Annotated in this window: 50 protein-coding genes (2 of these 50 running past the window's edge); 25 read left to right on the forward strand and 25 right to left on the reverse strand. The window is 64.8% G+C overall.

The window, feature by feature from the left end; translation table 11 throughout:
* The 3 genes in view from GR167_RS16275 to GR167_RS16285 are tightly spaced (at most 5 nt apart) and all read right to left on the reverse strand, a layout consistent with a single transcriptional unit that may run on beyond the window.
* A protein-coding gene (locus GR167_RS16275; protein WP_160974783.1) for an ABC transporter permease crosses the window boundary here: on the reverse strand, positions 1-838 show its 5' portion. Its footprint begins 275 nt before the window's first position; 838 of the gene's 1113 nt are visible here — the first part of the coding sequence; it begins with the start codon at positions 836-838; its stop codon lies beyond the left edge, outside the window.
* Between the two features lie 5 nt (positions 839-843).
* A complete protein-coding gene (gene rbbA, locus GR167_RS16280) occupies positions 844-3603 on the reverse strand; it encodes a ribosome-associated ATPase/putative transporter RbbA (protein ID WP_160974784.1) in 2760 nt (919 codons plus the stop codon).
* Positions 3600-4667, reverse strand: a complete 1068-nt coding sequence (locus GR167_RS16285; RefSeq protein WP_160974785.1) for an HlyD family secretion protein — start codon at positions 4665-4667, stop codon at positions 3600-3602. The genes rbbA and GR167_RS16285 overlap by 4 nt, the downstream gene beginning before the upstream one ends.
* Positions 4668-5062: 395 nt before the next feature.
* On the opposite strand from GR167_RS16285, the gene GR167_RS16290 reads away from it, so the two are divergent.
* The gene (locus tag GR167_RS16290; protein ID WP_160974786.1) at positions 5063-5539 is read left to right on the forward strand and encodes a MarR family winged helix-turn-helix transcriptional regulator; all 477 of its coding nucleotides are present in this window, start codon (positions 5063-5065) and stop codon (positions 5537-5539) included.
* Positions 5540-5658: 119 nt separating this feature from the next.
* Here the strand turns inward: GR167_RS16290 and GR167_RS16295 are convergent, their stop codons facing one another.
* From GR167_RS16295 to GR167_RS16320, 6 genes are all read right to left on the reverse strand, one after another.
* Positions 5659-6408 carry a glycerophosphodiester phosphodiesterase family protein gene (locus GR167_RS16295; RefSeq protein WP_160974787.1) on the reverse strand — a complete coding sequence of 250 codons (750 nt, stop codon included), beginning with the start codon at positions 6406-6408 and terminating at the stop codon, positions 5659-5661.
* A gap of 21 nt (positions 6409-6429) precedes the next feature.
* Positions 6430-7305, reverse strand: coding sequence for an ABC transporter permease (locus GR167_RS16300; RefSeq protein WP_212770011.1), 876 nt, complete (start codon positions 7303-7305; stop codon positions 6430-6432).
* Positions 7306-7315: 10 nt separating this feature from the next.
* Complete coding sequence (locus GR167_RS16305) at positions 7316-8242, reverse strand: ABC transporter permease (RefSeq protein ID WP_160974788.1); 927 nt, start codon at positions 8240-8242, stop codon at positions 7316-7318.
* A 10-nt stretch (positions 8243-8252) separates the two neighbouring features.
* On the reverse strand, positions 8253-9236 hold the full coding sequence (locus GR167_RS16310) for an ABC transporter ATP-binding protein (protein ID WP_160974789.1): 984 nt from the start codon (positions 9234-9236) through the stop codon (positions 8253-8255).
* Positions 9233-10225: an ABC transporter ATP-binding protein gene (locus tag GR167_RS16315; RefSeq protein WP_160974790.1), complete on the reverse strand. Its 993-nt coding sequence runs from the start codon at positions 10223-10225 to the stop codon at positions 9233-9235. Before GR167_RS16315 ends, GR167_RS16310 begins: the two co-directional genes overlap by 4 nt.
* A 123-nt stretch (positions 10226-10348) precedes the next feature.
* Positions 10349-11989 carry an ABC transporter substrate-binding protein gene (locus GR167_RS16320; protein ID WP_160974791.1) on the reverse strand — a complete coding sequence of 547 codons (1641 nt, stop codon included), beginning with the start codon at positions 11987-11989 and terminating at the stop codon, positions 10349-10351.
* 302 nt (positions 11990-12291) lie between these two features.
* On the opposite strand from GR167_RS16320, the gene GR167_RS16325 reads away from it, so the two are divergent.
* The 3 genes from GR167_RS16325 to GR167_RS16335 all read left to right on the forward strand — a co-directional run bounded on the left by GR167_RS16325 (position 12292) and on the right by GR167_RS16335 (position 14656).
* The gene (locus GR167_RS16325) at positions 12292-13110 is read left to right on the forward strand and encodes a sugar phosphate isomerase/epimerase family protein (protein ID WP_160974792.1); all 819 of its coding nucleotides are present in this window, start codon (positions 12292-12294) and stop codon (positions 13108-13110) included.
* Between the two features lie 19 nt (positions 13111-13129).
* On the forward strand, positions 13130-13780 hold the full coding sequence (locus GR167_RS16330; RefSeq protein ID WP_160974793.1) for an HAD family hydrolase: 651 nt from the start codon (positions 13130-13132) through the stop codon (positions 13778-13780).
* A 99-nt stretch (positions 13781-13879) separates the two neighbouring features.
* Positions 13880-14656: a MurR/RpiR family transcriptional regulator gene (locus tag GR167_RS16335; RefSeq protein WP_160974794.1), complete on the forward strand. Its 777-nt coding sequence runs from the start codon at positions 13880-13882 to the stop codon at positions 14654-14656.
* A gap of 98 nt (positions 14657-14754) precedes the next feature.
* Here the strand turns inward: GR167_RS16335 and GR167_RS16340 are convergent, their stop codons facing one another.
* Positions 14755-16020, reverse strand: coding sequence for a sensor histidine kinase (locus GR167_RS16340; RefSeq protein WP_160974795.1), 1266 nt, complete (start codon positions 16018-16020; stop codon positions 14755-14757).
* Positions 16021-16217: 197 nt separating this feature from the next.
* Entirely contained in the window at positions 16218-17984 is a 1767-nt protein-coding gene (locus GR167_RS16345) for a methyl-accepting chemotaxis protein (protein ID WP_160974796.1), read from the reverse strand.
* Here GR167_RS16345 and GR167_RS16350 point away from each other — a divergent pair.
* Both GR167_RS16350 and GR167_RS16355 read left to right on the forward strand, forming a co-directional pair.
* The gene (locus GR167_RS16350) at positions 17983-18177 is read left to right on the forward strand and encodes a hypothetical protein (protein ID WP_160974797.1); all 195 of its coding nucleotides are present in this window, start codon (positions 17983-17985) and stop codon (positions 18175-18177) included. The two genes, GR167_RS16345 and GR167_RS16350, sit on opposite strands and share 2 nt — an antisense overlap.
* Before the next feature lie 350 nt (positions 18178-18527).
* Entirely contained in the window at positions 18528-20093 is a 1566-nt protein-coding gene (locus tag GR167_RS16355; RefSeq protein WP_160974798.1) for a Hint domain-containing protein, read from the forward strand.
* Positions 20094-20164: 71 nt separating this feature from the next.
* On the opposite strand, the gene GR167_RS16360 is transcribed toward GR167_RS16355, so the two are convergent.
* Complete coding sequence (locus GR167_RS16360) at positions 20165-21691, reverse strand: fused MFS/spermidine synthase (RefSeq protein WP_160974799.1); 1527 nt, start codon at positions 21689-21691, stop codon at positions 20165-20167.
* A gap of 237 nt (positions 21692-21928) precedes the next feature.
* Between GR167_RS16360 and GR167_RS16365 the strand changes: the two genes are divergently transcribed.
* Together GR167_RS16365 and GR167_RS16370 are read left to right on the forward strand one after the other, a co-directional pair.
* Positions 21929-23062, forward strand: coding sequence for an efflux RND transporter periplasmic adaptor subunit (locus tag GR167_RS16365; protein WP_235915994.1), 1134 nt, complete (start codon positions 21929-21931; stop codon positions 23060-23062).
* Between the two features lie 23 nt (positions 23063-23085).
* On the forward strand, positions 23086-26193 hold the full coding sequence (locus GR167_RS16370) for an efflux RND transporter permease subunit (protein WP_160974801.1): 3108 nt from the start codon (positions 23086-23088) through the stop codon (positions 26191-26193).
* A 45-nt stretch (positions 26194-26238) separates the two neighbouring features.
* On the opposite strand, the gene GR167_RS16375 is transcribed toward GR167_RS16370, so the two are convergent.
* The 4 genes from GR167_RS16375 to GR167_RS16390 form a co-directional block, all read right to left on the reverse strand.
* Positions 26239-27105: a pyridoxamine 5'-phosphate oxidase family protein gene (locus tag GR167_RS16375; protein WP_160974802.1), complete on the reverse strand. Its 867-nt coding sequence runs from the start codon at positions 27103-27105 to the stop codon at positions 26239-26241.
* Positions 27106-27123: 18 nt separating this feature from the next.
* Positions 27124-27786, reverse strand: coding sequence for a glutathione S-transferase family protein (locus GR167_RS16380; protein ID WP_160974803.1), 663 nt, complete (start codon positions 27784-27786; stop codon positions 27124-27126).
* A 3-nt stretch (positions 27787-27789) separates the two neighbouring features.
* Positions 27790-28254, reverse strand: coding sequence for a nuclear transport factor 2 family protein (locus GR167_RS16385; protein WP_160974804.1), 465 nt, complete (start codon positions 28252-28254; stop codon positions 27790-27792).
* Positions 28255-28327: 73 nt separating this feature from the next.
* Positions 28328-28882, reverse strand: a complete 555-nt coding sequence (locus GR167_RS16390; RefSeq protein ID WP_160974805.1) for a carboxymuconolactone decarboxylase family protein — start codon at positions 28880-28882, stop codon at positions 28328-28330.
* Positions 28883-28985: 103 nt separating this feature from the next.
* Here GR167_RS16390 and GR167_RS16395 point away from each other — a divergent pair, with 103 nt between their 5' ends.
* The 7 genes from GR167_RS16395 (at position 28986) to GR167_RS16425 (ending at position 36745) form a co-directional block, all read left to right on the forward strand.
* Complete coding sequence (locus GR167_RS16395; RefSeq protein ID WP_160974806.1) at positions 28986-29885, forward strand: LysR family transcriptional regulator; 900 nt, start codon at positions 28986-28988, stop codon at positions 29883-29885.
* 151 nt (positions 29886-30036) lie between these two features.
* The gene (locus tag GR167_RS16400) at positions 30037-31590 is read left to right on the forward strand and encodes an ABC transporter substrate-binding protein (RefSeq protein WP_160974807.1); all 1554 of its coding nucleotides are present in this window, start codon (positions 30037-30039) and stop codon (positions 31588-31590) included.
* Between the two features lie 175 nt (positions 31591-31765).
* A complete protein-coding gene (locus tag GR167_RS16405) occupies positions 31766-32746 on the forward strand; it encodes an ABC transporter permease (protein WP_160974808.1) in 981 nt (326 codons plus the stop codon).
* On the forward strand, positions 32743-33687 hold the full coding sequence (locus GR167_RS16410) for an ABC transporter permease (protein ID WP_160974809.1): 945 nt from the start codon (positions 32743-32745) through the stop codon (positions 33685-33687). Before GR167_RS16405 ends, GR167_RS16410 begins: the two co-directional genes overlap by 4 nt.
* A gap of 4 nt (positions 33688-33691) precedes the next feature.
* Positions 33692-34684, forward strand: a complete 993-nt coding sequence (locus tag GR167_RS16415; RefSeq protein WP_160974810.1) for an ABC transporter ATP-binding protein — start codon at positions 33692-33694, stop codon at positions 34682-34684.
* The gene (locus GR167_RS16420) at positions 34681-35715 is read left to right on the forward strand and encodes an ABC transporter ATP-binding protein (protein ID WP_160974811.1); all 1035 of its coding nucleotides are present in this window, start codon (positions 34681-34683) and stop codon (positions 35713-35715) included. The genes GR167_RS16415 and GR167_RS16420 overlap by 4 nt, the downstream gene beginning before the upstream one ends.
* Positions 35716-35812: 97 nt before the next feature.
* Positions 35813-36745: a LysR family transcriptional regulator gene (locus GR167_RS16425; RefSeq protein WP_160974812.1), complete on the forward strand. Its 933-nt coding sequence runs from the start codon at positions 35813-35815 to the stop codon at positions 36743-36745.
* Here the strand turns inward: GR167_RS16425 and GR167_RS16430 are convergent.
* Positions 36742-37305: a TetR/AcrR family transcriptional regulator gene (locus tag GR167_RS16430; protein WP_160974813.1), complete on the reverse strand. Its 564-nt coding sequence runs from the start codon at positions 37303-37305 to the stop codon at positions 36742-36744. The two genes, GR167_RS16425 and GR167_RS16430, sit on opposite strands and share 4 nt — an antisense overlap.
* A gap of 101 nt (positions 37306-37406) precedes the next feature.
* On the opposite strand from GR167_RS16430, the gene GR167_RS16435 reads away from it, so the two are divergent.
* Genes GR167_RS16435 through GR167_RS16450 form a run of 4 tightly spaced genes read left to right on the forward strand, consistent with a single transcriptional unit; the run spans position 37407 to position 41135 of the window.
* A complete protein-coding gene (locus GR167_RS16435; RefSeq protein ID WP_160974814.1) occupies positions 37407-38603 on the forward strand; it encodes an acetyl-CoA C-acyltransferase in 1197 nt (398 codons plus the stop codon).
* Positions 38600-39103 carry a PaaI family thioesterase gene (locus GR167_RS16440; RefSeq protein WP_160974815.1) on the forward strand — a complete coding sequence of 168 codons (504 nt, stop codon included), beginning with the start codon at positions 38600-38602 and terminating at the stop codon, positions 39101-39103. Before GR167_RS16435 ends, GR167_RS16440 begins: the two co-directional genes overlap by 4 nt.
* The gene (locus GR167_RS16445) at positions 39100-40269 is read left to right on the forward strand and encodes an MFS transporter (RefSeq protein ID WP_160974816.1); all 1170 of its coding nucleotides are present in this window, start codon (positions 39100-39102) and stop codon (positions 40267-40269) included. Before GR167_RS16440 ends, GR167_RS16445 begins: the two co-directional genes overlap by 4 nt.
* 2 nt (positions 40270-40271) lie before the next feature.
* On the forward strand, positions 40272-41135 hold the full coding sequence (locus GR167_RS16450) for an alpha/beta fold hydrolase (protein WP_160974817.1): 864 nt from the start codon (positions 40272-40274) through the stop codon (positions 41133-41135).
* A gap of 116 nt (positions 41136-41251) precedes the next feature.
* Here the strand turns inward: GR167_RS16450 and GR167_RS16455 are convergent, their stop codons facing one another.
* On the reverse strand, positions 41252-42637 hold the full coding sequence (locus tag GR167_RS16455) for a short-chain fatty acyl-CoA regulator family protein (protein ID WP_160974818.1): 1386 nt from the start codon (positions 42635-42637) through the stop codon (positions 41252-41254).
* A gap of 138 nt (positions 42638-42775) precedes the next feature.
* Here GR167_RS16455 and GR167_RS16460 point away from each other — a divergent pair, with 138 nt between their 5' ends.
* Genes GR167_RS16460 through prpB form a run of 4 tightly spaced genes read left to right on the forward strand, consistent with a single transcriptional unit; the run spans position 42776 to position 46790 of the window.
* Positions 42776-43189 (forward strand): acyl-CoA thioesterase, encoded by a 414-nt coding sequence (locus GR167_RS16460; RefSeq protein ID WP_160974819.1) that lies wholly within the window; start codon positions 42776-42778, stop codon positions 43187-43189.
* Positions 43176-44687 carry an MmgE/PrpD family protein gene (locus GR167_RS16465; protein ID WP_160974820.1) on the forward strand — a complete coding sequence of 504 codons (1512 nt, stop codon included), beginning with the start codon at positions 43176-43178 and terminating at the stop codon, positions 44685-44687. Before GR167_RS16460 ends, GR167_RS16465 begins: the two co-directional genes overlap by 14 nt.
* A gap of 14 nt (positions 44688-44701) precedes the next feature.
* Positions 44702-45871 carry a bifunctional 2-methylcitrate synthase/citrate synthase gene (gene prpC / locus GR167_RS16470; protein WP_160974821.1) on the forward strand — a complete coding sequence of 390 codons (1170 nt, stop codon included), beginning with the start codon at positions 44702-44704 and terminating at the stop codon, positions 45869-45871.
* Positions 45872-45875: 4 nt separating this feature from the next.
* Positions 45876-46790 (forward strand): methylisocitrate lyase, encoded by a 915-nt coding sequence (gene prpB / locus GR167_RS16475; RefSeq protein WP_160974822.1) that lies wholly within the window; start codon positions 45876-45878, stop codon positions 46788-46790.
* Positions 46791-46793: 3 nt separating this feature from the next.
* Here the strand turns inward: prpB and GR167_RS16480 are convergent, their stop codons facing one another.
* The 7 genes from GR167_RS16480 to GR167_RS16510 form a co-directional block, all read right to left on the reverse strand.
* Entirely contained in the window at positions 46794-47723 is a 930-nt protein-coding gene (locus GR167_RS16480; protein WP_160974823.1) for a homocysteine S-methyltransferase family protein, read from the reverse strand.
* A gap of 214 nt (positions 47724-47937) precedes the next feature.
* Positions 47938-48846 (reverse strand): N-carbamoyl-D-amino-acid hydrolase, encoded by a 909-nt coding sequence (locus tag GR167_RS16485; RefSeq protein WP_160974824.1) that lies wholly within the window; start codon positions 48844-48846, stop codon positions 47938-47940.
* On the reverse strand, positions 48843-50066 hold the full coding sequence (locus tag GR167_RS16490; protein WP_160974825.1) for a M20 family metallo-hydrolase: 1224 nt from the start codon (positions 50064-50066) through the stop codon (positions 48843-48845). Before GR167_RS16490 ends, GR167_RS16485 begins: the two co-directional genes overlap by 4 nt.
* Positions 50066-51304 (reverse strand): diaminopropionate ammonia-lyase, encoded by a 1239-nt coding sequence (locus GR167_RS16495; protein ID WP_160974826.1) that lies wholly within the window; start codon positions 51302-51304, stop codon positions 50066-50068. Before GR167_RS16495 ends, GR167_RS16490 begins: the two co-directional genes overlap by 1 nt.
* 69 nt (positions 51305-51373) lie before the next feature.
* Positions 51374-52411 carry a DctP family TRAP transporter solute-binding subunit gene (locus GR167_RS16500; RefSeq protein WP_160974827.1) on the reverse strand — a complete coding sequence of 346 codons (1038 nt, stop codon included), beginning with the start codon at positions 52409-52411 and terminating at the stop codon, positions 51374-51376.
* A gap of 38 nt (positions 52412-52449) precedes the next feature.
* Complete coding sequence (locus tag GR167_RS16505) at positions 52450-53736, reverse strand: TRAP transporter large permease (RefSeq protein WP_235915995.1); 1287 nt, start codon at positions 53734-53736, stop codon at positions 52450-52452.
* Entirely contained in the window at positions 53733-54317 is a 585-nt protein-coding gene (locus tag GR167_RS16510) for a TRAP transporter small permease (RefSeq protein ID WP_160974828.1), read from the reverse strand. The genes GR167_RS16505 and GR167_RS16510 overlap by 4 nt, the downstream gene beginning before the upstream one ends.
* A gap of 48 nt (positions 54318-54365) precedes the next feature.
* Here GR167_RS16510 and GR167_RS16515 point away from each other — a divergent pair, with 48 nt between their 5' ends.
* A complete protein-coding gene (locus GR167_RS16515) occupies positions 54366-55226 on the forward strand; it encodes a MurR/RpiR family transcriptional regulator (RefSeq protein ID WP_160974829.1) in 861 nt (286 codons plus the stop codon).
* 96 nt (positions 55227-55322) lie between these two features.
* A protein-coding gene (locus GR167_RS16520) for a Calx-beta domain-containing protein (protein WP_160974830.1) crosses the window boundary here: on the forward strand, positions 55323-57096 show its 5' portion. The gene runs 479 nt beyond the window's last position; the window shows 1774 of its 2253 coding nt (coding positions 1-1774); its start codon is at positions 55323-55325; its stop codon lies off the right edge, out of view.

Consider the following 57096-nt stretch of genomic DNA (forward strand, 5'->3'; position numbering starts at 1 on the left):
CGACCGTCGCAAGGAAAATGCCCATGGATGTCATCGCAAAGATCATCAGCGCCGACCCCGCCAGGAAGAGCGGCAGTGATCCGAGGATCGGCACGTCAAGAAACTGCTGGATCACCACGACGAGCGCGAAAGCCGAGCCGGCGAAGACCACCAGCCCCATCGACCAGATCTTGGACAGCATGATCTCGGTCGCGCTGACCGGCATGACCAGCAGATGTTCGACCGTGCCGTGTTCCTTTTCGCGGATGAGAGCGGCGCCGGTGAGGACGAGCGACAGGATGGTGATGGACTGGATCACGCTGTTGATCGCGCCGAACCAGCTGGGATCGAGCGACGGGTTATAGCGTGCGCGCATCGCCAGATCGACCTGTAGGCTGGGTGCAGAGCGGTAATGCGCCACGAATTCGGACACTTCGCTGGTGACGATCTGCTGAATATAGCCGCTGCCGGTAAAGGCCTGCGTGGTGCGTGTCGCATCGATATTGAACTGAATGGCGGGGACCCGCCCGGCCAGAACGTCACGTTCGAAATCCGGCGGAATGTCGAGAGCGAACGTATCCATCCCGGCATCCATGCGGGTATCCATCTCGTCTATCGAGATCACGTTCGGCGCTACGAAATAGGGCGGGTAGAAGGCCGAGGTGATGCGCGAGGAGAGATGCGACTGATCCTCGTCCACGATCGAGATCGCCGCATTGGCAAGCGCGTCGGGCACTGACGTGGCCGAGGTGTATATCAGGTGCGAGAACGAATAGACGATCAGGAAGACCATGATCGGATCGCGCACCAGTCCCCGCAGTTCCTTGATCCCCAGGCGAAAGATATTTCGGATGTTCATCCCGTTCACCTAGCCTGTTTCCTGAGAAGAAGAGTCGCGAGCCCGAGCACCACCGGGATGGCGAGCGCGATCATGGTCATTGCTTGCGAAAGATCCTCAAAACCGAGCCCCTTGGAGAAGGTGCCGCGGGCCACGGTGATGAACCATGAGGTCGGATAGATTTCACCCACGATCCTGCCAGCGCCCGACAGCGCGGAGACCGGATCGATCAGGCCGGAATATTGCACGCCCGGGATCATGGTCAGCATTGCCGTGGCGAAAAGTGCCGTGATCTGGCTGGAGATGAAGACCGAAATGAACAGCCCGATTGCCGTCGTCGCGATCACGTAAAGGATGGCCGAAAGCGTCAGCGCGGCAAAGCTTCCCGTGAAGGGAACGCCGAAGATCGTCAGGGCCATGAAGGTCATCAGAAGGAAATTCACAAACGCAAGCGCGACATAGGCCAGTTGTTTTCCAAGCAGGAATTCGAACCGGGTGGCCGGCGTGACATAGAGGTTGATGATCGACCCGAGTTCCTTTTCCCGCACCACGCTGAGCGCGGCGAGGATCGCCGGGATCATCAGCAGCAGCAGGGGGATGACCGCCGGGACGATGGCGATGATGCTCTGGAGATCGGGGTTGTAGCGAAAGCGGGTGACAAGTTCGAAATTGCCGGCGATCGCGGCATCGCCATAGGCTTCGCGCGCCTTGCGCTGAAGCCAGTCCGCGTGCATCCCCTGGACATAGCCGCTGACCGTATTGGCGGTCAGGGGATTGCCGCCGTCGATCCAGGCGCCGATTTCCACCGTTTCGCCCCGCGCCACCCGGCGCGCGAAACCGGGCGGGATTTCGAGGGCGAGGCCAAGTTCGCCCGCGCGCATTCGTGCATCCATTTCGGCATGGCTTTCGAGCGGCGGTTGCTCGATGAAATAGCGAGACCCGGCGATATCCTGAATATAGTCGCGGCTCATCGAGGTCTTGTCGCGGTCAAGTGCCGCGAAGGTGAGGTCCTCGACATCCATGCTGACGCCGTAACCGTTCACGAACATCAGCAGGACCGAACCGATGAGCGCCGTGAAGAGGCGGATCGGATCACGCCGCAGCTGCAGGGATTCGAGCCGAAAGAAACTGTATAACCGGCGCAGGCTGAAGGTGCTTTGCGCGCCGTCCGGGAACCGGCGGCGCCCCGGCTGCGGGGCAGGTTCGGGGGCGGGCGGGGGCGTTTCTTCCTCCGGCGTCCCGATCGCCTCCTCCAGGTACGCGATGAAGGCTTCTTCCAGGGTTTCGGCGTTTTTCGAGGCCTTGATCGCTTCGGCGGAATCGCTGACCAGGACGTCCCCGGCATGCATGAGCGAGATCCGGTCGCAAAGTTCGGCTTCGTTCATGAAATGGGTCGACACGAAAATCGTCACCCCGTCGCGGCGTGACAGTTCCCCCAGGAGCTTCCAGAACCCGTCGCGCGCCACCGGATCGACGCCCGAGGTCGGTTCATCGAGGATCAGAATCTCGGGCCCGTGGATCAGCGCGACCGCCAGCGAGAGGCGCTGGCGGATGCCCAGAGGCAGGGCCGAGGGCAGGCTGTCTATATCCGCGGCCAGGTCGAAGCGGGTGACCATGTCCTCGACGCGGCCTGGTATTTCTTCTTCGTCGATGCCGAAGAGGCGGGCGTGCAGGATGAGATTCTGCCGCACCGTCAGTTCGGTATAGAGCGAGAAGGACTGGCTCATGAAGCCCACGCGGCGCCGCGTGGCCATGTCGCGCGCATCGACCTCATGGCCGAAAAGCTGGGCCTTGCCATTGCTCGGTTCCAGCAGCCCGGTCAGCATCTTCATCGTGGTCGTCTTGCCGCAACCGTTGGACCCGAGGAAGCCGAAAATTTCGCCCTTGCGGATGCGGAAGCTGACGGAATCGACCGCGGTGAAATCGCCGAACAGCTTGGTCAGGTCTTCGGCTTCGATCGCGATCTTGTCATGTGCGCCTTGCAGCGGCGGGATCGAAACCTTCTCGTATCCGCGCCGGTCGTCCTCGGGCAGCAGCACGATGAACGCCTCGTCCAGCGTCCCGGTCCCGGTGCGTTGCAGCAATTCGGCGGGCGTTCCGGTATCAAGCACCCGCCCGTCATTCATCGCCACCAGCCAGTCGAAGCGCGCGGCTTCTTCCATGTAGGCGGTGGACACGATCACGCTCATCCCCGGCCGGTCCGCGCGGATCTTTTCGATCAGTTCCCAGAACTGGCGCCGCGACAGCGGGTCTACCCCGGTTGTCGGTTCGTCGAGGATCAGGAAATCCGGATCGTGGATCAGGGCGCAACACAGGCCGAGCTTCTGCTTCATCCCGCCCGACAGCTTGGCGACGGGCCGGTCGCGGAAGGGCGACATGCCGGTTGCGGCCAGCAGGGCGTCGATCCGTTTTTCGCGCTCGGCCAGGTCATGGCCGAAGAGCCGCCCGAAAAAGTCGAGATTTTCGAACACCGACAGGGTCGGGTAGAGGTTCTTGCCCAGCCCCTGCGGCATATAGGCGATGCGCGAACAGACCCGGCGGCGATGCGCGGCGTCACGCATGTCGCCGCCAAGCACATGCACCTCGCCCTCCTGGATCACACGCGATCCCGCCAAAAGAGCCAGGAGGCTCGACTTGCCGACCCCGTCCGGCCCGATCAGGCCGAGCATCTTGCCGGCGGGGAGGGCAAGCGATATGTCCCGCAGCGCCACGGTCTTGCCATAGCGCAGGCCGAGCGACGAGACCTCGGCAATGGTGTCGCGCCCTGTATCCGCCTGCTGTGTCATTTCACGATTTCGGAAAGAAAGGCCGGCCACTCAACCTCGGGATCGATGCGCAGATAGGCCATGCCGGGAAGGCCGGTTTTGACATATTCGATATAGGTTTGCAGAAGTGCGGGATCGACGCGCGCGCGCACTCGGAACATCAACTTTTCGCGCTCCTCGACCGTTTCCACGGTCTTGGGGGTGAATTGCGCCACGTCGGCCACATAGGAAACCGTCGCCGGAACGGCCATGTCCGGCAGGGTGTCCATCACGATCCGGACCTCCTGACCGACCTGGACCCGTCCGGCCTGCGGCGTGGGCAGGAAGAAGGTCATATAGACGTCGGCCAGATCCACCAGGTTGAGAATCCGCGATCCGGCGCCCACGACTTCGCCTTCCTGCGCGATGCGATACTGCACCCGCCCATCCCGCGGCGATCGCAACGTCGCATCGTCGATCGAGGACTGGATCGCCTCGATAGCGGCCTGTGCCGCCTCGACGGCGGCTTCGGCATCGACCACCTGCGCTTTGGCCGATCCGACGCCGGCGGTGGCCGCGGCCTGTGACGCCTCGGCCGAGGCGAGCCCCGCCTTCGCCTGCAGGTCGGTGGCAAGATCATCGTCGAGAACCTGCTGCGAAATGACATTGGTCTGTTTCAGCTGTTTCGACCTGGCAAGGCGGCTCGCGGCGGCATCGGCCGCAGCGCGAGCCTGATCGACCAATGCGGCGGCGGCACGTTCCTGCGCCTCGGCCTGCGCGACCAGCGCCTTCGCCGTCTCGATCCCGATCTGCGCGCGTTTCAGCTGCGCCTCGGCCTGGCGTTTCTGCGCCGTGAGCAGGGTGATATCCATCTGGACGAGAACATCGCCCGCCTTCACGAAATCGCCTTCCTGCGGCAGGATTTCGGAGATACGGCCGCCGGCGAGTGCGGAAATATCGATCTCGGTGGCTTCGATGCGCCCGTTGCCATAAGCGATCCCTTCGGCAACATCCGATGTCCCAATCCGGCCCCAGAGGAAATACCCCGCGGCGGCGATGGCAATCGCAAGGCCGATCAGGCCCCATTTCTTGTTGTTATCCCTCATAGTCCTGCCTTTTTCGGTGCGCTCTGATCAGATTGGCTTGAATGAAATGCGTTTTCCGCGAGATGTCCCAAGGTTTCCGGATACCTGCCTTGCTAGGTTTCCGTTGTCTCATTTCTAAGTCAACGGGTGAGAGTATGAACTTTTTCTCGTTTATCGCGATTGGGCATTCAATGTCGTTCCTGCATTCCGTTACAGCACCAGATCCCAAATACGAATTGGCGCGATCGGGGTGGTGCTGGCCGAAAAAAACCCTTTCCCGGAAGACGCCCCGGGGGCTTCGGAAACCTGCTTGGAAGGGAGGGATTTCGATCGGGTGTCGAGTGCGATATCTTGCATGCAGGATTGGGCTCATTTGCCTTCTCGATGAAGTATCTTGATGATGGAGATATAATTCCGTGAAAAACCTGTCAAGTTCCGGCGGGGCGACGGATGAAACGGATATCGCCACCGCGTTGCGCCGCTTTGCGAATTGGGCGGAACGGGCGTCTTCTTACGCGGCGAAGCGCCTGGATCTGCACGTGACCGACCTGAACCTGGTCGGGCTGCTGTTGGACCGTCCGCAGGGCATGAGCCCGCGCGAAATCATCGAACATCTCAGCCTGACATCCGGTGCCGCAACTGCGCTGATCGACCGGCTTGAAAAGGCCGGCTATGTGCGGCGCGTGCCCAATCCGAAGGACCGCCGGAGCGTCCTGATCCAGCTGATACCGGAGGCCGCCGAAGCCCCGATTGCCTTCTACAAGGCCCGGCAGGACTATTATCGCAATATCACCGCCAATTTTTCGCCCGAAGAGCTGTCGGTGGTGATCCGGTTCCTCAGCGAAGTCATCTGGATAGAACCAGAAGGCATCGTGAGCACGGACGAAAAGTGACTGCCCGGCGGATTCGGGAAACGCAGGGCGCTGAAGCAGGTCTCCACGCTGTTTGAGGCAGGTTTTGGAAAGGCTGTCCCATCAGACTGGCCTGCGCCAGCGGTCCATTTTTCGACCCGTCACGCCCGTTGCGCTGCCCGCTCGGCCCGCAGCGCCAGGGCCAGGTCGGGGCGGTCGGTGGTCAGATGGCCGATCCCCCGGGCCAGCCAGTCGCGCATCAGATCGGGGTCGTTGACGGTCCAGGCGCAGAGCCGGTCTTTCGGCCAGAGCCCCGTCACCTGATCGAACACCTCGGCGAAATAATCGTGCCGCAGCGCGACGATATCGGCGAGATCCGCCGCTTCGGCGAAGAACGCATCGACCCCGCCGCATTTGTCCACCCAAAGGGCGTCGGCGGAGACCAGCAGCGGGATGTCGGGGCTGTGGTCTCGGCAGGCTTTCAGGATGGAAATGTCGAACGAGGTCAGATGCGAGCGCCCGGCGACGCCATGCGCCCTGAGCCGCTCGGCCACCTGCGCATCGAGCCCGGGATAGGGGCGGCCTGCGCCGTCCACCTTGATTTCGACATGTAGCCCGAGATTCGCCGGGGCGAGTACCTCAAGCACCTCGTCGAGGGTCGGAATGGTGTCGCTGCTGTCCTTCAACCGCGTGGCCGCCCGCTCATCGGGCAACAGGGCCGCGACTTCGCCGGTGCCCTCGGTGGTGCGTTCCAGCGTCGGGTCGTGGATCACCACCAGTTCCCCGGCGCGGGTCAGGTGCACGTCGAATTCGATCGAGTCGCATCCGAGCCTGGCCGCTTCGCGAAAGCCGGTCAGGGAATTTTCGGGCCAGAGATTGCGGGCGCCGCGATGGCCTGTGATCGCTGTCATGGGGATTTCCTTCTCATACGGTCAGCGGATGGTCGGGTCGAGCTTGTCGCGCAGCCAGTCGCCGACCAGCGAGATCGACAAGGTGGTCAGCATGATCACCGCGGCGGGGGCCAGCATGATCCACGGCGCCGTGGTCAGGTATTCGCGCCCGAAACCGACCATGTTGCCAAGGCTGGTGTCGGGCGGCTGCACCCCCAGCCCGAGGAAGGACAGGCCGGATTCCATCAGGATGATTTCCGGGAAGGTCAGGGTCATCGACACGATCAGGGTCGAGGCGACATTGGGCAGGATATGCTTGAGATAGACCCGGCGCGGCGTCGCGCCCAGCTGCACCACGGCGGCGGCATAACCCTGCGCGCCCGCCGAAATCGCCAGGCCGCGGGCGATCCGGGCATAGCGTTCCCAGCCGTAAAACCCCATCAGCCCGACCAGCAGCATCATCGAGGACCCGAAAAAGGCCAGCACGGCCAGCGACATGATCAGGAACGGCAGGGCGGCCTGGAAATCCGCCAGCATGACGACGAAATGTTCCACAGCGCCGCGAAACTGCGCCGCCAGGAAGCCAAGCGTGGTGCCGAACACCGCGGAAATGATCGTGGCCCCGAATGCGATGACCAGGGAAACGCGGACCGACTGGATTAGCCGCGACAGCACATCGCGGCCCAATTCGTCGGTGCCCAGCCAGTGACCGGAGGTGCCCGGCGGCGACAGCCGGGCCATCAGGTCCATCCGGGTGATGTCATAGGGCCGCAGCACGTCGGCGAAGATCGCGATCAGCACCATCAGGGCGAGCCAGGCCATGCCGAAGAACACGGCACCAGGGATGGTCCTGAACCGTCTGAGCAGGGCCGCGGGACGCGAGGCTGCGGCTGTTTCGGGGGCGGTTGCAAGGGTCATGACAGGGTCCTCAATGCGCGGGCTGGCTGCGCAGGCGCGGGTCGAGCAGCCCGTAAAGCAGGTCGACGGTCAGGTTGGAAACGACCATCACGGCGGCAATCAGCAGCAGGATGCACTGCACCACCGCCAGGTCGCGGTTCGAGACGGAAACGATCAGCAGGCGTCCGATGCCGGGCCAGGAGAAGATCGTTTCAACCACCACGGCCCCGGCGATCAGCGATCCGACCATGAAGCCCACGATGGTGACGATTGGCACGGCGGCGTTGGGCAGGGCATGGCCGCGCACCACGTCGCGCCACTTGACGCCCTTGGCCGAGGCGGTGCGGATATAGGGCTGGCCCATCACCTCGATCATCGCCGAGCGCGAGAACCGGGCCAGCAGCCCGATGCCGCCGACCGAGATGGTGATCGCGGGCAGGATCGCGTGCTGCCATGTGCCGAAGCCGCCCGAGGGCAGGGCGTGCCAGTGGATCGAAAAGATCAGCACCAGCACCAGCCCCATGACGAAGGACGGCACCGTGAAGCCCAGGATCGCCAGGACGATCACGCCACGGTCGATGGTGCTGTCACGGTGAAGCGCCGCGTAGACCCCGGCGGGGATGCCGATGCCCAGCTTCAGCAGCAGCGCCGGGATGGTCAGCATCAGCGTCGCGGGCACCCGTTCCAGCACCAGGTCGAGCGCCGGCGCGCCGCCGCGCATCGACAGCCCGAAATCGCCGGTCAGAATGGCCCCGAGATAGGCGAGGTATTGCTGCCACAGCGGCTTGTCGAGGCCCCAGTCGGCGCGGAAATCGTCGATGATGTTCTGCGGCACATCGGGGCCCAGCAGCACCTGTGCCGGATCGCCCGACAGGCGCAAGACGAGGAAGGCGAAGGTCATTACGGCCAGCACCGTCATCACGGCGCGCAACAGGCGGAGGGAAACGAAACGGATCATGGGAAACCTCTCAGGCCACCTGGGTGGCGGTTGCGTCCGTGACCAGATGACAGGCGGCGGTGCGGCCTTCTCCGGTCGCGTGCAATTCCGGAATGACGCCGCGACAGATGTCGCTGGCCATGTGACAGCGGGGATGGAAGGCGCAGCCGGACGGGCGTTTCGCCGGGTTCGGCGGCTCGCCCTGCAGGATCACCCGCCCGTCGAGCCGCTTGCCCGGTTCGGGAACCGAGGACACCAGCGCCTGCGTGTAGGGGTGGCGGGGATTGGCGAAAAGTTCCTCCGAGGGGCCTTCTTCGACGATCCGGCCCAGATACATCACCGCGACCCGGTCGCACAGATTGCGGACCACTTTCAGGTCATGGCTGATGAACACCATGCCAAGGCCGGTCTGCTGCTGCAGCGTGCGCAACAGGTTCACCACCTGCGCCTGGATCGACACGTCCAGCGCCGAAACCGGTTCGTCGCAGACCAGCATGTCGGGATCGCTGGCCAGCGCCCGGGCGATGACCACCCGCTGACGCTGACCGCCGGACAATTCATGCGGGTAGCGATCGGCCTGATCGGGGCGCAGCCCGACGGCCTCCATCAGGTCCTGCACCCGCGCCGCGCGGGTGTCTTCGGTGCCGATCTTGTGGATGTCCAGCGGTTCGCGAATCTGCGTGGCGATGGTCAGGCGCCGGTCGAGAGCGGCCAGCGGATCCTGATGGACCATCTGCATCCGCGCCCGCAGGCCACGCCAGTCGGCGCTGCCGGTGGCGGGCATCGGTTGTCCGTCGAAGCACACGCTGCCGCCCTGGGCCGGATCGACGCCCAGCAGCATCCGCCCGAGGGTCGATTTGCCCGACCCGCTTTCGCCGACGATGCCCAGGGTTTCGCCCTGCGCCAGCCGCAGGCTGACGCCATCGACGGCGCGCACCGGTTGGGCCTTGCCGAACAGGCCGCTGCGGCCGCTGTAGATACGGACCAGATCGTCCGCTTCGAGAAGAAAGCTCATGATGTCACCTGTTCCGGGGCGGCCTTGTGCTGGCGGGCTTCCGGCAGGGGATAGGCGCAGGCCAGGGCCCGGCCGTCCTGCTGCGGCAGAAGGTCGGGCCGGTCGTTGTGGCAGAAGTCGCGGGCATGGCTGCAACGCGGGGCAAAGGCACAGCCGGCCGGCAGATTGCGCGGATCGGGCACGGTACCGGGAATGGGCGTCAGCGGCGCGCGCGGGCCGTCAAGCCGCGGGATCGCATCGAACAGCCCGCGGGTATAGGGGTGGCGCGGACAGGAAAACAGCTGCTCCACCGGGCCCTGTTCGACGATCCGCCCGGCATACATCACGCAGACCCGTTCGCAGACCTGCGCCACCGCGCCGAGGTCATGGCTGATGAAGACCGTGGCCATCTGCATTTCCGCGCGCAGCCGGGCGAGAAGATCGAGAATCTGCGCCTGGATCGTCGCGTCGAGCGCCGTTGTCGGCTCATCCGCGATCAACAGGTCCGGTTCCCCGGCAAGGGCCATCGCGATCATGATACGCTGGCATTGCCCGCCGGAGAATTCATGCGGGTACAGGTTGAACCGGTTTTTCGCGTCCGGGATGCCGACCAGGTCCATCAGGCGCAGGGCTTCCTTGCGGGCGGCATCGCCGCGCAGGTCCCGGTGCAGTTTCAGGGCCTCCATCATCTGGCGCCCGACCCGGATCACCGGGTTCAGCGCGCTGGACGGGTCCTGGAAGATCATCGCGATCCGCCCGCCGCGGATGTTTTCCAGACTGGGGCGGGGGGCGTCGACCAGTTCGGCCTGTCCCAGGGTGACCGATCCGGTGACCGTCGCCTTCGACGGCAACAGCCCGAGAGCGGCCAGCCAGGTGACCGATTTCCCGCAGCCGCTTTCGCCCACGAGGCCAAGCGCCTCGCCGGGGGCGACCTGCAGGTTGACCCCATGCAGCACTGGCACGCCGTCGAAGGCAACGCTCAGATCGCGGATTTCGACAAGATTGCCCATTGGTTATCCTCTCTGTTCCGATCCGCCGCTCCTGCTTCGGCCGAACCGCTGTCCTGCCGCGCGCGGCGACGAAAGCGAACCCCGGCAGGCTTGGCCTGCCGGGGTGACGCGTGATGCGCGGGTTTAGCCGTTATGCGGCCAGTTCGAGGCGCGGAAGTCCATCGCGAAGGCCGGTGCAGCCTTCCAGTTCAGATCGGAACGCATGCCGGTGAAGACCGCGTTCTGGTGCAGGACCTGGTAGGCCGGATCTTCGCGTTCGGCGATTTCCAGCATCCGGGCGATGGCTTTCTTGCGCTTGGCGCGGTCGGTCGAGGTTTCCATCACCACCGACAGTTCGTTGAGTTCGGCGTTGGACCAGTCCTTCTTCTGCTGGACCTCGCCGTTCGGGCCGAACTGGACGACCATCGGGGTGATCGGGTCGTTGATCGTGTTGGAAGCCGACCAGTCGCGCACACCCTTGATGCCGGCCGGATCGTGGATCTGGCCCCAGTTTTCCTTCATCTCGATTTCGACGTTCAGGCCGATCTGTTTCCACATCTCGACCATGATCTGACCGTTCGAGGTCTGGTTGGTGTAGTAGTTGTTGAGCAGGCGGAAGGGGATCGCATCGCCCTTGTAGCCGGCCTGTTTCAGCAGGTCGCGGGCCAGCTGCGGATTGTATTCCGGAACTGCCCAGCCTTCGATGAACATGTCCGAGCTGCGGAAGCTTTCGAATTGCAGACCGGCGGGGATGTTGGTCATCCCCCCCCACAGCGCCTGGACGATGGCCTGGCGGTCGATGGCGTGGGTCATGGCGCGGCGAACCAGCGGATCGGCGAGGATTTCGTTCTGCGTGTTGAAGACGGACAGGCGGTGGTTCCAGATGGTGGAATTCTGCACTTCGAACCCGTCGGTTTTCTGCACGTTGCCGATCTGATCCGGCGGCAGGTCGCAGGCGAAATCGTATTCGCCGGACAGCAGGCCGTTCACCCGGCTGGCCACTTCGGGCACTTCGACGAAGGTGATGCGCTCGAGCGGCGGGCGGCCGCCCCAGTAATCGTCAAAGGCCACCAGCGTCAGCGACACGTCGGGGCGATAGTCTTCGACCATGTAGGGGCCGGTGGTGATCGGCTTGGCGGCCCAGTCCGCATAGGTGGCGGCTTCGTCCCAGGCGCGGCGGTTCAGGATCTGGCTGCCGCCTGCGTAAAGCCGGCCTTCCAGGGTCACGTCCGGCGTCGCGTTGTGGAAACGCACGGTGTATTTGTCGACGATTTCGACACCGGCGAGCGACGGCCATTTGCGGCGGCCGATGCCGGGCACGTTGGCGGGGATGTCCTTGGCGGTTTCCGGCTTGAAATTCTCGGCGAAGATGGTCTTGCCGCCGGCCGGTTCGGTGTTGCCGAACACACGTTCTTGCGAGAAGGAGAAGGCCACGTCCTCGGCGGTCATTTCATCGCCGTTGTGGAATTTCACGCCCGGGCGCAGTTTCAGTTCCAGCGTCTTGTCGTCGATGCGGTGCCATTCGGTGGCCAGACCCGGAACCGGACCCTGATCGCCCATCCAGTCGCGCAGGATCAGGCCTTCCCACAGGTTCGGGTACAGCACGCGTTCGCCGACGTTGGACTGTTCGTTCCACGGGTCGAGCGTGTTGTTGTTGGTGATTTTCTGCACCGCGATGGTGATCGAAGGGCGCTGCGTCTGAGCGCGCAGATAGCCGGGCAGGATGAGGCTGCCGGCAGTGGCGCCCATCAGTCCAAGCGCGTGACGTCGGTTGAGGGTAATCATATCTCTGTCTCCTGAATAACCGGGCTTCGGAAGGGCCCGCATGGAATGACGCGGGATGGCGGCGCGGGACTGCCATCGGCAGGGCAGAGAAGAGCCGGCGTATGTGACAGTTGCGAGACGCTGAAGTTAAGGTTTCGAGAAATTTGGAGTAATACTCCATTTCAGCTCCATGCGATGGAGTATTGTAATCATCCTGTCATGAAAGCGCCGTAGTCAAAGGATGCCGAAGGGTCCGGCGGGCCCTTCTAACGCCATGATTTTCGTCGCTCTTTGCCGACGTTTCCTTACGAACGGAGCTTTCCATGACATCACTCCCAGTTCTCGGCGCGGCCATGCCGCTGAAGGCTCTGGAATCCCATCGTGACTGGATCATCGAGGACCAGCGCGATCTCGAATTGCAGGATTTCATCACCGCCGACGTGCTCAATGGCGACTGGATGCCGCTGGTCGAACAGGCGCGCGGATTGCTGGACGGCTATTCCGGGCGGCTTGGGATTCACGGGCCGTTCTGGGGGCTTTCGCTGGCCAACCCGGACCCCGAACTGCGGGCGCTGGTCACCCGGCGGATGGAACAGGGGCTGGCGGTCTGCGAAGCGCTTGGCGCGACCCAGATGGTCATCCACAGCCCGTATTCCACCTGGATGCATAACAACCTGGACAACCTCTCCCATGCCCGGCAGGAGGTCGTGGATCTGGTCCATGACACGCTCGACCCGGTGATCGCCCGTGCCGAAGCGGCCAATGTGACGATGGTGCTTGAGAATATCGAGGACAAGGACCCGGATGCCCGCTGCGATCTGGCCCGCAGCTTCGACAGCTCGGCGGTGAAGGTTTCGATCGACACCGGCCACGCGCATTATGCGCATGGGTCCACCGGGGCCCCGCCGGTCGATTACTATGTGCACCGGGCCGGCGATCTGTTGGAACATATCCACCTGCAGGACGCCGATGGCTTTGCCGACCGTCACTGGGCGATCGGCAAGGGCACCGTGAACTGGCCCGCCGTCTTTGCAGCGCTGGCGCAGCTGGACAGCAAGCCGCGCCTGATCATGGAGCTGCGCGACAAGGCGGGAATTCGCCCCTCCGCTGAGTATCTGCGCGGGCTGAGCCTCGCGGGCTGACACATGGGCGGCCGGGGCGATGACTGAGCTGATTTGCTTCGATTGCGATGGTGTTCTCGTCGATAGTGAACCCCTGGCCGCCCAAACCACTGCCGACTGTCTGTCCGAACATGGGATCGGGTTAACTCAGGCGGAAGCCCTGGCGCTTTTCACCGGCAAAAGCGCCGAGGCCGGGCGTCAGATCATTCGCGACACCTATGGGGTCGAACTGCCCCGGGCCTTTCATGCGCGATATGACCGGTTGCTGTTTCAGCGCTTTCAGGACCGGCTGCTGCCTGTGCCGGGCATGGCGGAAGCATTGGCGGCGCTGCGCCTGCCCAGTTGCGTCACTTCGAACAGCGGCCATGCGCGCCTGGACCTGTCGCTGCGCGTGACCGGGCTGGCCGCGCATTTCGGTCCGCGTGTGTTCAGCGCCGAGGATGTGGCCCGCGGCAAGCCAGCCCCGGATCTGTTTTTCCATGCCGCGCGCCGTCTGGGTGTTGATGTGCGGCACTGTCTTGTGATTGATGACAGCCCGTCGGGAATCGCCGGCGCGGTGGCGGCCGGCGCGCGGGCCATCGGGTTCACTGGCGGCGGCCATGCCGGACCCGACCACGCGGACCGGCTGAAGGAGGCCGGGGCGTTTTGCACGGTCCGTTCGGCGCAGGAGCTGATACCGCTCTGTACCTAGAAGGGTTGGCCGGGGAAGGGCGGGCTGGACCGTCGGGGGACGGCGCCGGTAGCATGAGACGGGGCCCGTTTGAGCGGCGGGCGGGGAGGAAGGATTACAATGTCCGACAACAACTATCCGACGCGCGATGTGCTGCGTTTGATCGAAGCCAGCCGCGATGATCTGCCCGATGCGCTGGCCCGGATCGCCGATTTCATCCTGCGCGAACCCGAGGCGGCCTTGCGCGCCTCGATGTCGGAACTGGCGGTTCTGTCGGGCAGCGGCGAGGCCAGCATCGTCCGGTTTTGCCGCAAGCTGGGATTCGAGGGGTTTTCGGCCTTCAAGATTTCCCTGGCCTCCGACATCGCCTATCGCAGCGGCGCGGAACCCCGGGAAACCGATCTTGGCACCCGGATCGCCGATGCGGTGCGGGCCACGGTGGACGGGACCACGGAAACGGAACTGCGCGAAGTGGCCCAGCGGCTGGTCGCCGCGCGCCATATCGATCTTTTCGGGGCCGGCGTGTCCGGCATGGTGGCGCAGATGTTTGCCTATCGGTTTTCCCGCGTCGGCCTTGTGGCCCGCGCCCATCGGGACGCCTTCGTCGCCGAGGAGGTTCTTGGCGGGCTCGATGACACCTCGGTCTACATGACGATTTCGGAAACCGGTCTGACCACCCTGACCGAACACATGCTGCTGGCGGCGGGTGAACGTGGCGCTTATCGCATCGCGATTTCGGGGCGGCGGATCGCCGATCTCAGCGGGCTATGCGAAAAGGTTCTGATCGCTACGCCCTTGTCGCCCTTGCCGGAACGCGGGGAAATCGCCCCTACCGTCGCCAAGGTGGTGCTGTGCGAATTGCTGACCGAACAGATCATGCGGCTTCGGCAGGGCTGAGCGGGGCCTGCATCCGATGCAGCCTGAAAACCAGGTCCTGTGAAACTCTGTGTGATCAGGCGCAAGGCGTGTAAATTCGATCCCTTGTCTGGCAAAAATCAGGCTGCATCCAGCGCAAGCCAGACGAGAGCGCCGGATGTCCGGTCGGTTTCGATCCCGACCTTTCCGCCCATCGCTTCGACATAGGCGCGGACCAGGGCCATCCCAATTCCGGCGCCCGATTGGATGCCGTTGGCAAATTCGAGACGCTCGAATGGATCGAACGCGGTGTCGGACATCCCCTTGGGGAAGCCCGGGCCGGTGTCGCAGATGCTGACTTTCACGCGATTGCCCGCTGCGGGTTCCGCCGCGAGGGCGATCTTGCCGCCCGCCGGGGTATACTTGATCGCGTTGTCCAGGAGCTGCTGAATGGCGGGAACGAGCAGGGCCGGATCGGCCTTGACCTGTGTTCCCTTAGGAATGCTCAGATCAAGCTGCAAATTCTTCGCCGATACCTGGTCCTCATATCGCCGCAAGGCCTTCGCGCATTGCTGGTCCAGGTCGACCACCGTCTGGTTCACGTTGATTTCCGACCCGGCGATCGAGGCGTAGCTCAGCATGTTTTCCACCATCTTCAGCAAATTGTCGCTCGCCCCCAGAATGGCATCCATCCGGTCCCTGACCTTGTCGCGGTCAAGCGGGCTGTCGGCCCCGGCATCTTCCCGGGTCAATTCGGAAAACCCGGTGATGGCGTTCAGCGGGGTCCGCATTTCGTGGCTCATGCTTCTGAGCAGGGCGGACTTGGCCTCGTTGGCCACCTCGGCGCGCTGCTGCGCCTGGCTCAGGCTGGCGGCATACCTTCTTGATATGACGACGAAATATGCGAATTCGAAAAGAACGACGCCGAACACGGTGACGGCGGTTCCGGGGGCAACGACATGTTTCGCCATGTCTTCCCCGACATCGAAGGGCGCCAGCAAGGCGTAGTCGGTCCACCATCCGATGAACCACAGCAGCACCGGCAACGCCACGAGCCCCCAAACAATGGGCCGCTTGCGGTTGGTCGAAAAGATCAGGAACGGCATGCCGGCCGCCGCGAGAAGGATGAAGGACATGTAGCCGGCGGGATGGACAACCAGCGAAGCGAGGAAAATCGCGGCATTCGCGGCAAGAAGCCAGGTGATCCGGGCCAGGGTGTGCCATTCATAGCGATGCAGCAGAATGCCGCCCAAGAAACCGATCGTGGCGATCCCGGCGGCGATTTCCAGCCTCGGCGCCCCCAAGCCCCACGCGATGATGAGCCACCCGACGGCAAACGGCGTCACGTAGCGAACGAGCGTCTTGGAATTGGCGATGCGCCGCTCGTGCCGGCTCAGATAAGTCATGGAAAATATTCGCTCATAATATCAATCATAACTCTGTACGCGAACCTGCGCCCTTGCAATGCAGAGCTGCGGCCCGATCCGATTGCTGAAATTTTCGCCGGGCATTTGAAGGAAAAAGGCGGCGGATACCGAAGGGCACCCGCCGCAGTCGTGGCAGGGGGCAAAATGGCCCGCCTGCTCCCAGGAATGGGGTGCGATCAGAAATCCCCGAAACCGCGCGCGTCATGGTCGCCCGACATGAACTTGGCGATCTGTTCCGACAGGCCCGCGTCGACCCCGCCGGCTTCGGTGGCATCCTTCAGCTGCTTCATCAGGGCCGCGACATTTTCATTCGCCCGCAGGCCCGATCCGCCGCCCTGCGCCGCCTGACGCAGTTTGAAACGCGCCATGATCCCCTTGATCACGTTGGTGGAGGCTTCCATCTGGTTTGCCGCCGCTGCCAGTTCTTCGGACTGGCCCGTCGTTTCGGCGCTGTTGTTGGTCAGCTCGCCAAGCGCGATGGAAATCTGGTTGATGCCGCGCGACTGCTCGTTCGAGCTTGCCGCGATGCTGCCGGTCTGCTGGTCGATCTTGTCGACATCCTGCGCGATGTTCTCAAAGGCGACCTGCGTTTCGTCGGCCAGCTTCGATCCTGCGCCGACGCGCTGCACCGCCCCTTCGATCAGGTCGGAGGTTTCCCGCGCCGCCTTGGCCGACCGGCCGGCCAGGTTCCTGACCTCCTGCGCGACCACGGCGAAGCCGCGCCCATGCGATCCCGCGCGCGCCGCCTCGACGGCGGCATTCAGTGCCAACAGGTTGGTCTGGAAGGCGATTTCGTCGATCACCTTGATGATCTTGCTGATGTCCTCCGAGGAGGTGCGGATATCGCTCATCGCGGAGACCATGTTGCGCATCTTGTCCTTGCCATCCGCGGCGATATGCGACGCGGTGCTGACAAGCTGCTGGGCTTCTTCCGTGGCTTCCGCGTTGGTCTGCACCATCGCGTTGGTTTCCTCGACCGAGGCCGAGATTTCCTCGATCGCCGCCGATTGGCTCTGGCTGTTTTCCGACAGCGACTGGGCCGAGCGGTTCAATTGGCTGATGGTCATGGTGATCTCGCCCACCTGGCCGTTGATCTCGGTCATCACCTCGTTGAGGTTGTCATAGGCCCGGCCGAAGCTTTCGACGATATCGCGATAGCTTCCCTCGAACTTGTCGGCCTGGATCGGCCGGTCGAGATCGCCCTCGATGATGGCGTTGGACATCGCCTCGATCTCGCCGATGACCTCGTTGAAGGACGCCTTGATGTCGTCGATGGCCTCGTTGACGAAGCCCCGCTCGCCCGCGAAGCGTTCCATCTCATAGGCCAGATCGCCCTTGGCGAAGGCCTTCATGCAGGCGATGATCTTGCGCTTCGTGTCGATATGGTCCTGCACCATTCTGTTGACGCCGTTGGCGACACCGGCATAGCGGCCTTCCAGTTCGGGCGTGTCGATCAGCGAACTGATATTGCCCTTGGCGTGCTCGTCGCTCATCCAGCCGACCTGTTCGATCAGCAGATCGATTTGCCGTTGGGACCGGTTGAAGGCGGTGACATCCTGCCATTCCACGTAGATGTTTTTGATCGCGCCGTCTTCGCCGAAGACCGGGGTCGCCTTGAACTTGAGAGCCTTGCCGCCGATTTCGAAACTGCCATCGTAGACGCTGGTCATCCGGGCGATGATGCCGCGCTGATGCGCCGGGTTCTTGTGGAAGAAGTCGATCGGCTTGCCCAGAACGTCATCGGCGCTGAATTGCGGCAGGTCCCTTTGGATATCGCTCTCAATGGCGGAAAACATCTCCAGAGCGGCCTTGTTCACATAGCGGATGACCAGGTCCGCATCCGCGACCATGATCGGGTTGGACAAGATGTTGATCGCGCCCGCTGCCCCTATGCCCTGCCAGTCCTCCTTGCCGGTGCCGGGGGGAAGGTCTTCTGCTTGCATGTCTGATTTACTGACCTGGACGTTCATTGCTGCGGCTCCCTTTTGGATTGTTTTTGTTGTCGGGGTCATTCGTTATTCGAGTTTCTTTCCTGCACAAATTTTGTGCCCTCACCAATTGAGGACGGCCGCCGGGCAAACGAATTTAGATAATGGAATGTTTGATTTTTGTACTGTCAGTAAAAATTTGGGCTGAAATTTTTACAAAACAAAAGCTTACTGTGAAATAAATAATATTAAAAAAGTTATAGCTTGGCGGACTTTTCAAACTGCGCGGGTCTCATGCTTTGTTTGTTCAACCTTGAAGACCATGCCCGGAGCCAGGCCATGACGCTACCGATGGATGCCGCCTGGACATCACTTGTAGCGCAGGGTTGTCGCCGCCGCGGCAGAATGGCGAAAGGTCCCCATTTTTCCAAAAAGCGCCTCTAAAATGTTTCTTTTGTGCGCCGTTCTACAGGGGGTACAGGATCAGTCCATCCGCTGGTCCCAATGAAAAAATCTTGCCCAGGAACAATATTAACCCTTTGTTCAAAGGACCTTAATATGGGCACAATATCTGAAGTTAATAACGTTTTTGCCTATGATGGCAGTATAGCGTCGCTCTATGCCGGCGGCCTTGTTTCCGCCTCGCTGCTCAATTTCGGCAGCGGCCCCCAAAGCGGCACGTTCGAAGACAATAACGGTCAGCTCAGCGCCGAGGACGGCGGCAGCGCGACCTTCACCTTCGACGGCGGCGCGGCGCAGACGATCGAATATCTCGGATCGGGATCGGTTTCGACGATCACCTTGCTGGGCATCCCCCTTGATGAACGCCCGGTCGCCATGTTTTCGATCGACGGTCAGATTTACATGTATGCCCCTGACGGGTTGCCTTTGCTGTCCGGGGTGTCAATCAGCTTCAACATCGACGCGAACGCCGCCTATGACCTTCCCGGCGCTCCGGACGGTATCGTGCACGGTTTGGATTCCGGGGAAACGATGGGGGTCGGCTACAGCGACGTCCAGGGCGACCAGATCACCGAGGGCGAAGATACCATTCTCGGCTTCGGTGGCGACGACAGCATCGACGGCGGCGGCGGTAATGACCGTATCGAGGGCGGCATCGGCGACGACCTGATCCAAGGCGGCAGCGGTGACGACACTCTGATCGGCGGAGCCGGCACCGATACCCTGATCGGCGACGACGGCGCCGACGTGTTCGTGGCCGACGGTACGGCCGATTTCATCCTCGATTTCGACGCGACCAAGGGGATCGGCGATGGCGATAGCAGCAATAACGACCTTGTCGACCTGTCCGATTTCTACAACGACATAACGCTTGCCGACTGGAACGAGGCCAATCCCGACCAGCAATACGACAATGCCCTGCAATGGCTGCGCGCGGATCAGGAGGATGACGGAATTCTGCAAAATGCCGGCGGGCTGCGGATCAAAGCGGGTGGCGATCCGGTCAGCGGCGATCTGCTGAACGCAGAAAATACGCTGGTCCTGTGCTTCGTGACCGGCACCCGGATCACGACGAACAAGGGACTGGTGGATGTCGAGGAGCTTCGGCCCGGCGACAAGGTGCTGACGATGGATCACGGCTACCAGCCGATCCGCTGGATCGGCAAGAGGAAGCTGTCGGCGCATGCGCTGCATCGGAACGAAAAATTCCGCCCGGTGCGCATTCCGGCGGGCAGTATCGGGGCGGGCTTGCCGGAAAGCGATCTCTACCTGACGCGGCAGCACCGGATTCTTGTCCGCTCCAAGGTCGCCGAGCGGATGTTCTGCCATCGCGAGGTTCTGGTCCCGGCAAGGAAGCTGAAGCTGATGGGGACGGCCGAGACCTATGCCGCGCCCTGCGGGTTGAAATACTGGCATATCCTGTTCGATCAGCATGAGATCATCTATGCCAATGGAATGCCGGCGGAATCCCTGCATACGGGACCTGAATCGCTGAAAGCGGTTCCGCCCGAAACGGTCGAGGAATTGCGATCGCTGTTTCCCAAGCTGTTCTCGGCTGACGGCCCGGCTGTGCTCTGTCGTCCCGATGTTCGTGGCAAACGCGGGCGTCATATGATCCGTCGGATCGAAAAGAACGAAAAACCCGTGCTGGAAGAGTTGTGAGGTTTGCCGTCGGCTGAAGGGATCGGCATTTCCACGCGATTGGACCGCTACGTGGAAACCTTCTGGCGGGTCTAGTTGAGCACCGGATCGAAGCCCATCAGATAGCTGAGGGGGGCGAAATCGTCGGTCAGCACGCGGGGGGCTTTGCGGGCGATGATGTCATCGACGAACGCCGTCCCCAGGGGTTGGAACCGCATAGGGTCCGGTGAACGCGTCGTGACCGCCGATACCGGGCTGTCGCTGGCGCCTGACAGCAGCACGAAGACACGGCGTTCGCCCGGTTCCGGCGGGCGCGCCTCGGTCCAGACCTCGACGCTGGAAAAGACGGTGAGCAGAGTCACCACCATCGCCGCCAGCGCCTCCAGCCGGTCGACGCTGTCGAGCAGGTTCATGGCGAACACGCCCTCAGGGGCCAGGCGGTCGGATACCAGTTGGAAAAATTCCTGCGTCACCAGGTGTTCGGGCACGGCGATATCGGTGAAGGCGTCGCCGACGATCACGTCGTAACGGGTGTTGCTGTCGCGCAGTGCAGTGCGGGCGTCCTGGTGCAGGATCGCTGTCTGGTCCGGGGTGAACCAGAAATTTCGCATCGCCGTTTCGGTGACCTCGGGGTCGATTTCGGCGACGGTGATGCCGGTGATGCCGCGATCCTGCCAGGCGCGCGGCACCGAATAGGACCCGCCGCCGATATGGAACGAGGTGAAATCGCGCCCGCCCATCCGCATCCGCGGCAGGGCGTCGAGCATCGCGGCGTGGTTGGTGAACATCACCCGCGGTTCGCGGCCGCCGCTGATCCCATGCGCCAGATGATCCACCACCATCAGATGCACCGGGTCGAGCGGGTCATCGGACAGGGAAACGGTGCGGATGCAGTAATAACTGCTTTCCCGGTCGCAGACGGGGGGCAGGGCGAAGGCCTGCGCGCCGACGGCCAGCAGGGCGATCACACCGATGCCGCCCGCCAGTGCCTCCACCCGCCGGGCCCGGCCCAGCCAGAAACACAGGAAGGCCGCCGCCACATAGACCCCGGCCACCACCAGCAGCGTCGCGATCGAGCCCAGCAGCGGCACGAAAACGAACCCGGCCAGCAAGGTGCCCGCGATCGCGCCCACTGCGCCGGTGGCGAACATCACCCCCAGGGCATGTTCGGATTTGTCCCGCCCGCGCATCGCGGCCACGGTCAGGATCGGGGCGGGCACCCCCGCGAACAGCGAGGGCAGGAAGAAGGCCAGCATGGTGATCGCGGTGATCGCGGCCAGCGGATGCGGGATCGCCTGCAGGACCGGCCCGGCCAGGCCGCGCAGCAGCAGGCTTGCCCCCGCGGTGGAGATCGCCGCGGCGATCATGGTCCAGCCCGCGTGGCGCAAGGCGCGCCCGGTGTCCAGGCTGCCGACCCGTCCGCCCCACCAATGCCCGACCGAAAACCCCGCCAGAACGACGGCGATGATCGCGGTCCAGGTATAAAGGCTCATCCCGACATAGGGGGCGATCATCCGTCCCGCGACGATTTCGACAACCAGGCTCGAGGCGGAAACACCTCCCTGAAGGAAAACCAGAATCCAAAGCGGTGTCGGGCGGGGCAAATCGGGTTTTGTCATGGTGACGCCATTTTGCCGGGAGTTCGAAAACGGTCAAGCGGGGACACGATTGCATCCGTGGTTGACGCTTTCCTCCGCGGGCCTAGTTTCACCCCGGGCGTCTTGCCCATTCGCTGAGCGCCGGGTCCGTCGCTGCGGGGTGTATCCCCTTACGTGGCTTTACAAAACGAGGCTGTGCCGTTAGGCGAACCCCATATATCCTTTGCCACTATGGCGCCCCAGACCGGAGCCTCCTTGATGCGCATTCTCAGCAAACCGTTGTTTTCTCTTGTCGCGGCGATCGTCCTGTTCGGGGTGCCGGCGACGCTTTCCGCCCAGCAGGCGCGGCCTGCGCCGACCGTCACCGTGGTGACGCTGGAACCCCAGGACGTGACGCTGACCGTGCGCCTGCCGGGGCGGGTGGCCGCGTCGCGCATCGCCGAGGTGCGCCCGCAGGTGAGCGGCATCATCACCAAGCAGCTGTTCGAGGAAGGCAAGTCGGTCAAGGCGGGCGATGCCCTTTATGAGATCGACCCGGCCAGTTACGAGGTCAGGATGGCCGCGGCCGAGGCGTCGCTGGCCCAGGCGAAAGCGTCCCTGGCTGCGGCCGAACGGGATGCGAAACGGCAAGAAGAGCTGCGCCAGCGCAATGTCAGCCCGCAGCAGGCGCTGGACGATGCCCTGGCTCAGAAAGACGTGGCATCGGCGGCGGTGAAGGTTGCCGAAGCCAACGTGCTGGCGGCCAAGATCGACCTTGAACGCACCACGATCACCGCGCCGATTTCCGGCGTGACGGGGCTGAGCGAGGTGTCCGAGGGCGCGCTGGTCACCTCGGGGCAGGCGACGCCGCTGACGGTGATCCGCAGGCTCGACCCGATCTATGTGGATGTGACCCAATCGGCCACCGAGGTCCTGCGCTGGCGCCGGGCGGGCGAGGAAATCGGCAGCGCCGGGCAGGTGGTCACGCTGCGGCTGGCCGACGGTACCGTGTTCGAACAAGCCGGGGCGCTGGCGGCGGCGGAACCCCATGTCGACGAACAGACCGGCACGATCCTGCTGCGGCTGCAATTCCCCAATCCCGACAGCTTCCTGCTGCCCGGGATGTATGTGCAGGTGGAAATGCCCGAAGGCCATATCCCCGGCGCGCTTCTGGTGCCGCAGGAAGGCGTCACCCGCGACCGGCGCGGACGCCCGACCGCGATGATCGTCAATGCCGAAGGCACGGTGGAATCGCGCGAACTGGAAATCCAGCGCGATCAGGGGGCGTTCTGGGTGGTGACCAGCGGATTGTCCGCCGGTGACCGGGTGATTGTCGAGGGGCTGCAGAAGGTCGCCCCCGGTGCCCCGGCGCAGGCCGAGGAACGCGCGGCCCGTCCCGCCGCGTCCAACTGACCGGCAGGCGGGAGCAGAACAGCATGGCACGTTTCTTCATTGACAGGCCCGTCTTCGCATGGGTGATTTCCATCCTGATCATGGGGGTGGGCGCGCTGTCCATGCTCAACCTTCCGGTGGCGCAATACCCCGAAATCGCGCCGCCCACGGTGCGGGTGAGCGCGACCTATCCCGGCGCGTCGGCCGAAACGGTGGCCAATACGGTCACCCAGCTGGTCGAACAGCAGATGACCGGCATCGACGGGATGCGATATATGTCGTCGAGTTCCTCGTCGGACGGGCAGGCGTCGATCTCCCTGACTTTCGAAAGCGGCACCGACGCGGATGTGGCGCAGGTGCAGGTCCAGAACAAGGTCGCCCAGGTCACCAACATGCTGCCCGAAGCGGTGCAGCGGCAAGGGGTCCGGGTGCAGAAATCCTCGTCCTCCTTCTTCATGGTGATCGCGTTGACCTCGGATGACGGGCGGTTGGAACAGACCGACCTGGCCGATTACATGTCCAGCACCCTGGTCGACGAATTCAGCCGGATCGAAGGGGTCGGCGGCGTTCAGGTCTTCGGCGATCAATACGCGATGCGCATCTGGCTCGACCCGTCGAAACTGGCGGCGTTCCAGCTGGCCCCCACGGATGTCGTTTCGGCGGTCGCGGCGCAGAACGCGCAAATCTCGGCGGGGTCCTTCGGGGCGCTGCCGGCGGTGCAGGGCCAGCAGCTGAACGCCACGATTACCGCCCAGTCGCTGCTGTCCACGCCCGAGGATTTTCGCAAGATCGTCGTGCGCTCGGCCACCGATGGCGGGCTGGTCCTGCTGCAGGACGTGGCGCGGGTCGAAGTGGGCGCGGAAAGCTATGGCCGGATCGCGCGCTTCAACGGCAAGCCCGCGGCGGGCATGGCGCTGCAGCTGGCGGGGAACGCCAACGCGCTCGATACGGCGGAAAAGGTGAAGCAACGGATCGAGGAATTCTCGGCCTTCTTCCCGCAGGGCGTGTCCTATCAGATTCCCTATGACACCACGCCGTTCATTTCGATTTCGATCCACGAGGTGCAGAAAACCCTGTTCGAGGCGATCGGACTGGTGTTCCTGGTGATGCTGCTGTTCCTGCAGAACTTCCGCGCCACGCTGATCCCGACGCTGGCGGTGCCGGTGGTGATCCTGGGCACCTTCGCGATCCTCGCGGCGGCGGGGTTCACCATCAACACGCTGACCATGCTGGCGATGGTGCTGGCCATCGGTCTGCTGGTGGACGACGCCATCGTGGTGGTGGAAAACGTCGAACGGATCATGGAGGAAGAGGGCCTGTCCCCGCGTGAGGCGACGCGCAAATCGATGGGCCAGATCACCGGCGCGCTGATCGGCATCGCCATGGTGCTGTCGGCGGTCTTCGTGCCGATGGCCTTCTTCGGCGGGTCGACCGGCGTGATCTACCGGCAGTTTTCGATCACCATCGTGTCGGCCATGGCGCTGTCGGTGCTGGTGGCGTTGACGCTGACCCCGGCGCTTTGCGCCACGCTGCTGAAACCGAACACCGGCCACGGGCGCGGCCTGGGCGGGCTGTTCAACCGCGGCTTCGGCGGGCTGACCAAGGGCTATGGCGCGACGGTCGGTTACATCATCCGCCGTCCGCTGCGCATTCTGGTGATCTATGCCGCCCTGGGCTGGGGCGTGGTGTGGCTGTTCCAGAACACGCCGACCGGGTTCCTGCCGGCCGAGGACCAGGGCACCCTGATCGCGCTGATCCAGGGGCCGACCGGGTCCACGGCGGAACGCACGCTGGAAACGGTGAAGAAGGTCGAAAACCATTTCCTGGAAACCGAGAAGGACAACGTCCAGGCGATGTTCGGGGTGGTCGGCTTTTCCTTCGCGGGGCGGGGGCAGAATGTCGGCCTTGCCTTCGTGCGACTGAAGGACTGGAGCGAACGCACCCGCCCGGACCAGTCGGTGCAGGCGGTCGCGGGGCGGGCCTATGGCGCCCTGGGGGCGATCCGCGACGCGCGGGTGTTCCCGATCGTGCCGCCGCCGGTGCCGCGGCTGGGCAACGTGTCGGGCTTCGATTTCTACCTGCAGGCCCAGGGCGGGCAGACGCATGAGCAGCTTCTGGCGGCGCGCAACCAGCTGCTGGGCATGGCGGCGCAAAGCCCGCTGATCGCCTCGGCCCGGCCTTCGGGGCTTGAGGATGCGGCGCAATTCGCCATCGACATCGACTGGCGCGCGGCGGGCGCGATGGGCGTTTCCCCGACCGAGGTGGGCAATCTGCTGTCCATCGTCTGGGCGGGGCGCTACGTGAACGATTTCAACGACAACGGCCGGATCAAGCGCGTCTACGTGCAGGGCGAGGCCGAGGCCCGCGCGGTGCCCTCGGACCTGTCGAAATGGCGGGTGCGCAATGCCTCCGGCGGGCTGGTGCCGTTTTCGAACTTCGCGACGACGCGCTGGCAGTTCGGGCCGCAGGGGCTGATCCGCTACAACGGCGTGCCCTCGATGCAGATCCAGGGCAGCCCCGCCGCCGGCGTGTCCTCGGGCGAGGCGATGGCCGAGATCGAACGCCTGGCGGCGCAGCTGCCGACCGGCTATTCGGTCGCCTGGACCGGGCTGTCGCTGGAAGAACGCCAATCGGGCGGGCAGGCGCCGATGCTCTATGCCATGTCGCTGGCGGCGATCTTCCTGTGCCTCGCGGCGCTCTATGAAAGCTGGGCGATCCCGTTCTCGGTGATCCTGGCGATGCCGATCGGCGTGTTGGGGACGCTGGGCGCGGCCTATTTCTGGGGCTTCGAAAACGGCGTCTTCTTCCAGGTCGGGCTGCTGACCGTGATCGGCCTGACCGGCAAGAACGCGATCCTGATCGTAGAATTCGCCCGCGACCGCTACCGCTCCGGCGACCCGCTGTTCGACGCGATCAAGACGGCGGCGCTGCAGCGTTTCCGGCCGATCATCATGACCTCGATGGCGTTTTCGCTGGGCGTGCTGCCGCTGGTGCTGTCCACCGGCGCCGGGTCCGGCGGGCGGCAATCGGTCGGCACCGGCGTTCTGGGTGGCACCATCACAGGCACCTTGCTGGGTATCCTGATCGTGCCGCTGTTCTTCGCCCTGATCATGAGGATCTTTTCGCGCCGCGAGAAGTCCGTCCAGGATTGAGCCGACCGGGGCCGGGTAACCGGCCCCGGCCTTGCGGCGCGGTTTTCATCCGGGCTGCGCGGTGGGGATATGCCAGATGTCCTCGGGTTGGATGTCGATGACGCGTTCGGCGCCTTCGAAGGCCGCCGCGCGCTCGGGCGACCAGTCGATCCGGGCTGTCCCGGTCAGCATGACGGCCTCGCCACTGTCGAAATCCGGGATGAACAGCCCGGCGCGGCCATTGATTTCGATATTGCCGAGCGTGTTGAAATACCCGTTGCCGGAATAATCCGGAAAGGAAAGCGACCCGTCCCAGTTCAGCCGCAACACCCCGGGCCTGCCGCCGCGATGGGACATATCCGCCCCGTCCTTGGCATAGGTGGCAATGAAGAACGTGTCGGCGGCGGATATGATCCGGCGCGCCACGGCATCGCCTATTGCGACTCGGTGGGCTTGTGCGGGCTGCTGCAGTGCTGCAGGCAGGCCGGTGTCGCGCACCCGGATATATTGCGGGCAATTGCCGTAGCTTTGTTCGACGGCGATGGACAGAACGCCATCGGGCGCGGCGGCGATGGCGCCGTTCATGCGGTTGCGCCGCCTTGTCGCGAAATCCAGCCCCAGAACCGCCGCCTTGGCGCCCGGCCGCAGGTCCAGGTCAAGCGGTTCGGCCAGAACCGGGCGGGTGACGGCCGACAGCATGGCGACCGTGGCATGTGCGCCGGTGGGCAACGGGCAGGCCGTCGCCCAAGGTCGCCCCTGCCGGTCCAGCAGGCCGACAAACAGCACCGGCAGGCTTTCGAAGAAGACCTGATGCTGCACGGGCATCGCCGCCCGGATCGCCCGGGCGGCGCGTTGGCGCCATATTTCGGGGACACCGGCGCGGGTCTGCACCGCGCGTTCACCGGCGTGAAAAACGTGATCGGGCCGGGTCATAGGGGCAGCCTTTCCTTCTCAGATGTCGCTGGGAATGGGCGAACGGGCCATGGCCACGAAACCCGCCAGCGCCTCGATCCGGTCCAGCCATGCGTGAATGGCCGGGTAGGCTTCGAGGCTGACGCCGCCCTCGGGCGCGTGGGCGATGTAGCTGTAGGCCGCGATATCGGCGATGGTGACCTCGGACCCGGCCAGGAAGGGGCGGGTTTGCAGCAGCGGGTCGATCACCGCGAACAGGCAATGCGCCTTGGCCCGGGCGGCGTCACGATCCACCGGCGCGCCGAACAGCGTTGCCAGCCGCGCGGTTGCCGGGCCGCTGGCGATCTGACCCGCCGCGACCGACAGCCAGCGTTGCACCTCGGCGGCGGCTTCGGGCGTCTCGGGCAGCCAGTCATGGCCGTCGGGGTATTTGCGCACCAGATAGGTGAGGATCGCGTTGGAATCCGACAGGGTGGTGCCGTTGTCGTCGATGGCGGGCACCTGGCCGAAGGGGCTGATCTTCAGGTATTCGGGCGCCTTGTGGGCGCCACCCGCCATGTCCATATCGACGGGTTCATAAGGCACGCCCAGCAGCGACATCATCAGCTGCACCCGGTGGCAATGGCCCGACTTGGGATTGCGGTAGAGCTTGACCGGCGCGGCACCGGCGGGGAAATGCGGGTTCACGGAGCTGTCCTTCATCGATCACAGCCCCAGATCGGACAGGCCCGGGTGATCGTCGGGGCGGCGGCCCAGCGGCCAGTGGAACTTGCGCTCGTCCTCGCGGATCGGGCGTTCGTTGATGCTGGCATGACGGTGCGCCATCAGCCCGTCCTCGGCGAATTCCCAGTTCTCGTTGCCATAGGCGCGGAACCACTGCCCGCTGTCGTCGCGGTATTCATAGGCATAGCGCACGGCGATGCGGTTGCCGGTGAAGGCCCACAGTTCCTTGATCAGCCGATACTCCATCTCGCGGGTCCATTTGCGGGTCAGGAAGGATTCGATCTCTGCCCGGCCGACCGGGAATTCGGCGCGGTTGCGCCAGCGGCTGTCGGTCGTATAGGCCAGCGCCACCTTGGCCGGGTCGCGGGAATTCCAGCCGTCTTCGGCCAGACGGATCTTTTCCTTGGCGCTGTCTTCGGTGAACGGGGGAAGCGGAGGGCGGCTCATCGGCGCATCCTTTCGGGTTGGGACAGGGGAAAGTGCGCGGCCGGGGGGACAGGGTCCGGCCGCGCTGCCAGGGTCAGGCCGCCAGTTCGGCGGCGTCGACCGCGGGGAAATCGATTTCGGTCTGGGCCAGTTCGTTGAGGTAGTTGGTCCAGATGTTCAGCGCGACATGCTGCACGATCTCGATGATCTGGCCGTCGTCATAGCCTGCATCGCGCACCGCGCGCAGGTCCTCGCCATCGACCCGGCCCCGCGCGTTGGTCACCTTGACGGCAAAACGCACGGCGGCATCTGCCTTGGCGTCGTTCGAACGCCCGGCGCGGTTGGCGTCGATTTCGGCATCGTCGAGCTTGGCCAGGTTCTTGCCCAGATAGGTATGGGCCGACAGGCAGTAGTTGCAGCCGTTGATCTGCGCCACGGCTAGTGCCACGCGTTCACGGGTGGCGGCGGGCAGGCGGCCCTTGCCAAGCGCGCCGAACAGGCCAAGGTAGCCCTCCAGCGCGGTCGGGCTGACACCGGCGAGGCGGAACAGGTTGGGGACCGAACCCAGCTGTTGTTCGACGGCTTGCAGCAGCGGCTGCGACGCCTCGGGCGCGGTGGCGATGCTGTCGGGATAGGTGATGCGGGACATGGGAAAGCTCCTCTGCTTGCTGTGTGAGAAGGAGTTAAGGCTTTCCAATATGCGGCAGTAGGTCGTATATTTGAGATGGAAGTTTCCAAAAATTGGAAAGCACATGACCGACCGGTTTGAAACCATGTCCATCTTCGTGCGCGTCGTGGAGGAAGGCAGCCTCAGTGCCGGGGCGCGCGCATTGGGGATGCCGATCGCCACCGTCAGCCGCCGGATTTCCGAGCTGGAGGACAAGCTGGGCGCGGAACTGCTGCTGCGTTCGCCCCGGGGGCTGACGCTGACCGATACCGGCCAGACCTATGTCGCCGCCTGCCGCAGGATTCTTGAGGAGGTGGCGGAGGCCGAACGCAACGCATCGGGCGAATTCACCGCGCCGCGCGGGGTGCTGACGATGACCGCGCCCATCGTCTTTGGCCGCTTGCACGTGCTGCCCGCGGTAACCGCCTTCCTGCGCGCCTTCCCGGATGTCGACGTGCGGCTGGAACTGACCGACCGCCCGGTGAACCTGCACGAAGAACATCTCGACCTGGCGGTGCGCATCGGGCCGCTGGCCGACAGCATGTTCATCGCCCGCAGGGTGGGCGAGGTGCGTCGCATCGTCTGCGCCAGCCCCGGCTACCTAGACCAACGGGGCAGGCCGGAAACGCCCGGCGACCTGGCGGGGCTGGACGGCATCAGCTTCCGCGGCCTGACATCGCCGCAGGACTGGCGGTTCGGATCGGGGCGGCAGGAAAGAACCGTGCCGGTGCATTCGCGGCTGGTCGTGAACACCGCCGAGGCGGCGATTGATGCCGCCGTCGATGGGCTGGGATTCACCCGCGTCCTGTCCTACCAAGCCGCCGCCGAGATCCGGACGGGGCGGCTGGAGGTCCTGCTGCAGGATTTCGAACCCGAGCCCTGGCCGGTGCACCTGATGTATGAGCCGCGCGCCCTGATCCCGCAGAAACTGCGCGCCTTCCTCGACTTTGCGGCGCCGAGGATCGCGGCGGGCATGGCGTCCTGACCGGGCGCTGGCGGCGCGGGCGAACGATGCAAAGTTGACCTTGCGGCACTGTAACGGCAATGCAAAGCACGCATACTCTATCCATTATTGGCATTAGCAAAGCCGCGGCCGAGCCAATAGAAAATTATGCTATCCAAATGGGAGACTATGCATGAAGATTATTACTCGCCTGGCCGCAGCCGGCGCCGTCGGCATGATGCTCGCCGGTGCAGCCTCGGCCCAGACCGTCAAGGTCGCCTATGACGCCGACCCGGTTTCGCTCGATCCGCATGAGCAACTTTCCGGCGGCACGCTGCAATTCTCGCACATGGCCTTCGATCCGCTGATCCGCTGGACCAAGGACCTGGGCTTCGAACCGCGCCTGGCGGAAAGCTGGGAACAGATCGACGACACCACCACCCGTTTCCACCTGCGCGAGAACGTCAAGTTCCACAGCGGTAACGGGCTGACCGCGAAGGACGTCGACTGGACCTTCGATCGCCTGAAGCAAAGCCCCGATTTCAAGGGCATCTTCGCGCCGTTCACCGATGTCGAAGTGGTCGACGATTACACCTTCGACCTGAAGACTTCGACGGCCTATCCGCTGGTGCTGCACAGCGCGACCTACATCTTCCCGATGGACAGCGCCTTCTACACCGGCACCACCGAAGACGGCAAAGACAAGGCCGAGCTGGTCAAGCACGGCGACAGCTTCGCGTCGCGCAACGTGTCGGGTACCGGCCCGTTCGTCGTCACCGAACGCGAACAGGGCGTGAAGATGGTCTTCAAGCGCTTCGCCGATTACTGGGACACCAAGAGCCCGGGCAACGTGCAGGAAATCATCCTGACCCCGATCAAGGAAGACCCGACCCGCGTCGCGGCCCTGCTGTCGGGTGACGTCGATTTCATCGCACCGGTGCCGCCGACCGACCTGGCGCGCATCGACGCTGACGACAGCACCGACCTGATCACCATGGCGGGCACCCGGGTCATCACCTTCCAGATGAACCAGGACCGCGTCGAAGCCTTCAAGGACGCCCGCGTGCGTCAGGCGATCGATTACGCCGTCAACAACGCCGGCATCGTCGACCGCATCATGCGTGGCTTCGGCACCGTCGCCGCTCAGGCCAGCCCGGCGGGCTACCTGGGTCACAACCCGGCCCTGGCACCGCGCTACGACCTGGAAAAAGCCAAGGCGCTGATGGCCGAAGCAGGCTATGCCGACGGGTTCTCGATCACCATGATGGCGCCGAACAACCGCTATGTGAATGACGACAAGATCGCCCAGGCGGTTGCCTCGATGCTGTCGAAGATCAACATCACCGTCGATCTGCAGACCATGCCCAAGGCACAGTACTGGCCCGCGTTCGACGAGCGCGCCGCCGACATGATGATGATCGGCTGGCACGCGGATACCGAGGATTCGGCGAACTTCCACCAGTTCCTGACCGCTTGCCCGAACTCCGAAAACGGCAACGGCCAGTACAACTCGGGCAACTACTGCAACCCGAAGGCCGACGCGCTGATGGATGCTTCGAACACCGAAGTCGACCCGGAAGCCCGCGCCAAGCTGCTGCAGGAGCTGGAAACCATCGTCTATGACGAAGCCGGTTTCATCCCGCTGCACTTCCAGAACCTGGCCTGGGGCGCCCGCAAAGGTGTCCACGCCGAGGCGATCGTGAACGCGATGAACTTCCCCTATCTGGGTGACCTCGTCGTCGAGTAAGCTGGAACGGTCCTTGCGGACCTGACAGATACTGCCAAGAACCTGGGACCGGGGGGTATTCCCCCCGGTTTCCATTACCGAAGGGTCACTTTTTAATGCGCTGACAGATCAGGGACGTGGCAGGATGGCCATGCCCAAGCGCATCAACAAGTGACAAGAATAACAAGGTAGATAAATGCTAGCCTATCTCGTGAAACGGGTGTTTCAGGCCATAGCGGTGATGTTCGCTATTTCGCTGATCAGCTTTGCGATCCAGGACAATCTGGGCGATCCTTTGCGCGAACTCGTCGGCCAATCGGTGTCCGAAGAGGTCCGTCAGCAGCTGCGGGACGAACTGGGGCTGAATGACAGTTTCCTGCAACAATACCTGCGCTTCGTCGGCAATGCGCTGCAGGGGGACCTGGGGACGTCGTACTTCTTCAAGGAACCGGCGCTGGACGTGATCCTGAAGAAACTGCCGGCGACGCTGGAACTGGTCTTCGCCGCGACGCTGATCATCATCGGGCTGTCGGTGCCGCTGGGCGTCTACACCGCGATCAAGCCCAACAACATCCTGTCGCGGACCATCATGGGCCTGTCGATCGTGGGGATTTCGATCCCGGTCTTCCTGACTGCGATCCTGATGATCTTCATCTTCGCGGTCGGACTGCGCTGGCTGCCGAGCTACGGGCGCGGTGAAATCGTGCCGGTCTGGGGCAGCTGGGAAACCAATTTCGCCACCGTCGACGGCTGGCTGCATATCCTGCTGCCCGCTGTCGCGCTGGCCTCGATCATGCTGCCGCTCTTCGTGCGGCTGATCCGCGCCGAGATGATGGAAGTGCTGCAAAGCGAATACGTCAAATACGCCCGTGCCAAGGGCATCAGCCCGCGCCGCATCTACTTCGTGCACGCGCTCAAGAACACGCTGCTGCCGGTGATCACCGTGGGCGGCGTGCAGATCGGCACCATGGTGGCCTACACGATCCTGACCGAAACCGTGTTCCAGTGGCCCGGCATGGGCTTCATGTTCCTTGAGGCGGTGAACCGCGTCGATACCCCGCTGATCGTGGCCTACCTGATCGTCGTCGGCTTCATCTTCGTGGTCACCAACACGATCGTCGACCTGATCTACGGGCTGGTGAACCCGACCGTGAACATTGCGAGGATGGGCGCATGACCGATATCAACGCAACCCGCGAACCCGGCCGCCTGGGCCGTGTCTGGAATTCGAACTTCGTCTACAGTTTCCGCAAGAACCCCGTCGCGGTGGTGTCGATGGCGATCTTCCTGCTGATCGCCGCCGCCGCGCTGCTGGCGCCCTGGCTGGCGCCGGTCGATCCCTACGACCCGAGCCTGTTCGACATCATGGATTCCGAACTGCCCCCGGTCTGGAGCGATTCCGGCGACAGCCGCTTCCTGTTCGGCACCGACGACCAGGGCCGCGACCTGTGGAGCGCGATCCTCTACGGCACCCGGCTGTCGCTGATCATCGGGCTTTGCGCGGTGGCGCTGCAGGCGCTGCTGGGCATCTCCATCGGGCTGATCGCCGGCTATGTCGGCGGGCGCACCGACAGTTTGCTGATGCGGCTGGCCGATATCCAGCTGTCGTTTTCGACCCTGATGGTCGCGATCATCTTCCTGGCCGTGACCCAGGCGATGTTCGGATCCGAGACATTCAACCAATACGCGGTCTTCATGCTGATCGCGGTGATCGGGGTGGCGGAATGGCCGCAATATGCCCGCACCGTGCGCGCCACGGTTCTGGCCGAGAAGAAGAAGGAATATGTCGACAGCGCCCGGGTGCTGGGCTTCGGCCCGCTGCGCATCATGGTGCGGCACATCCTGCCCAATTCGCTGTCGCCGATCTTCGTGATCTCGACCGTGCAGGTCGCCAACGCGATCATTTCCGAGGCCTCGCTGAGCTTCCTCGGCCTTGGCATGCCGCCGAGCCAGCCGTCGCTGGGATCGCTGATCTCGTCGGGGTTCGACTACATCTTTTCCGGCAGCTGGTGGATCACCGCCATTCCCGGTGTCGTGCTGGTCGTGCTGGTGCTGGTGATCAACCTGCTGGGCGACTGGATGCGCGACGTCCTGAACCCGAAACTTTACAAAGGGTAAGCCGATGTCCTTGCTTTCCGTACGTGACCTGACGGTCAAATTCGCCATGCGGGACCAGACGGTGACCGCGCTGAACCAGATCTCCTTCGACGTCGGCCGCGGCGAACGCATCGGCATCGTCGGTGAATCCGGCGCCGGCAAGTCGATCACCGGGTTTTCGCTGCTCAACCTGATTTCGAAACCGGGCTTCATCGCGGGCGGTGAAATCCTGTTCGACGGGCAGGACATCGCCAAGATGAAGGAAGCCGAACTGCGCAAGATCCGCGGCAACCGGATGGCGATGATCTTCCAGGACCCGATGGTGACGCTGAACCCGGTGCTGACCATCGGCCAGCAGATGGTCGAAACCCTGATGGCGCACCGCAAGCTGTCGCGCGCCGAGGCCGAACAGATCGCGGTGCTGAAACTGCGCGAGGTCTATATCCCGTCGCCCGAGGAACGGCTGCACCAGTACCCGCACGAACTGTCCGGCGGCATGCGGCAGCGGATCATCATCGCCATCGCGCTGCTGCTCGATCCGCAGCTGATCATCGCCGACGAACCCACCACGGCGCTGGACGTGACGATCCAGGCCGACATCATGGAACTGCTGCTGGAACTGTGCCAGTCGAACAAGGTCGGTCTGATCCTGATCACCCACGACCTGGGCGTGGTCAGCCAGATGACCGAACGCACCCTGGTGATGTATGCCGGGCGGATCATCGAAAACGGTCCCACCCGCGAAATCATCAACGACCCGCAGCACCCCTACACGCAGGGCCTGATCAACGCGTTGCCGCAGCAGACGCTGCCAGGGCACAAGCTGAAGCAGATCCCGGGCAACATGCCGGCGCTGACGGATATCCCACCGGGCTGCCCGTTCAGCCCGCGCTGCAGCTATGCCACCGACCGCTGCCGCAGCGAACGGCCCCGGATCAGCCGCTACGGCACCGTTGAGGTCGCCTGCCACGAAGTCGAACGGCTTCTCAAGGACGAGAAAAAGGAAATGACGGCATGAAGGACGCGATCACTCAGGATGCGCCGCTGCTGAAGCTGAAGGGGCTCGAAAAACGGTTCGAGCTGGACAAGGGCCTGCTGGAGCAGATCAAGTTCAAGAACGGTAAACTGACCCGCGAAGCGCGCGCCGTGCATGCGGTGAACGGCATCAACCTGACCGCCAACCGGGGCGAGGCGCTGTGCGTCGTCGGCGAATCCGGCTGCGGCAAATCCACTGTCGCCCGGCTGGTCGCCGGGTTGCTGACGCCTTCGGCCGGGGAAATCCATTACGACGGTTCCCGGATCGACACGCTGGGACGGCGCGAATTGCTGCCGCTGCGCAAGAAGATGCAGATGGTGTTCCAGAACCCCTATTCGTCGCTCAACCCGCGGATGACGATCCAGCAGGCGCTGGAAGAACCGGTCAGCCACCATTTCCCGAAATTGTCGCGCGCCGAGGTGCGCGACAAGGTGGCCGAAGTGATGCGCTCGGTCGGCGTCGATCCGAGCTGGGGTAAACGCTACCCGCACGAATTCTCGGGCGGCCAGCGGCAGCGGATCGCGATCGCCCGGGCGCTGACCGTCGATCCCGAATTCGTCATCGCGGACGAACCGATTTCGGCGCTCGACGTGTCGATCCAGGCGCAGATCCTCAACCTGATGCTGGAAGCCAAGGACGAACGCGGGTTGACCTATCTGTTCATCACCCATGACCTGTCGGTGGTGCAACATTTCGGCACCCGCGTCGCGGTGCTGTACCTGGGGACGTTGTGCGAATTGTCCGATACCGCAACGTTGTTCGAAAACCCCAAGCACCCCTATTCGCGGGCGCTGCTGTCGGCGGTGCCGCAGCTGAAGGACGACAAGCCCAATCACATCCGGCTGAAGGGCGAGATCCCGACGCCGATCGAGATGCCGCAGGGCTGCCCGTTCCAAAGCCGCTGCGCCTTCGCGACGAACCGCTGCCAGGCGGAAAAACCGCGCCCGCTGCAGCAGCCCGACGGGTCGCTGGTGGCCTGCCATGCCGTCGAGGAAGGCAGGATTGATGCGTGACGCCCGCCCCGCAGGGGTATAACGCGGTGCCCGTCCCCTTGCCGGGGGCGGGTTGCATTTTATCTTGCCCTGACACCTGACCCACGAAAGAGACGCTTTGGACATCATCTGGCTGAGAGACTTTGAAGCTTTGGTCGCGCAGAGAAATTTCTCGCGCGCGGCGGAAGAGCGCAATGTCAGCCAGCCTGCCTTTTCCCGCCGCATCCGCGCGCTGGAAGACGAGGTCGGGGTCAAGCTGATCAACCGCCAGACGCTGCCGCTGTCGCTGACGCCGGCGGGCGAGGTGTTCCTGGAACAGGCGCGGATCATGCTGCGGACCTACCAGGACACTCTGGAACGCTGCCAGACGATCGACGCGGCGTCGGGCGACGTGATCCGCTTCGCCACCTCGCAAGCGCTCTACATGACGCATTACAAGACCCATATCGCGCCGCTGGTGGAACAGCGGGGGCTGGATATCGATCTCAATTCGACGTCGTGGGGCGCGGATCAATTCGTGTCCGCCCTGCAGCAGAACTACTGCGACGTGATCCTGACCTATTGGCATCCGGCGATGGATTTCCTTGCTCCGCTCGAAGTGGCGGGCTGCGATTACATCACGCTGAGCCATGACGAATTCATCCCGGTGTCCAAGTGTGACGAAGGCGGCGCGCCGCTGTTTTCGTTGGAAAACCCCGGCAAGAAACCGATCCCGCTGCTGGCCTACGGCGCGGTTTCGGCCCTGCGTTTCGTGCTGGATCACACGCTGAACCAGAACATCAGCAAACCGAACCTGCTGGTGATGAACCGCAACGCGCTGGCGATCAGCGTCAAGGGGTTGATCGCCGAAGGCTTCGGCATGGGCTGGCTGCCGCGGTCGCTGTGCCAGAAGGAGCTGGACAGCGGTACGCTGTGCATCGCCGGGCCTGACAGTTATCGCAGCGCGCTGGAAATTCGCCTGTACCGGCTCGACACCAACACCAAAAAGACGCTGGGTGCGCTTTGGGACAAGCTCCAGGATTCCGTCGACGGGGCTGTTGCCAAATCCTAGTCTGAACCGCCTTCCGCCGGGCTGGCGCGGTTGGCGTCAAGGATCGTCGCGGCAAGCGCCGGGTCCTTCACCGCGCGGGCGAGGGTGATGGCGCCGATCAGCCGCGACAGGTGGCGGATCGCGGCACCCTGATCGACCTCGGCACTTTCCGACAGGATCGACAGGCTTTTATGCAGCCCCTCGTCGAAGGCCGCGCGCAGATCGTCGTCATGGCGCGGCGCTTCGCTGGCCAGCGTGGCATAGGTGCAGCCCTTGCCCCGATGCGCCATGTGGATGTCGGACAGGTACCACTCGGCCAGCGCCTGCAACGGATCGTCCCCGGCATCCTCCAGCACCTTTTCCCAGGCCTTGGCATTCTCGGCCAGGCCGAAGGCCGTAGCCTCGGCGATCAGCGCTTCCTTGCTGTCGAACTGCTTGTAGAAGGCGCCGTTGGTCAGGCCCGCGGCCTTCATCAGTGCCGCGATCCCGATGCCGTCATAGCCGTCTTCGCGGAACATCCTGCTGGCGGTGCGGACCACGCGGTCCCGATTCTTGGCGGCGTCTTCGCGACTCATGCGCATGGGCAAATCCTCCGATGTCCCTTTAAATTATAGTCATAATCCTAATGTTGACAACAAGGATTATGACCATAATCTTAACGGCGCATTCAGAGGAGGCTTTCATGAGCGCCACAACCACCGATCCGATCGTCATTTCGTCAGCGCGGCGCACGCCGCTGGGGGCCTTCATGGGGGCGTTCGCGACCACGCCCGCCCCGTCGCTGGGGGCGGCGGCCATCCGCGCGGCGCTGGCCGATGCGGCGATCCCGGTGGGCGAAGTGTCCGAGGTGCTGATGGGATGCGTGTTGCCCGCTGGAATCGGCCAGGCGCCGGCGCGGCAGGCGGCGCGGGGTGCCGGGCTGGTGGATGCGACCGGGGCGACCACTGTGAACAAGGTCTGCGGATCGGGGATGAAGGCGGTGATGCTGGGCCATGACCTGATCCGGGCGGGCAGCGCGCGGATCGTCGTGGCGGGCGGGATGGAATCCATGTCCGGCGCGCCCTTCCTGCTGCCCGGCATGCGCGGCGGTCGCAAGGCGGGCAGCGCCGAGGTGCTGGACCATATGATGCTGGACGGGCTGGAAGACGCCTATGACCGCGGCCGCCCGATGGGGATGTTCGGCGAAGCCGCCGCCGAACGCTACGGCTTCAGCCGCGAGGCGCAGGATATTTACGCGGTGGAAACCCTGGAGCGCGCCCGGGCTGCGGTCGAAGGCGGCGCGTTCGATGCCGAATGCACCCCGCTGACGGTGCGCGGGCGGCGCGGCGATATCGTGATTGACCGAGACGAACGGCCCGGACAGGTCGACCCCGCAAAGGTTCCCGGCCTGCGCAGCGCCTTTGGCGCGGGGGGCACGATCACGGCGGCCAGTTCCTCGGCCAATGCCGACGGGGCGGCGGCGCTGGTACTGGCTTCGGAATCGACCGCCACGGCGAAGGGGATGCCGGTGCTGGCGCGCATCCTGGGCCACGCCACCCATTCGCAGGACCCGGCCTGGTTCACCACCGCGCCGATCCCGGCGATCCGCAAGCTGCTGGAACAGGTCGGTTGGAGCGCCGGTGACGTCGACCTGTTCGAGATCAACGAAGCCTTTGCCGTGGTCGCGATGGCGGCGGCGCAGGATATCGGCATCCCGCGTGACAAGCTGAACGTGAACGGCGGCGCCTGCGCCCTGGGCCACCCGATCGGGGCGACGGGGGCGCGGATCATCGTCACGCTGCTGCACGCGCTGCGCGCGCGCGGTCTGCGCCGGGGCATTGCCTGTCTTTGTATCGGTGGCGGCGAAGCCACCGCGATTGCCGTGGAGGTGGCACAATGAACGCACATGAAACGATCCCGATGCCGGAACTGAACTTCGGCCTGGCCAACCCGGCCGAAGCCATGGCGATGACCGGGCGCGAACAGATGCAGGCCATCGTCGAGGGCCGCTTTCCCGCGCCGCCCATCGTCGACACCATGCTGCAGTGGATTCACGAAATCGGCGATGGCTGGATCACCTTCCTAGGCGATCCGCATCCGCGTTACCTGAACCCGATGGGGCTGGTGCATGGCGGCTGGACCATGACCTTGCTGGATTCCGCGCTTGGCTGCGCGGTGCAGACGATGCTGGCGGCGGGCGAAACCTTCGTGTCGCTGGGCACCGAGGTGAAGTTCATCCGTCCGGTCCGCGCCGATAGCGGTCAGGTCCGCTGCACCGCGCAGGTCGACAGCCGGGGCGGGCGCACCGCGACGGCGACGGGGCGGGTCACCGATGGCGCGGGCACGCTGCTGGCCACGGGGACGACGACCTGCTTCATCCGACCGGCGGGGGCGAAATGAAACTGATCGCGCTGATGTTCTGCCCCTTCGCTTTCACCACCGGGGCCTTCGTTTTCTCCGGCGTGCTGGAACCGATGGCGGCGGTGCTTGGCGTGTCGGTGGCGGCGGTGGCGACGCTGCAATCGGCCTTCGCCATCGCCTGCGCGCTGTGCGGTCCGCTGCTGGCGCAGGCCACCCGGCGCCTGCCGCCGAAAGCGCTGCTTCTCGCGGTGCTGGCGCTGCTGCTGGCGCTCAACGGGGTGTCGGCGATGGCGACGGATTACCAGGCGCTGTTCATCCTGCGCTTGCTGGTGGGCGGGGTCGGATCGCTGGCCTTCCCGCTGGCGACGGTGCTGGCGGTGGCGGGCGTCACCGCCGAGGACCGGCCCAAGGCGGTCTCGGCGGTCTATGCCGGCATCCCGATGTCGCTGATCGTCGGTATTCCGCTGGGATCGGTCGCCGGCAACGCCTTCGGCTGGCCGGCGAGCTTCGTTGCCACGGCTTTGATCTGCGCCGCGGCACTTATCCTTGTCTGGCGGTTCGTGCCAGCCGCGCCGCTGGCCGAACGCGCCACCGGGCAAAGCCGTTTCGGCCCGCCGGTCTTTGCCCATCTGGGCGTGACCTTCATCGCCGCCACGGCGCTTTTCGCGATGGTCGGGCTGATCGGGCCGATCATCCGCGCCACCACCGGGTTTTCCGGCACCGGCATCGCCGCGATCCAGTTCCTTGCGGGGCTGAGCAGCCTTGCCGGGGTGCGCCTTGGCGCGCGGCTGGTGGCGCAGCGGGCGCGCTTCGCGCTGCTGGTGCCCTTCGGGTTGCTGGCGGCCTCGCTGTCGCTGGTGCTGCTGCCGCTGTCTCTGTCGGCGGGGATCGTCAGCCTGTTCACCGTGGCGGGCATGGTGGCGAGCGTCTGTTTCGGCCCGGCGGCGCAATCGGCCACCGGCGCCCTGGTGCAGTCGCGGCTTGCAGACCTGGCGGGCCCGGCGGCGACGCTGGCCTTCGCGCTGAACGGATCGATGATCTATCTCGGGCAGGGGCTTGGCATCGTGCTGGGCGCTGCTGCCCTGACGCGCGCGGGGCTGAGCGCCGCGCCGCTGGCCGGGCTGGTGCTGACCCTGCCCGGTCTGTTCCTTGCCGTGCTGATCGCGCGGCGTTTTTCCGACCCCATCCCCTTCAAGGAGGCATGATAATGCCCACACTCGACCTGGAACCCGAGCTGAGCCGTTTCGAGGCGGCCGTCACCCATCACGAGGTGCAAAACGGCGACGTCGCCCTGCATTACGCCAGCATCGGTACCGGACCTCTTGTCGTCTTCCTGCACGGCTTTCCCGACCATTGGCTGACCTGGTGGCGGCAGATGGAGGCGCTGTCGAAGACCCATCGCTGCGTCGCGCTGGACCTGCGCGGCTATAACCTGAGCGGCCAGCCCGAGGATGTTGCCGCCTACGATCCCGATACGCTTGTTTCCGACGTGCGCACGGTGATCGACGATTGCGGCGCCGAGTCGGCAATCGTGATCGGCCATGACTGGGGCGGTTTCGTCGCCTGGCAGACCGCGATGCTGGCGCCCGAAAAGGTCTCGCGGCTGGGCATCGTCAACATGCCGCATCCCTGGGCCATCGCCCGCGAACTGGCGATCAACCCGGCGCAGGAGGCGGCGAGCGGCTATGTGCGGCTGTTCCAGACCCCGGGCACCGAGGCGGGGCTGGATTTCGGCCACCTGTCGGGCTGGATTCACGATGCGGCCTTTCGCAAGCGCCACGACAAGGCAATGGCGGCGTCGAAACCGGTGGCGATGCTGAATTATTACCGCGCCTGTTTCCCGGCCCCGCCTTACGAGGTTCGCTCGGAAGCGCCGCCGCCGGTGCAGGTGCCGACCCTGGCGATCCACGGGCTTGAGGACCCTTACGCGCTGCCCGCCGGGTTGAACGACCTCTGGGGTTGGGTCGCGTCCGACCTGACGATCAAGGCCTGGCCGGGCGTCGGGCATTTCGTGCAGCAGGACGTGCCGGAGCGTTTGACCGAAACGCTGCAGAACTGGCTGGCCGCATAGGGGCAGGGCGGCCGCGCCGGGGGGCTTGGGGGCTGCTGCCCGTCGCGGGCCCCCGATCCCCGGCGTCAGGCCCGGCACCGGCGCCGCCCCGCGAAACCGGGGCGGCGCTTTTGCATTCATTCGCCGGAATAGGGCGCGAAACGCGACCGGTCCGGATCGGGGCGCAGCGGTCTGCCGGTCATCGGGAAGGCGCGTTGCGGGCAGGCGGGGCGGTCGCAGATCTTGCAGCCGGCGCCGATCGGCGTGGCCTGGTCGGGATTGCGCAGGTCGATCCCGCGCGCATAGACCAGCCGCTCCGCATGGGTCAGGTCGCAGCCAAGCGCGACGGCAAAGCGTTTGACCGGCGCGCCGTATCCGCCGGCGCCATGGCTTACCGTGCGCGCCACCCAGAGATAGGACCGCCCGTCGGGCATCTGCGCCACCTGGGTCAGAACCTCGCCGGGGCGGGAAAACGCCTCGTAGACATTCCACAGCGGGCAGGACCCGCCGATGCGCGAGAAATGGAAATCGGTGGCCGATTGCCGTTTCGAGATGTTCCCCGCCCGGTCGACCCGGATGAAGAAGAACGGCACACCGCGCGCCTGCGGCCGCTGCAGGGTCGACAGCCGGTGGCAGGTGGTTTCGAACCCGACGCCGAAGCGCTGCGCCAGCAGTTCGATATCATAGCGCTCGGCCTCGGCGGCCTCGATGAAGGCGCCATAGGGCAGGATCAGCGCCCCGGCGAAGTAATTCGCCAGCCCGATGCGCAACAGGCCGCGCGCACCGTCGCTTTCCATCCCCGCCTCCTCGGTCAGCCGGTCGATTTCACTGCCATGTTCGAGAAAGGCGATCTGCGTCGCCATCTGAAACGCCCGCTGCCCGGGGCTGAGCCGCGCCGACAGGTGCAGGATGCCCGCGGCGGCGTCAAAGCGGCGCAGCACGGGGCTGTCGTCTTCCAGCGCGACCCGGATGCCGTGCCGCCCGGCCAGCCGGTCGGTCAGCCCCTCGGCCATCCGCCCGGGCCGCAGCCCCTTGCCGATGCTTTCGGCGGCTTCGTCCAGCGTCGGGATATAGTTGCGGTGTTCGTAGAAATAGTCGCGCACTGCCTCGAACGGGGCTGGGCCCGCGCCCAGTTCGCCGGTGATCCGGCCGTTCATCAGGTCCACCCGTTCGGCGGTTTCGCGCAGCCGTGCCTGCATGGAAATGATCGCGCGGGCGACATTGGGCATGTTGCCGGCGATCTCGCGCAGCTCGGCCAGCGACGCGCCCGCGCCCTGATCGGCCAGCGCCGCGCGCAGTTCGGGGATCAGCCGCGCTTCCTCGGCTTCGGAAAACAGCTGCACGTCCAGCCCGAAGACGGCGTTCAGCTTCAGCAGCACCGGCACGGTCAGCGGCCGCTGGTTGCGTTCCAGCTGATTGAGATAGCTGGGGCTGATTTCCAGCGCGCGCGCCAGAGACGCCTGGGTCATGCCGCGTTCCTCGCGCAGGCGGCGCAGCCGGACCCCCATGAAGGCCTTTTTCATTTCCCGATCCTTCGCAACATTCGCAATATTCGCGCGGTATCTTCGCAAAACTACGCTTTTTCAGTAGTTTAACCTGCATTACACCTTGTGAAAAGCTCCCCTTGCCAATCTTGCGAATGGCGGCAACCGGAGCATCACATGTCCCACCCTCCAAGCGATCCGGCCGTGCTGGTCGAAATGATATTTCCCGAACAGGCGAACCATTACGGCACGCTGTTCGGCGGCAATGCATTGTCGCTGATGGCCAAGGCGGCCTTCGTCGCCGCCACCCGCCGGGCGCGGGGTGCGGTGGTGATGGCGCGGTCCGACCGGGTGGATTTCGCCACGCCGGTCCGGGTTGGCGAACTGCTGGAGCTGCGGGCCGAGGTCATTCGCACCGGGCGTAGTTCGATGAGCGTCGCGGTCGCGGGCGAGGCGGAGGACATGGCCAGCGGCCAGCGCCGCGCGGTGCTGCAGGGGCGGTTCGAAATGGTGGCGGTGGATGCCGCCGGGCGGCCCCGCGCCATCGCGCAGAAATTTCAAAGGAAGGAAGACAGGCATGAAGATGCATGAAGTGCGGAGCTACAAATCCGCCGAACACCTCGCCCGCGAGGATCAGCTGGCGTGGAAGATCGCCGAAGTGGCCGCCGATCCGGTGGCGGTCGAGGCCGATGTGACCGAGATGATCATCAACCGGGTGATCGACAACGCTGCCGTCGCCGCGGCCTCGGTGGCGCGCCGTCCGGTGGCGTCGGCGCGGGCGCAGGCGCTGTGCCATGCTTACGCCCCCGGCGCGACGGTTTTCGGCATGCCCGCCGCGACCCGCGTCAGCCCCGAATGGGCGGCCTGGGCCAACGGCACGGCGGTGCGGGAACTGGATTTTCACGACACTTTCCTAGCAGCCGAATATTCCCATCCCGGCGACAACATCCCCCCGATCCTGGCGGTGGCGCAGCATTGCGGGCTGTCGGGCGCCGACCTGATCCGCGGGCTGGCGACGGGCTATGAAATCCAGGTCGATCTGGTCAAGGGCATCTGCCTGCACGAACACAAGATCGACCATATCGCCCATCTCGGACCGTCGGCGGCCGCCGGGATCGGCACCGCGCTGAACCTGCCGGTCGAAACGATCTATCAGGCGGTCCAACAGGCGCTGCACGTCACCACCACCACGCGGCAGAGCCGCAAGGGCGAGATTTCGTCGTGGAAAGCCTATGCCCCCGCCTTCGCCGGCAAGATGGCGATCGAGGCGGTCGACCGGGTGATGCGCGGCGAAGGCGCCCCCAGCCCGGCCTGGGAGGGCGAGGACGGGTTCATCGCCTGGCTGCTGTCGGGGCCCGAGGCGGTGTATCACGTGCCACTACCCGGTAAGGGCGAGGCCAAGCGCGCGATCCTCGACACCTATACCAAGGAACATTCGGCGGAATATCAAAGCCAGGCCCTGATCGACCTGGCCCGCCGCATGGGGCCGAAGATCGGCGATCTGTCCCGGGTGAAATCGATCCTGATCGAAACCTCGCATCACACCCACTACGTTATCGGCATCGGCGCGGGCGACCCGCAGAAGATGGATCCGAAGGCCAGCCGCGAAACGCTGGACCATTCGATCATGTATATCTTCGCCGTCGCGCTGGAAGACAGCGGCTGGCATCACGAAAATTCCTATGCCCCGGACCGGGCGCAGCGGCCCTCGACCGTGGCGCTATGGCACAAGATTTCGACCGCCGAGGACCCGGAATGGACCCGCCGCTACCACGCGCGCGATCCGAAGGAAAAGGCGTTCGGCGGGCGGGTGACGGTCACGCTCGACGACGGGTCGAAGATCGTCGACGAACTGGCGCTGGCCGATGCCCATCCCGACGGCGGGCGGCCGTTCACCCGGCCCAATTACGTCAAGAAGTTCCTTACCCTGTCCGAAGGCGTGATCGCGCCGGGCGAACAGCAGCGGTTCCTCGACCGGGCCGAAAACCTTGCCGATCTGAAACCGGGCGAGCTGGGGGAACTGAGTTTCGAAGTCGCCCCCGAACGGCTGGGCGATCCGCGCCCCAAGGGCATTTTCGACTGGAGCTGAGGAGGAGGAAAACCATGAGCGGTTCCGTGACAAAACCGAAGAAGTCGGTGGCGCTGTCGGGCGTCACCGCCGGCAATACCGCGCTGTGCTCGGTCGGGCAAAGCGGCAACGACCTGCATTATCGCGGCTATGACATTCTCGATCTGGCCGAAGCCTGCGATTACGAGGAAGTGGCGCATCTGCTGATCCACGGCAGCCTGCCCACGGCGGCCGAACTTGCGGCCTACAAGGTCAAGCTGCGCGGGTTGCGCGGCTTGCCCAAGACGGTGCGCGACACGCTCGAGGCGATCCCGGCGGCGGCGCATCCGATGGATGTTCTGCGCTCCGGCGTCTCGGCGCTTGGCTGCGCCTTGCCCGAGGCGGCCGATCACAACACGCCCGGCGCGCGCGACATCGCCGACCGGCTGATCGCGGCGCAGGGGTCGATGCTGCTTTACTGGTATCACTATGCCCAGAACGGCCGCCGCATCGAGGTGGAAACCGACGACGACAGCATCGCCGGGCATTTTCTGCACCTGTTGCACGGAACGCCGGCCGGCACGGCGCAGATCCGCGCGATGCATGTGACGCTGAACCTCTATGCCGAACATGAATTCAACGCCTCCACCTTCACCGCGCGGTCGATCGCGGGAACCGGATCGGATGTCTATTCCGCCATGAGTGGCGCCATCGGCGCGCTGCGCGGGCCGAAACATGGCGGCGCCAACGAGGTCGCCTTCGAGATCCAGAAACGCTATGCCACGCCGGACAAGGCCGAGGCCGACATCCGTGCCCGAATGGCGCGTAGGGAGGTGATCATCGGCTTCGGTCACCCCGTCTATACCGTATCCGATCCGCGCAACGTGGTGATCAAGCGCGTCGCCCGCCGCCTGTCCGAACAGGCCGGCGCAACGAAGATGTTCGCCATCGCCGAACGGATCGAAAAGGTGATGATGGATGCCAAGCGGATGTTCCCCAACCTCGATTGGTATTCGGCGGTGTCCTATCACCTGCTGGGGGTGCCGACGGCGATGTTCACGCCGATCTTCGTGATCGCGCGCAGCGCCGGATGGGGCGCGCATGTGATCGAACAGCGCCAGGACAACAAGATCATCCGCCCCTCGGCCAATTATGTCGGGCCGGAGGATCGCGCCTTCGTTCCCCTCGATCAGCGCGGGCTGTCCCTGTCTGCGGCGGCGGAGTGATGCGATGACCTATCTGATTGCGGACCACCTGCCCGATGACAGCGCCGGCCGGCGGTTTCGACAAGCGCTGAACGATCCCGGCATCCTGCAACTGCCCGGCGCCCATAACGGCCAGGCGGCGCTGCAGGCCAGGGCGGCGGGGTTCGAGGCGCTGTACCTGTCGGGCGCGGCGATGACCGCCTCGATGGGGCTGCCCGATCTGGGCATCATCACCATCGACGAGGTCTGTTTCTTCATCCGCCAGATCGCGCGGGCTTCGGGCCTGCCGCTGCTGGTCGATGGCGATACCGGCTATGGCGAGGCGCTCAACGTGATGCACATGGTGCGCGCCTTCGAGGAGGCGGGCGCGGGCGCGGTGCATCTGGAGGACCAGCTGCTGCCGAAGAAATGCGGCCACCTGAACGACAAGAAACTGGCCCCCGCGGCGGATATGGCGGCCAAGGTGGCGGCGGCGGCACGGGCGGCGCGCGATCTGGTCGTCATCGCCCGCACCGATGCGGCGGCGTCCGAAGGGATCGAAGGGGCCATCGCGCGCGCCAAGCTTTATGCCGAGGCGGGGGCGGAGGCGATTTTCCCCGAGGCGCTGACCTCGGTCGAGATGTTCCGCCAGATGCGCGCGGCCTTGCCGGGGGTGAAGCTGCTGGCGAACATGACCGAATTCGGCCGCACCCCCGCGCTCACCGCCGCCGAGTTCGAAGGGCTTGGCTATGACATGGTGATCTGGCCGGTGTCATCGCTGCGGGTGGCCAACAAGGCGCAGCAAAAGCTGTACGCGGCGCTGGCCCGGGACGGGGCGACCACCGCGATGATCCCGGAGATGCAGACCCGGCAGGAGCTGTACGACACGATCGGCCTCAACGCCTTCGAGGCGTTGGACCGGACCATCGCGGCCTCGGTCGCGCCGGAATGGGAAGGCTGAGCGTCAGGCGCTGCGCTGCGGGCTTTGATAGCGGTCGCGCAGCGCGGCGATATGATCCGACCCGATGCCGCAGCAGCCGCCGATCAGCGTGGCGCCCGCCCGCACCCAGCGATCGGTCCAGTCGGGATAGCGATCCGGGCTGAGATCGTCGCGCACCGCAGCCAGCACCTCGTTCGCCGCCCCGTCATCGCCGCGCGCGGTGAAGGCGTTGGCATAGACCCCGATGGGCAAATCGCGGCCAAGTTCGGCAAGCGTTTCGCGGGTTTCGATCACCGCGGCCTCCATCACCTCGGGCATGGAGCAGTTGAACAGGATCGCCTCGGCGCCCAGTTCCACCGCCAGTTTCACCGCGTCGCGCACCGGTTCATGAGAGCGCAGCATCGGCGGGCGGCCAGTGTCCTCGGGATCGTCGTCGCGCAGGCTGTAGGAAATCCACAGCGGTTTGCCGCTGCCCGCCACGGCGTTTGCGGTGACGCGGGCTTCTTGCAGGCTGCTCATGGTTTCGGCGAGCCAGAAATCGACATAAGGGTCCAAGCCTTCGACCAGGACGGCGAGGATTTTGGCGGCCCTTTCCGGATCGAACTGATCGGGAATATAGGACCCGCAGGCAGGCGGCAGGCAGCCCGCGACGCGCCCGCCGGGCCGGACGTCCGCCGTGGCATCGGCCGCTTCGCGGGCCAGGCGCCCGGCGAGGGCGGCCAGCTCCTTGCCCCGCGCGGCGAACCTTTCTTCTCCGATGTGGAACGGCACGACGGCATAGTTGTCGGTGGTGGCGATTTCAGCACCGGCGCGGAAAAACGCCTCATGCGCCTGGCGTACCGCATTGGGCGTGTCCATCAGCGCGCCGGCCGACCATTCGGGCTGGCGCAATTGCGCCCCGAAACGCAGCAATTCGCGGCTCAGCCCGCCATCGAGAAGAGTGATCCTGGTCATGTCGGCGATTCCATCAGAAATATCGATGCGTCCCGATAGCATCCGGGGCTTCGGGGCGCATGCTGTTATCGCCGAAAACGGGGATTACGCGGGGGGAAGCGCCCCGGCCGGGGGCGACCCCCGACTGGCTGCTGCACGAACGGGGCGCGGCGATGGCGAACCGGGTTTCCGGCGCGGCTTCGTCGGTCTGGCGCAGCCCTTCGATCCCTTGGCCCTATTTCGGGGCGGTGATCGCCGCGTAATCCTGCGGTTCGCGGTGCTGCGCGAAGTTGAACACGTTGGCGCGGATCTCGGCGCAGCGATCCAGGTCGACCTCGGCGGTGATCACCTCGTCGCCGGTGGTGGCGGCGCGGGCGAGGATTTCGCCGGTCGGGGCGACGATGACCGACCCGCCGATCAGTTCGCTGCCTTCCTCCATCCCCGCCTTGGCCACCGCCACGGCCCAGAGCCCGTTCTGGTAACAGCCGGCCTGCACCGACAGTTCATTGTGGAAATACTGCAAATGATCGTGTTCCGGCGCGGGCGGGTAATGGAACGGCGTGTTGTAGCCCAGCACGACCAATTCGGCCCCGCCCAGCCCCAGCACCCGCCAGGTTTCCGGCCAGCGCCGGTCGTTGCAGATGCACATGCCCAGCTTGCCACCGAAGGCGTCGAACACCGGGAAGCCCAGATCGCCCTTTTCGAAATAGCGCTTTTCCAGGTGCTGGAACGGCCGCCAGTCTTCGTTTTCGCGATGCCCGGGCAGGTGGATCTTGCGGTATTTTCCGACGATCTCGCCCTCGGGCGACACGATGATGGCGGTGTTGAAATGCCGCCCCTCGGGGGTCAGTTCGGCATAGCCGAGGTGGAACCCGATGCCCAGTTCGCGCGCCAGGTCGAACAGCGGCGCGACGGTGCCGTTGGGCATTTCGGTTTCGAACCAGGCGTCGATTTCGGCCTCGTCTTCCATGAACCAGCGCGGGAAGAAGGTGGTCAGCGCCAGTTCGGGAAACACCACCAGCGACGCGCCGCGGGCATGGGCCGCGCGCATCAGATCGCACATCCGCGCCACGGCGGAGGCGCGGGATTCGTCCTTGGCAATGGGGCCCAGCTGTGCGCCTGCGACGATGAATTTCCTGCTCATGTGGTTGCTCCTGCCAGATCGCAAACGAGGTCGAGAAGCACTTGCGCGCCCGCCATGATGTCGCCTTCGTCGCTGTGTTCGTTGATATTGTGGCTCAGCCCGTTTTCCGACGGGATGAAGATCATCGCGGTGGGGCAAAGCGGCGCGAACATCTGTGCGTCGTGCCCCGCGCCGGACGGCATCCGTTTCACGCTGAGCTGGCGCGCCTGCGCGGCCGCTTCGACCTTTCCCACCAGCGTGTCGTCGAAGACGACCGGGGCGAAACGCGCCAGCGGCCGGTGGGTCAGGCTGCATCCCGCCGCTTCCGCCGCCGCCTCTGCCTCGGCGATCAGCCGGGCGGTGGCGCGCTCCAGCACCTCGCCGTCGGTATTGCGCAGGTCCACCGTCAGCCGCGCCTGCTGCGGCACCACGTTGACCAGCCCCGGCGTCAGTTCGAACACGCCCACGGTGGCGACCTGCGGCGGGCCGTAATCGGCGGCGATGGCATCGGCGGCCAGCGCGATGCGCGCCGCCACCTGTCCCGCGTCACGGCGCAGCGCCATCGGCGTGGTGCCGGCATGGTTGCTTTGACCCGTCACGGTGAATTCGGTCCAGTGGATGCCTTGCACCCCGGTCACCGCGCCGACCTGCAACCCGTCCTGTTCCAGCACCGGGCCCTGTTCGATATGCAGTTCCAGATAGGCGGCGGGGATCACCGGCGCGTCGCTGCCGCGGTATCCGATCCGGTCCAGTTCTTCGCCCACCACGCCGTCGCCATCGGTGGCGCGCACCGCCAGCATTTCGTCCCGGTCCAGCGCGCCGCAATAGACGCCCGATCCCATCATGTCGGGGGCAAAGCGCGCGCCTTCCTCGTTGGTGAAGGCGCCGACGGCGACGGGCAGGTCGGTTTCGGCACCGGCGGCGTTCAGCGCCGCGATGACCTCAAGCCCAGACAATACGCCAAGCGCCCCGTCATAGAGCCCGCCGGTCGCCACCGTGTCGATATGCGATCCCATCATGATCGGCGCACCGTCGCGGCGGCCCTTGCGCAGGCCCCAGATGTTGCCGATGGCGTCGATGGAAACGGTCATTCCCAGGTCGCGCATCGTGGCGACCAGCCAGTCGCGCCCGGCCTTGTCGGTATCGCTCAGCGCCAGGCGGCAGACGCCGCCGCCTTCCAGCGCGCCGCGCTGACCGAGATCGGCCAGCATCCCCATCAGACGGTCGGAAGACACCTGCATCAGGCCGCCCCCCGCACTGCGTCGCCGGACAGGCCGACCAGTTCCTCGTACAGCGCGGCGTCGGTATCGCCCTCGGTGCCGAACAGCAGCACCCGGGCGTCGTGGCCCAGCCCCAGCACCGCGCGCAATTCGTCGTCATCGGCAATCGCTGTCAGCCCCGCCAGCCCCGCCACGGCGGATTCGCCCGCCACGATGGCCGGGTCGTTGCCCTCGGGCCGGGCCAGACGGCGCATCGCGGCGACGGCGGCGGCATCGGTCAGCGCGATCACCGCATCGGCGTGGTCCTTCAGGATTTCCCAGGCCAGCGCCGACACCTCGCCGCAGGCCAGACCGGCCATCAGCGTGTCGAGGTCACCCTCGACCGCCACCGGGCGGCCCGCCCGGATGGTTTCCAGGTAGCAGGCCGATTGATCCGGATCGCACAGCACGATCAGCGGCCGCCCGGCGCCCCAGCGGCGCACCGCCTGCGCGGTCACCGCCGCCGCCATGCCGCCGACGCCGGTTTGCAGGAAGATATGAGTGGGCGGGACGTCCAGCGTGTCGAAGGCTTCCGCCGCCATCACTTCGTACCCCTGCATCACGTCGCGGGGGACATCCATGTAACCTTCGTAGGAAGTGTCGGAAACGACGAACCAGCCTTCGGCGCTGGCGGTTTCCTGCGCCTCGCGCACACTGTCGTCGTAATTGCCCGCGCAGCGGCGCACCTCGGCGCCATAGGCGGCGATGGCGTCCTTTCGGGCCTCCGACACGGTGGCGTGGATGAAGATCACGCAGCCGCAGCCGAAATTCTGCGCGCCCCAGGCGACCGAGCGGCCGTGATTGCCGTCGGTGGCGCAGCAGACGGTGATTTGGGCGGCCTCGTCGGGGTAGGCGACGGAGGTCACTTCCTCCATGCTCACCTCACGCCCCAGCGTCTTCGACAGTTCCGCCTGCAGCAGCCGCGCCACCGCGTAGGCCCCGCCAAGCGCCTTGAAGCTGCCCAGCCCGAAACGGCCGCCTTCGTCCTTGTAGCACAGCTGAGCAATGCCCAGCCCCACGGCCAGTTCGGGCAGCCCAAGCAGCGGCGTCGGCGCGTAACCCGGCCAGCCGGAAATCGTCGCGCGCGCGGCGGTGAGCCCCGCATCGCTGAGGATCGCATCCTGGTCTGCGGTCCAGGGCTTGTCCTTGGCGGCCTGCGGGTTGAGGCAAAGGGTGAAGGCGTCGTCGCTGCCTGCGGCGCGGGTGTATTCGGTGGTCATGTTATCCTCGGAATTCTTGCCCCAAAGGGCGGGTGGAACCGGGCGCGGACGCCCGGTTCCTGTCTAGCATCAGAAGTTGGCGTTTTCCTCGGTGATCGAGGCCAGCATCGCGTCGAGCATCGCAGTGCCCTCGGCGCCGTATTTTTCCTCGATCAGCGCGCGCACGGCCGGTTGCGCGGCGGCAGCGAACTTGGCCTGTTCTTCCGCGGTGACGACGTTCACGTCCATCTTGGCCGCCAGCGCCGGCAGACCCTTGTCGGACGCTTCGATCACCCGGCTCATCGACCGGCCCGCATCGGTGGCGACGTCAGCCGCCCAGTTGACCAGGTACTGGTCCTCTTCGCTCAGCGACGCCATGAAATCGGCGTTCATGGTCCAGATATAGGGCGTGATCAGGTGGTTGGTGATCGACAGGTATTTCTGCACCTCATCGAACTTGGCGAAGGCGATGATCGGCACCGGGTTCATCTGGCCGTCGGCGACGCCGGTCTGCAGCGCGGTATAGACTTCCGCCCAGGGCAGCGGGGTCGGCTGACCGCCGAGCGAGGTGATCATCGCCTCATGCGTCGGCAGGGTCATGGTGCGGATGCGCTGACCTTCCATGTCCGCGACCGATTTGATCGGCGCCTTGCCCGAGGTGAAGGCGAAGAAGCCGCCCGAATCCAGCAGGCCCAGCACTTCCAGCCCGGTCGCGCCTTCCAGGTCGGCGACGAATTTCTTGCCGAAGGAGCTGTCTTCGTCGATCACCTTGGACGCCACGCCGATATTGGGGAAGGCGAAGGGGATGTCGAACACGCCGACCATCGGGTAATGCTGCGCCATGCCGCCCGAGGACGAGATCACGGATTCGACCAGGCCCGAACGGACCTGTTCGATCACTTCGTTATCCTTGCCGAGCTGGCCGTTGGGGAACAGCTGCACTTCGATCCGGCCGTTCGAGTTCGACTCGACCAGCGATTTGAACACCGCCGACATCGCGCCGGAATGGCTGGCGAACGGGTCTTCGGGGTTCAGGTGCGCCAGGCGGATGGTGATATCGGCGGCCTGGGCGCTTGCCGCCAGGCAGATACCGACCAGCGCGGCGGAGGCTGTTTTGAGGATCGACATTTGTTATTTCCTTTCCTGTTGGGAGGTTGCGCCGGGGTTCAGAGCCCCAGCAGTCTTGGTATGAAAAGCGTGAGATCGGACCAGAAGGCGATCACCGCGAGGATCGCCACTTCCGCGATGATGAAGGGCCACAGTTCGCGGGTGATCGCTTCGACCTTCTCGCCGGTGACCGAGGCCAGCACGAACAGGCAGGCCCCGACGGGTGGCGTCATCAGCGAGATATTGAGCGCCAGGATGATCATGATCCCGGCATGGACCGGTTCCATCCCGATCTGCGCCGTCAGCGGCGCCAGCACCGGGGCGAGGATGATCAGCGTCGCGTTGATATCCATCACCAGCCCGATCAGCAGCAGCAGCACGAGGATCAGCGCGATGATAATCTGCGGGTTGTCGGACACCGCCAGCAGGGTCGCGGCGATGGCCTGCGGGATGCGGTTGAAGGTCATCCACCAGCCGAGGATCGAGGCCGAGGCGATGATCAGGAAAATCACCCCGGTGATCCGGGTGGTGCGGACGCCGATCTCATAGAGGTCGCGCCAGGACAGCGCGCGATAGATCACGCCGCCGACGAAAAGCGCATAGGCCACCGCGATCGCCGCCGCCTCGGTGGGGGTTGCGAACCCGCCAAGGATCGAGCCGAGGATGAACACCGGCAGCAGCGCGGCAAGGAAACCTTCCTTCAGCGCCGCCCAGACAGCGCAGAGGCTGGGGCGGCCTTCGCCCTTGGGCAGGCCCTTGCGCTTGGCGGTCAGGGCGATCACGCCCATGCAGATCGCGCAGATCAGCAGCCCCGGCAGGATGCCAGCGGCGAACAGCCCCGCGATGGAAACCCCCATGATCGAACCGTAGATGATCGCCAGCGTCGAGGGCGGAATGGTCGGCCCGATGATCGACCCGGCGGCGGTGACGGCGGCGGCGTAGGACCGCTTGTAGCCCGCCTTTTCCATCGCCGGGACCATCGTGTTGCCAAAGGCCGCCGCGTCGGCGGTGGCCGACCCGGTGATGCCCGCGAACATGACGCTTGCCACCATGTTGGAATGCGCCATGCCGCCGCGCATCCAGCCGACCAGCGCGTCGGCCAGCCGGACCAAGCCTTGCGTGATGCCCGAGCGGTTCATGATCTCACCCGCAAGGATGAAGAACGGCATCGCAAGGAAGGGAAACAGGTCCAGCCCGGCAAACATCCGGTCCGGCGCCATCTGCAGGAATCGCGGCCCCATGTCGATGATGCCCACCATCCCCGCCACGCCGATGGCGAACCCCACCGGCATCCCGAAGGCCAGCAATCCGAAAAAGGCGACGGCGACCAGAAACGTACCCATCATTCATCCCCCGCCATGGTGGCGCCGGTGGCCGCAGGGGCCTTTTCGGCAAAGAAATCGTGCAGCCCGATCAGCGCCAGCTGGATGCAGGCCATCAGGGCGGCTAGCGGCACGCCCATGAACGGGTATCCCTTGGGAATGTCGTAGATCATCGTAAGCCGCGAAAATCCCTTCACCGCGAAGCCGATGCCGTAGAAGAACAGCGCCGCGAAGAAGGCGAAGGCGATCACGTCGAAGGCCACCGCCAGCCAGCGCCGCACCGGCGCGGGCAGGCGGCCGAAGATGAATTCGACCCCGATATGTTCGCGGTAGGCGATGCCCGAGGACACCGCCAGCAGCGACATCCAGATCATCAGGTAGCGCGCCAGTTCCTCGGTGAAGGTCAGCGGCAGCGGGATCACGTAACGCACCAGCACGCCCAGCCAGACGTCGAGCACCAGCACCAGCAGAAGCGCGACGCAGACACGCTCCACCAGCCAGTTGATGCGCAGGCTCCATACCCGTGCTATTTGCGCCTTGTTGGTCACGTCTTCGAATCCCTTCGCCCTGCGAGTCTTGACGGATACATGAAAAATGTTTTTCATCAGTGTGCAAAATAAGAAAATCAGTTTTCTTTCCGCTGGAGTCAAGAATTGATTAAAAATCGAGCAGAAACCGCCCCGCAAACCCTGGCGAAGCGCATTCACGAAGCGTTTTCTGGATTGCCCGAGGGGGAGCGCCGGATAGCCGAAACGGTCCTGCACGACCCGGCGGAGCTGGCGGTGGCGACGGCGTCGGAACTGGCGCAGCAGGCCGGGGTGTCCAACGCGACGGTCAGCCGGTTTTTCCGCCGCCTCGGCTACAGCAATTTCGAAGCGGCCCGGCAGGAGGCGCGGCGGATGCGGGCGACCGGATCGCCGCTTTATACCGGTCGCAAGGCGCAGCAGGCGGCCGATCCGATTTCGGATCTGGTGGCGCAGGAAGCGGCGCTGATCGAAGCCACCCTGTCGCGGCTCAACCCGCTGACCCTGCGCGACATCGGCGAGGCCATCGCAGGGGCCGCGCGCATCCGCACGCTGGGCTATCGCAACAGCCATTTCCTGTCGCAATACATCACCGCGCAGCTGGCCCAGATGCGCCCCGGCGTGTCGCCGCTGCTGCTGCCGGGGCAGACCCGCGCCGAAGGGATCGCGGCGCTGGAAGAGGGCGATCTGGCGATCATAGTTGGGCTCCGCCGCCGGCCGCGGGATTTCACCGAAACGGTCGAAGCCATCGCCGCGCGCGGGGTGAAGATCGTGCTTTTGGCCGATCAGACGGTGCGCGAAGCCCCCGCAATGGCGACCTGGACGCTCGATTGCGTGGTCGACACGCCGCAATTCGCGGATTCCTATGTCGGGGCGATGTCCGTGCTGCGCCTGATGACGATCGAGGCCAGCCGCGCCCTGGGCGACAAGGGGCAAAAACATCTCGAACGGGTCGAAGACCTGCGCGGCGAGATGGACGAGCTGGAATAGGCCGGGTGCCAGAACCGGCGCGTCATTCCGGCAATTTGTGTTTTATCCCCGGCGGAGTAGGATAAAGAGGTTGGCAACTTGTCGGGGCCTTATCCTATGACCACCTATTCGATGGTGCCGGTCACCACCAGCGTCGACGAAGACGCGGGGTCCATCACCTTCACCATCACCCGGTCGGACGTGCTGACGGCCGAAACCATCTATTTCTCGACCCTGGTGACCGAAGGCTACGCCAACGAGGGCGATTATGAGGGCATCGTCAATCAGGCGGTCACCTTCGACGCCTGGGACAGTTCTGCAACGGTGACCGTCACCCTGACCGACGACAGCATCGCCGAGGGCAGCGAACGCTTCGGCGCGATCATCCAGAGCGATCCGTCCGACCCGGTCACGATCTATCTCGACCGCTCCACCTTCACCATCGAGGATGACGATCCCGCCAGCCCGGAAACCGGCTATGCGATGGTGCCTGTCACCACCAGCGTGGCGGAGGGGGCGGGGACCATCACCTTCACCATCACCCGGTCGGGCGACCTGACGGCCGAAACCGTCTATTTCTCGACCCTGATCACCGAAGGATACGCCAACGAGGGTGATTATGAGGGTATCGTCAATCAGGAGGTCACCTTTGGCGCGGGCGAAAGTTCCGCGACGGTGACCGTCACCCTGACCGACGACAGTATCACTGAGGGCAGCGAACGCTTCGGCGCAATCATCCAGCGCAATATCTCGGACCCGGTCGCGACCTATCTGGCCCGCTCCACCTTCACCATCGAAGACGACGATCCCGACCCTTATGACGACGGCTGGGATATCGTGGTGCTCGAATCCCCCGGGATCATAGACGGTGCTACGCCGGGCCCCGATGCCGTCACGATCTTCCCGGCGGTTGTCGAAGCGGACCCTGCATTTCAGCAGGCCATCATCGACCTGGCGGAGAAATACGCTATCCCGGCGGCCTATCTGCTGGCGATCATGGATTTCGAAACGGCGGGGACCTTCAGCCCCTCGTTGCAAAACCCGATTTCGGGCGCGGTGGGGCTGTTGCAGTTCACCCAGATCGGCATTTCCGGCTGGGACGTGACGCTGGAACAGCTGGCCGCGATGTCGGCGGCGCAGCAGATGGAATGGGTCGAGATGTATTTCGACCGCTATATCGCGCCGGGATCGGCCCCTTCGGTTTCCGATCTCTACATGTCCGTCCTCTGGCCGGTGGCGGCGGATCAGCCGGACGATTACGTGCTGTTTTCCGAAGGGTCGCTTTACTACAGCCAGAACGCGGCGCTGGACCTGGATGGCGACGGCGAGGTCACCAAGCTTGAGGCCTCGGCCGCCGTCACGGCGCTGATCGCCGATTATCTGACGCTGGAAACACAGATATTACAAGGGGATGGCGCTGAGGACCGGCTTCTGGTGCGGGCCGTTGCGGGCCAGGCGAACGATGTCCGGATCGCTGCGGAGGATGGTGCGGTCGCGGTCTATTCGAACGACGGCGACACCCCGAACCTGATCGTCTCTAGTTATGGGGAACTGCATTTCCAGGGCGGGGAATTCGAGGACCGGATTACCGTCGAAGACCTGTCCGGCACGGATGTCGCGGACAATGCCCTGCACCTGTTCGGCGCAGGCGGCGACGATGTGCTGGAGGCGTCTTCCATGCCCCTGTCGATCCATGCGGCGGGAGGCGATGGGGACGATCTGATTTTCGCCGGTCTGTCGGATGACGCGATCGAAGGCGGGCTGGGGCGCGATACGCTGGTCGGCGGCGACGGCGACGACACGATCTTTGGCAGCGAGGCCGACAACGATTCTTCCGAGGACCTTCGCGACGTCGTCTATGCCGGGGCGGGCCGCGACGTGATCGACGGCG

Origin of the sequence: Thalassovita mangrovi (genome assembly GCF_009857745.1) — a bacterium.
GTDB lineage: Bacteria > Pseudomonadota > Alphaproteobacteria > Rhodobacterales > Rhodobacteraceae > Thalassobius > Thalassobius mangrovi.

What these genes read in the sequence shown, in the direction of transcription:
- GR167_RS16460 (WP_160974819.1), top strand. Translation starts at nt 42,776, where the DNA reads ATGTCCCACCCTCCAAGCGATCCGGCCGTGCTGGTCGAAATGATATTT.
- GR167_RS16410 (WP_160974809.1), top strand. Translation starts at nt 32,743, where the DNA reads ATGACCGATATCAACGCAACCCGCGAACCCGGCCGCCTGGGCCGTGTC.
- GR167_RS16465 (WP_160974820.1), top strand. Translation starts at nt 43,176, where the DNA reads ATGAAGATGCATGAAGTGCGGAGCTACAAATCCGCCGAACACCTCGCC.
- prpB (WP_160974822.1), top strand. Translation starts at nt 45,876, where the DNA reads ATGACCTATCTGATTGCGGACCACCTGCCCGATGACAGCGCCGGCCGG.
- GR167_RS16450 (WP_160974817.1), top strand. Translation starts at nt 40,272, where the DNA reads ATGCCCACACTCGACCTGGAACCCGAGCTGAGCCGTTTCGAGGCGGCC.
- GR167_RS16500 (WP_160974827.1), bottom strand. Translation starts at nt 52,411, where the DNA reads ATGTCGATCCTCAAAACAGCCTCCGCCGCGCTGGTCGGTATCTGCCTG.
- GR167_RS16385 (WP_160974804.1), bottom strand. Translation starts at nt 28,254, where the DNA reads ATGAGCCGCCCTCCGCTTCCCCCGTTCACCGAAGACAGCGCCAAGGAA.
- GR167_RS16300 (WP_212770011.1), bottom strand. Translation starts at nt 7,305, where the DNA reads ATGACCCTTGCAACCGCCCCCGAAACAGCCGCAGCCTCGCGTCCCGCG.
- GR167_RS16355 (WP_160974798.1), top strand. Translation starts at nt 18,528, where the DNA reads ATGGGCACAATATCTGAAGTTAATAACGTTTTTGCCTATGATGGCAGT.
- GR167_RS16345 (WP_160974796.1), bottom strand. Translation starts at nt 17,984, where the DNA reads ATGCAAGCAGAAGACCTTCCCCCCGGCACCGGCAAGGAGGACTGGCAG.
- GR167_RS16380 (WP_160974803.1), bottom strand. Translation starts at nt 27,786, where the DNA reads ATGAAGGACAGCTCCGTGAACCCGCATTTCCCCGCCGGTGCCGCGCCG.
- GR167_RS16310 (WP_160974789.1), bottom strand. Translation starts at nt 9,236, where the DNA reads ATGAGCTTTCTTCTCGAAGCGGACGATCTGGTCCGTATCTACAGCGGC.
- GR167_RS16510 (WP_160974828.1), bottom strand. Translation starts at nt 54,317, where the DNA reads ATGAAAAACATTTTTCATGTATCCGTCAAGACTCGCAGGGCGAAGGGA.
- GR167_RS16390 (WP_160974805.1), bottom strand. Translation starts at nt 28,882, where the DNA reads ATGTCCCGCATCACCTATCCCGACAGCATCGCCACCGCGCCCGAGGCG.
- GR167_RS16490 (WP_160974825.1), bottom strand. Translation starts at nt 50,066, where the DNA reads ATGCAGGTGTCTTCCGACCGTCTGATGGGGATGCTGGCCGATCTCGGT.
- GR167_RS16480 (WP_160974823.1), bottom strand. Translation starts at nt 47,723, where the DNA reads ATGACCAGGATCACTCTTCTCGATGGCGGGCTGAGCCGCGAATTGCTG.
- GR167_RS16325 (WP_160974792.1), top strand. Translation starts at nt 12,292, where the DNA reads ATGACATCACTCCCAGTTCTCGGCGCGGCCATGCCGCTGAAGGCTCTG.
- GR167_RS16445 (WP_160974816.1), top strand. Translation starts at nt 39,100, where the DNA reads ATGAAACTGATCGCGCTGATGTTCTGCCCCTTCGCTTTCACCACCGGG.
- GR167_RS16375 (WP_160974802.1), bottom strand. Translation starts at nt 27,105, where the DNA reads ATGACCCGGCCCGATCACGTTTTTCACGCCGGTGAACGCGCGGTGCAG.
- GR167_RS16430 (WP_160974813.1), bottom strand. Translation starts at nt 37,305, where the DNA reads ATGCGCATGAGTCGCGAAGACGCCGCCAAGAATCGGGACCGCGTGGTC.
- GR167_RS16505 (WP_235915995.1), bottom strand. Translation starts at nt 53,736, where the DNA reads ATGATGGGTACGTTTCTGGTCGCCGTCGCCTTTTTCGGATTGCTGGCC.
- GR167_RS16295 (WP_160974787.1), bottom strand. Translation starts at nt 6,408, where the DNA reads ATGACAGCGATCACAGGCCATCGCGGCGCCCGCAATCTCTGGCCCGAA.
- GR167_RS16335 (WP_160974794.1), top strand. Translation starts at nt 13,880, where the DNA reads ATGTCCGACAACAACTATCCGACGCGCGATGTGCTGCGTTTGATCGAA.
- GR167_RS16400 (WP_160974807.1), top strand. Translation starts at nt 30,037, where the DNA reads ATGAAGATTATTACTCGCCTGGCCGCAGCCGGCGCCGTCGGCATGATG.
- GR167_RS16495 (WP_160974826.1), bottom strand. Translation starts at nt 51,304, where the DNA reads ATGACCACCGAATACACCCGCGCCGCAGGCAGCGACGACGCCTTCACC.
- GR167_RS16415 (WP_160974810.1), top strand. Translation starts at nt 33,692, where the DNA reads ATGTCCTTGCTTTCCGTACGTGACCTGACGGTCAAATTCGCCATGCGG.
- GR167_RS16360 (WP_160974799.1), bottom strand. Translation starts at nt 21,691, where the DNA reads ATGACAAAACCCGATTTGCCCCGCCCGACACCGCTTTGGATTCTGGTT.
- GR167_RS16330 (WP_160974793.1), top strand. Translation starts at nt 13,130, where the DNA reads ATGACTGAGCTGATTTGCTTCGATTGCGATGGTGTTCTCGTCGATAGT.
- GR167_RS16435 (WP_160974814.1), top strand. Translation starts at nt 37,407, where the DNA reads ATGAGCGCCACAACCACCGATCCGATCGTCATTTCGTCAGCGCGGCGC.
- GR167_RS16350 (WP_160974797.1), top strand. Translation starts at nt 17,983, where the DNA reads ATGTCTGATTTACTGACCTGGACGTTCATTGCTGCGGCTCCCTTTTGG.
- GR167_RS16405 (WP_160974808.1), top strand. Translation starts at nt 31,766, where the DNA reads ATGCTAGCCTATCTCGTGAAACGGGTGTTTCAGGCCATAGCGGTGATG.
- GR167_RS16285 (WP_160974785.1), bottom strand. Translation starts at nt 4,667, where the DNA reads ATGAGGGATAACAACAAGAAATGGGGCCTGATCGGCCTTGCGATTGCC.
- GR167_RS16440 (WP_160974815.1), top strand. Translation starts at nt 38,600, where the DNA reads ATGAACGCACATGAAACGATCCCGATGCCGGAACTGAACTTCGGCCTG.
- prpC (WP_160974821.1), top strand. Translation starts at nt 44,702, where the DNA reads ATGAGCGGTTCCGTGACAAAACCGAAGAAGTCGGTGGCGCTGTCGGGC.
- GR167_RS16485 (WP_160974824.1), bottom strand. Translation starts at nt 48,846, where the DNA reads ATGAGCAGGAAATTCATCGTCGCAGGCGCACAGCTGGGCCCCATTGCC.
- GR167_RS16340 (WP_160974795.1), bottom strand. Translation starts at nt 16,020, where the DNA reads ATGACTTATCTGAGCCGGCACGAGCGGCGCATCGCCAATTCCAAGACG.
- GR167_RS16455 (WP_160974818.1), bottom strand. Translation starts at nt 42,637, where the DNA reads ATGAAAAAGGCCTTCATGGGGGTCCGGCTGCGCCGCCTGCGCGAGGAA.
- GR167_RS16395 (WP_160974806.1), top strand. Translation starts at nt 28,986, where the DNA reads ATGACCGACCGGTTTGAAACCATGTCCATCTTCGTGCGCGTCGTGGAG.
- GR167_RS16370 (WP_160974801.1), top strand. Translation starts at nt 23,086, where the DNA reads ATGGCACGTTTCTTCATTGACAGGCCCGTCTTCGCATGGGTGATTTCC.
- rbbA (WP_160974784.1), bottom strand. Translation starts at nt 3,603, where the DNA reads ATGACACAGCAGGCGGATACAGGGCGCGACACCATTGCCGAGGTCTCG.
- GR167_RS16305 (WP_160974788.1), bottom strand. Translation starts at nt 8,242, where the DNA reads ATGATCCGTTTCGTTTCCCTCCGCCTGTTGCGCGCCGTGATGACGGTG.
- GR167_RS16320 (WP_160974791.1), bottom strand. Translation starts at nt 11,989, where the DNA reads ATGATTACCCTCAACCGACGTCACGCGCTTGGACTGATGGGCGCCACT.
- GR167_RS16315 (WP_160974790.1), bottom strand. Translation starts at nt 10,225, where the DNA reads ATGGGCAATCTTGTCGAAATCCGCGATCTGAGCGTTGCCTTCGACGGC.
- GR167_RS16365 (WP_235915994.1), top strand. Translation starts at nt 21,929, where the DNA reads ATGCGCATTCTCAGCAAACCGTTGTTTTCTCTTGTCGCGGCGATCGTC.
- GR167_RS16420 (WP_160974811.1), top strand. Translation starts at nt 34,681, where the DNA reads ATGAAGGACGCGATCACTCAGGATGCGCCGCTGCTGAAGCTGAAGGGG.